Origin of the sequence: Bizionia sp. (genome assembly GCF_048259285.1) — a bacterium.
Lineage (GTDB): Bacteria > Bacteroidota > Bacteroidia > Flavobacteriales > Flavobacteriaceae > Algorimicrobium > Algorimicrobium hallyeonense.
This window is the reverse complement of the sequence record NZ_JBLXHU010000009.1, coordinates 1-57671: the sequence shown is the minus strand read 5'-3', so window position 1 is coordinate 57671 and position 57671 is coordinate 1. Positions and strand designations below refer to the sequence as shown.

The following is a 57671-nucleotide window of genomic DNA, read 5'->3' as shown; positions in this document are numbered from 1 at the left end:
AATGCGAATTTCACTTTTTTAGCAGTGTCTATTCTTCATGTTTAATTTATAGCTGTTTTGTGTAATGAATTCCACATTAGACTCATTAAAATAGCGCCCAAAGTTGGCGCTGTATTTTGTTTTAAACCTTAAGAATATTTCAAAAAAACACACCAGAGAATTTACAATACTACTAAAAGCCAAGGAAATTTGAACGAACCCTAAACTGCTATTCATTTGTGGATTTACATGTATAGCGCCTATACTAGAAAAGACAATAATCAACGTGCCTAAAAGTTTGGCAATGTGTTTTATATTTCAGTTGTAAAAAAGAAAAAGAGGCTGTACTAAAAGTCAAATCCTACGCTGAATGTCACATTGAGCGTAGCGGAAATGCTTCGGTTTTCAAAACATTAAAACTTGGGCTACGCGCAGTTTGACAAAGGATAATTACTTTTTAAACAGCCTCTTTATTATTAACTAGTAAGTTATTAGATGGCTGACGCTCCCGCTTCTGCAACGGCATGATCATTTTCCACTGAACTTCCACTAACACCAATAGCGCCAATAATTTCGCCTGATGCGTTTTTAATTGGGATACCTCCTGGAAACGTAATTAGTCCATTGTTGGAATGCTCAATATTATATAACGGTTGTCCTGGTTGCGATAATTCACCAACAATTCCCGTATTCATATCAAAAAAACGGGCTGTTTTTGCTTTTTTAATAGAGATGTCTAATGAGCCTAACCAGGCACCATCCATTCTACCAAATGCTACCAAATTTGCGCCGGCATCTACAATAGCAATATTCATTTTGTGTCAATGCTGTCGATTTTGTTTGCTGCATTAATTGCTTTTTCTGCTTGTGCTAATGTAATGTTCATAATATTTTGTTTTAGCGCACTGTTATTAATCTGATGCAAATATACAGCGCGAGTTTCTATTGACTTGCAAAAAGGTCCAATAAATTATGAAAAAGGTCAAAATTGAATACGTGCTCTTATTGAGCCGTTTCCTTTGGGCTAAATCGAATTTGTTCTTGGGCGATACTAAGTTAGATAGGTTATTATAACCAAATTCTAAATATATCTGATGGTTTAAATGGCCTTGCTCTAAAGTGTCTTCCTTTTAAAAGGCGTTTGTCATGGAACCACTTGCGGGAGATACGTTGTATTCTTTAATAAAATGGCGTTTAAACGTGGATAAACTCATATGACATAAAAATGCAATTTCTTCTAACTTTAAATAGAATGTATTTTACTTTCAATAATTTTTTAAAAGGAGCGGTTTCTTTAACAATCAACGATTGCAGATATCGCTCAAATTCTACCATATTTCTTACCAAAGATACAGCATTAATTCTTCAAATTTTACAGAAAGTAATTCTCCATAAAAATGGTGGTGCTTGCCTAATGGTGGTAATGAGTTTAGAGTAGATGTAATATAGGAATCATTCTAATAAGAAAGTAAGAATGTCGTCTGAAACTGCGTGATTGTTTGCTGTATGTTTTCTAGAAATTCTTTGAGTTTTTCTTCAGAAAAAAGAAGAGCTTACAGTAATATTTGGCTTCCGTTTCTAATAACTCCGTCCAAGCCAATTGCCCTTTTTTAGTAATAGGGACTGGTCTTTATTTACGGCAACTGTTGTTCCTGCAAAGTGAACTTGCTTTACCAACTTGTAAAAGCTAAACATATGCATCCCCAATTGACTTTACTTTTAACAACATCATTTCATTTTAAAATCATAGACAAACAAGTCTGGTCTTTTATTTTTTGTAATATAGATTTCTGGAATATTCTCAATGGCCATTTAAATGTTTTAGTGTGCAGGTTTTGGTTTCTTATTACGGAACAAGTTAACAAAAACATCTTAAACGGTTGTAAATAATGGGTAATAAACGTGCTACTCGAGAATGTTTATGAGTTAAACTAAAATGATACACAGCAATAGGTTATAGCCTTAAATTGTTTATTTGAGCCTAGAAAAACTATGATCTTTTTACCTGCTTTTGGATTTATTATTGCTATAATGGGAAGATTGTCCCCAGTTTTTAATCTAACCGTTGTTAAATTCAGTTTAAAGTGCCAGCGGCTTACTATTTATTGGAGTTATGCTACGGTTTTGTTTTTCAAGCGAATATTGGTGCGTATTTATCAAGTATTTTGATGGAGAATTCCCAATACATTACTACTATTCAAAAGTAGGTGCAGAATTTATTGTTGTTATCTGTTAATTTTTTCAGACTTCATGTTACTAAAAAGAATCAAAAAAAGAAGGTAGAAATTAGCCCGAGCGTATTTTTACGGCATCGTTATGTCCTCATTAAATATGGTTGCCATTCCATTTTACTTTACATCCATATCGTTATTAATCGGGTTAGACTATTTTGGTATTCGTTTCTCAATAGTTTCTATTTTTCCATTGGCTCCACGGTTGGTTCCTTTATTTTGTATTCCGTTTATGCCACTATTGCTGATAAAATGAACACAAACTGACTTTATAGCGACTAAATGAATTTTATTTTAGGGTGTATAACTGCTATTGTGGGAATGGGAATGTGGTGTATTTGATTTGATTGTTGTTGGTGAATTCCTTATTTATCTGATGTAATAAATTGCAAAATTCATCATACCTCTTATTCAAGGAAAAATAAATTGTGACATCATTGGTACATGTTCATTTAAGAAAATGGGTTCTATATCTGGTTGATAGGTTTTTAATTTTTGCAACAAAAGCTTTGAAATGATTAATTATAGGTTTTTCGCCTACATAAATTAAAAAGGAGGCATGTTTTCATCCATAAAATAAATAGGAGAAGCGTCTTTCCAGTTTGCTGGATCTTTAGTCCAAGTTACATCATAATGATGTTCGCTTGTTGGTGGGTTTTATCTAAATGTATTTTCATATCTAAACCAGCGGCATCATTTAAATAACACCTTTAAGCACATTCTTATTTTCTAAATATTTTGGATTTGTAGCAATTAAAGCAATTAAATGACCTCCAGCACTATGACCCATGACATAAATTTGTTTCAGGATCACCTTTATATTTTTCAATATTTTTACAGTCCAGTTAACTGCTTGTGCAATTTCTTTAGCCATCGAATCATAATTAGCATTCGGACTTAACGTATAGCCAGCAATTACAACATCACTTTGGCAAAATTTCTTCCTAAAATCGTAAGTGTTTTGTCACCTTCTGTCCAATAGCCACCATGCACAAAAATCACCACCGGATTTTTGCAGCTTTGAAATTTTAGGTTCAAAAACATTTAACGCCGGCTGCATTGCTGTTTGAGTATCTGCAGATTTTAAATAAAACAGCATCTTTGTTTTTCTAGAAGCACAGTTACAAAGTAAAATAGAAAATAGTAGAAGGAAAGCTATTTTGTGTTCATAGTTTTTAACAAAGTTATGATGTATTGGTTAATTAAGATTTGAATTATCTAAATTATAAAAATATAATTTGTTTTCTGTTTGAACTTTCGTTTGTAAGGAAAAGTAGTCAGATTAAATGCGTTGTTCCCAATGATTCCAATTTTGTAAACCTGCAGGCAGGCAGGTACAACAAGGCATGCAGGAGATTTATGGATGAATAGTTGTCAAGGGAAGAGCAAAAATTTAGTATTAATTGCAGGATGTAATAAGCTGTTAAAACAGGCTATTGCAATTGCCAAATCAGGATTAATATATGACGATACTTATAAAGTACTTTGGTGAAAAGTTAATGAGTTTTACTTGCCTGCCTGTCGGCAGACAGGTTTTACCCAGTACTTTGTTGTAAGTAGTTATTTATTCTTTAAATTTACAATTTTCTTTTATAGCATCAATTGCTAAGGATAACTTAATTCATTTGACCTGCTCAAATCTAAACACCCTTTTTGCTTTTTCTTCAAATAAGATAAAATATTTACCTCTAATGAAATAGGCTAGCATTTTTGGTAATTAGCTTTATTTAAATTTTCAAATTTCGTCAGTTATCCCAACAAACATTTGATTATGGGTAATTTTTGTTAATTAACTTTACTTTTAAATTCATTGTCCTCCGATAATGATTCTGCTTTGAAATCAGAAATGGCTCCATAATTATCTTCAATACTTTCTTTAGTTAATCTTTTAAATAAAAAATTGGTCAGATTCATATATTCAGTTGCTTTAGTGAAATCACGTAAAGCTAAATTATATTCTTTCAGATAACCCAAACTCCTACCTCGTTCTTTATACGCTTCATATAAATTTGTTTCTTCGTCTATACATTTTAAATGCGTAAATTGATGATTTATAATAAATTTTGAAATATCCTTATCATTAATAAATCTACCTAAATCTTGTATTCCGTTACCTCTTACAATTAAAGAATCAGATTCGGTTTCATCAATAATTTTTTAAACTTCTCGAAACTTACATTTAATAAAGATTTTTTCGTCATTTTGAGCTACAATATAATTTTGAGATAATATCAAAAAAAATATAATTTTTTCATTCAGATTGGTTTTAATGTCTTGTCCAAAATATGGCCGATTAAAATTGATTAAGCTGATAATTTATATACCATATTAGGTGTTTTATAGTCTAAAGATAAATGTAATCTTACTTCGTTGTATAAATTAATTGCATTTTTGCAGCTCTTTTGGCATGTGTCGTTATCAAAGGTCTGATCGAGATAAAACTCATCTTTTAGGATGCCGTTTACACGTTCAGCCATGGCATTCTCGTAACAATGATTTTCTTCAGTCTGTACTGATATTTATCTTTTTCTTTTGAGTATTTGTGTATACATTGCTACAATACTGTATTCCTCTGTCTGAATGATGAATAAATTGTTTAATGCTTTTAGCTTGATAAATTGCCTTATTAAGCGCTCTCACATCCTTTTAATTCCAAGCTATCACTAATATCATAACCAACTATTTTCCTGGAGTGCATGTCTGTTATTAAAAAGCCAGATAACAAAGCCTTTAGGGTTCTAATATAAGTTATGTCACTAACCCAAACTTGGTTAACCTATTGATTTCTACGTCTTTATGATGTTGTTATATTTATAAAATCGATGATAAAGTTCGTAGTTCTAGCACTAGTTTCTTTAAAATGTCAGCATTTGGTGTTTTAAGCACATTGAAAAAGTGTCTCTACCGATTTTAATATTGGCTTTAGTAAAATCTACATCTAAGATTTAATAAGTTTACAACACCTTCTCTAGGAAGGGATTTGCGTCTTTTTCTAACGATGTTTAGAATCTGTTGTTCTAGTCTTAAACGCTTATCAGCTCTAGCTTTGTATTTATAATATTACGTTTAAGCCCAAAACAATGGGTTATAGTCGTTAAAAGCAAATCCACCGTTATCTTTAGCTCTTATTAAGGCTTTATACTTAACTTTTAGTTCAGCAATAGATTTAACAAGATCTTCTGCAGCTACTTCTAGATAAGATTCTTCTACCATAGCATCGGATCTTTTTAAGTAGCAGTTTCTTAAGCTGTTCAATCTCTTTTGAAGTGTTTTAATTCTTGATATTTCGTCTTTGTTTCCACTTTTACTCTGGTGTTCATTAAGTCTTTACGATTGTACTTTTTAATCCACATTCACTGTTGTAGGTGCAATGAGTAGAGCCCACAAAGTTCGCTCTTTATTATTTCCGATGGTAAGCTCAATAAAATTTTAATTTAAAGGTTCACTGTAACGTCTAATTACTGTCATTTCTATACATAATGTTTAAAATTATGTAGCCTTATTCAGGACGGGTCATAATTGCCAACGTTTTTGTAGAGGAAAGTTGCGTGTTGTGCGAGGATTTTCCAAGGAAAATCAGAAGCTAGCAAAACAACGATATATGCAAGCCCTAAAAAATAGCATTTTTTTTATACTTTAGGACACGTTTTTATATTTTAAATTCAACTCACTATCTATTCTTTAAGTATTTTTATTTTGAGGTAAATTCAAAATCAGTTGCTTTAAGTTTAATATATCTAATTCTTTTGTAATGATTAAATTGTCTTCTAAAAAGTCAAGTAAAAAATAAAGAGACAAAAAACTAAATTTAGAAAAATCATAAGTCCCTAATTGAAAGTTTGAAAATTCCCAATTATCTATTTTTAAATGAAATAAATAAAAGCATACTATTCCAATAATAATAAGAATAAAGAGAGAAATATGAATTCTTGACCCATTATCATTTCTTTTGTAGAATTTAGTGTTTTTACTTATTTGTTTTCTTTACCATTTTATCTATAAGTACACAAATATAATGACTAACTTTCTGTTAATCAGTTGTATAACTTTGGAGTTATAAACAAAAAATAAGATATACGCAAAATGAAGATTTCTTTTATTTTAAATATACTGTAAATTAGTATTTTGTACATAGAATATAATAGATATACCAGATAATGAGTAAAATGTTAAAATCTTTTTATTAAAAGGAATTTCAATTGATTTTGAAAATGAAGTAAAAGAATATAATCGTTTACATAGTGTTATAGATATTTTACAAATTTAAAAAATTACACAGTCAGTTTGAAATGGTTCAATTCAATCATATTCAACAGTTGCAGTCATATAAGAAAGTTTTTAAAACTAAAAATTCAAAAATTTAAAGAGCAGTCTAATTTAATGAAACAATAACACAAAACTAATAGATTATTCAGAAAGATGATTATATGATTTGTCAGAGATTTTAAAAAAAGACAAGTGTGATTTCCAATAAAGCATTCTCAACTTTCTAGTAAATGTTCCAACAATTGGATATAGACAGTATCTATACCTACATTATCATTATAAATATAAGATATTTAAACCCAAAGTAGAAATACGTAGATCTACGTAATTTAAGTGTGTGGAGTATCGCTTGGAAAAAATATTTTGATCAATTTTTCGTTAAAATTATCCCAAAATTATCCTTTAAAAATTTAAACTGTAAACCAATAATACAGTTAAAATGGAATATCAGATTAACTGCGTTGTTACCAATCACTCCATTCTGTAAACGTAACCTGTTGTGCTTTCAGCCAAGCGCTATTAAACAACAAGCTCAATCAAAACTTGTTGAGCTTTTTTAAAATCGCAACCATGTTGCGGGTAATTGTGGAGTCGGAGGAATCGAACCCTCGTCCAAACAAGCCATCAAAGGGCTTTCTACATTCTTTTCTTGGGTTTTCGTGTGTTAGCTGGTTAAAGACAACTACTAACACCTTATCTTTTTTGAGTTTCACATACATCAAAGCGCTATGTATGCTATATTAACTTTTACGATGCCTCTATTAGAACGCCGTTAATCAACTTTCAGGAGACATTTAGCCTTCTACCTAGTAGGAACTAGCACAATCTTACTATAATTCAGATTACGCAGCTAAAGCGTATTATTCTCGCCGTTTAAAGTTTGACCTGGCCTTTTACGTGTTTCAAAGTCATTACGACGTGCTTACAAATGGTGATCGCTGTCAAAACCAGTCGACCCATTTAATGAAATAACAAAATTTTTTTGCGTGATTGAATTACCCCAAGCATAATTGGGATCTCTTCAGCAAAATTACTTTTGTATCCTTTAATTTATCCCCATTACTTCGGAATCTATTTCAAAAAAATCATTTTTTAAAGATTTCTCAAAGGAAAGCGAAGTTACCAAAAAGTTGTTACAATCGAATTCCATGTATTTTCGTGCGACATGCCAAAGTTATATTCGGCACATGTGTCAGTTCAAGTATTAAAACGTTTTTCGTTTTCATGAACATATTGGGCTTGGTTAACGAAAATATAATATATGCGTATTCATTTGCCATAATAAAGAACGAAAAAATCCACAGATAGACGTGTGGTATTTTCACCAAGAAAAATTAGCCGACACGAAAATTAGCAAATTTATTGTGGAGTCTAGCGATATTCGTATTTTCAGATTCAGCATACAAAGCACTTGATTTACGTAACCATGATGTGAGCAATTGCGATGTTATGTTAGGCGTTAAGGAGACCGGTTGAATATTTAATACCTAATAAAAAATACTTCTTCTTTTCGCATACCATTAAAAAAACACCGTACAATGAAAGCTTCTTTTGGCAATGTTGGATAATAATATTTCTATGTATGATCATGAAACTATTGTACGTCAAACAGGATCGCGACTTATTGGCTTTGGTCGTTTGCGGGTTAGTAGGTGCTTACAACGGATTCCGTATTTAGGTTTGCGTAACGGTTTATTTACTTTGCCTAAAGTGGAAACCTTGGCTGTTGGATGCTGTAAAAGCAAATTAGATAAAATAACATCCTAACATAAAAATTTTTGACAGGAACTGGTAAAGTAGCACAAGGTGCTAAAGAAATTCTTGATCATTTAAAAATTAAAGAAGTTAGTGATGCTTTGTACATTACCAGCACCTTCTCGGAGCCTGTTTATTACTGGCCGATGTTATGGAATACAATAAACGCAAAGATGGTAAAGTAGGCTTTAAGCAAGAATTTTATAAAGACCCAACGGGTTACGAAAGTAATTTTATGGCTATGCTAAAGTAACAGATTTCTTTATGCCGGTCATTTTTATAAAATAATGTAGTATTTATTTACAAGAGACGACGCGAAGGATCCAGATTTTAAAATAAAGTATGTTGCTGATATTAGCTGTGATGTGGATGGTCCTGTAGCATCAACTTTAAGAGCATCAACTATTGCAGATCCATTTTATGGTTATGATGCGAAAGCAGAAAGCGAAGTGGCTTTTGATGCTAAAAATGCCATAACCGTTATGGCAGTTGATAATTTGCCTTGCGAATTACCGAAAGATGCTAGTGAAGGTTTTGGTGAAATGTTTTTGGAACACGTAATTCCTGCTTTTTTCAACGATGATGAACGTGGTATTTTAAAACGTGCTCGGATTACTAATGACGGAAAATTAACCAAGCGTTTTGCTTACCTGCAGGATTATGTTGATGGAAAATAACTTTTTAAGCGTATGATTAAAACAGCATTAATAACTGGAGGCGCATCAGGTTTGGGATTTGAATTGGCACTTTTATTTGCCAAAGATGATTATAATCTGGTTCTAGTAGATATAAATTCTGAAAAGCTTGAGGAAGCAAAACATGATATAGAAAAATTATTTTCTGTTGATGTGAAGATTATGGCTAAAGATTTAAGTCAAATCAATATATCTTCAGAAATTATGTCGGAATTAGGCAATACAGAAATTGATGCTTTAGTTAATAATGCAGGTTTTGGGTGTTTTGGAGCGTTTCATGAAGTGGATTGGGAACGCCAATCTCAAATGCTAAATTTACATGTTTTAACCACGACACACTTAACGAAATTAGTGGTGGAAGGTATGGTTAAAAGAGGTTCCGGAAAAATATTAAACTTGTCGTCATTGGCAGCCTTTCAACCTGGTCCTTTAATGTGTTTATATTATGCCACCAAAGGGTATATTTTATCGTTTTCAGAAGCCATTTCTAACGAACTTAAAGGAACTGGAGTAACGGTAACAGCCCTATGTCCAGGGCCCACCAAAACATCATTTCAGCAAGTGGTTGCTAATGATTGTTCTGAAAACAAAATCACCTTTAATATGGCGAGTGCCCAAGCGGTAGCTGCTTATGGATACAAATGCATGATGAAAGGGAAATGCGTTGCAATTCCTGGAGGCATTAATAAAATTTTAGGCACCTTACCACGCTTTATACCTAGAAATATGGCCGCCAATATTGTGCGAAAAATTCAGGAGAAGAATCGGGAAGTTTAACTGTTTATGGTCTTCTGAAATGCTGAAAACATCTTAAAACCAATTCCCAGAAAAGCGGCAAATGTTAGAGTAAATAACCAAGCTTCTGCATGATGATTTGGTTGTAATAAAATATTCAAGCAATCATCTAAAAGATGAAACGGCTTATTGAGTATTTCCCAAGAATTATATCTTAAAAACCGACCTAAATAAATTCCAAATCCTGTTAAAAGAAATATAATGGGAAAACTATATGTAACAATAGACTTCCTTACATGTTTTAAAAGTAATTTTCGCATATCGAATAGGGAAAGAAAAAATAGAATTAACCCATTATAAGCGAATGATGTGACTATTAAAACATCAAGCCATAATAAGTTGTTGGAACTAATTTTTAAGTGCAATAAATCTGTAATAATATATGGTGCATTTGGTAGAAACAACAGCCAAATTATGCCACTCATTAATAGGGTGAATTTGGAAAGTTTAGGTTTACTCACTAAATATGTGGTGATAGCGTAAGGAATTGCAGCTAAAAACAGGTTCCACACCAAAAAAATGAAAAAGAAGGAATGTGTAATTTTCATTCGTATCAGTAATAAAAGCACACTAAACCCCATAGAAATCGTGAGTAGCGATAAGATTTTAAAGCGCTTTAGTACTAGTGTTTTTAAAGTATTCATAATGTCTTCAGTTTAAGTTCAAAAATTAAAACAGTAACTATTCCCAAGGTGTAAGCTATTAAATCTGATACATGAAACGTGCTTCCTAAAATAAGTATAGCGAAGGTATTGTTCTGTAGGTTTAAATGTTCTAATAGGTTTCCTAGTTGTAAAAATTCAATTATGAAAGCGAATAAAAGCACAGCAAAAGCGACAGGGATTGGTTTGGCATTTATAAAACTTTTCGCAAAACAGTAGAGTAGAATCACGATGAGAAAATCGCCAAAGGTATGACGAATAAAGCCTGTTTTTAAAAAGTAAGCAATGAGTCCTTCGATTATGAATAATATAACGAAGCCTAAGAAATATATTCTATTGAAGTGTAGTTTCATGAGTCGTATTATTTAGAATATGAAAGGGAAAATGATGTAGAAATATAATATGACGACAGGAATATTCAACAACATAATGGCGCAAGTTTTTAGAGATTCTAATCGATTTTTAGGGTTTAAAATAGCAGAACCAATTAATACGGTGAGGATGGTTATATTTATAATGAACGCAACTATAATAAATACGAATCCAAAGAGAATTGGGAAACTAGGTTCGCCAAAATATAAATAGAGTGTGAATATGGACGTTCCTATTCCAAAGCTAATTAAAGCGGTCATTTTTCCGAAGTTTTGTAATCCTTTCATTGTTATTTTTTTTTAAAAACCTCATTCTTTATATTGAATATGCCGAATGAGGTTAGCACTATCAACCAAACTTAATCGTTATTCCAATCTATTTTTCTGGAGACAAACATGACGCTTGCTAAAATTAAAAACAGCCCAATACTGCCAACTAAAAGCGCGTAATTTTCTAATTGAATAATCACATATATAAACGTGTATAAAGCCGTTAGGGATAAACCAATAAATAAGGGGAACTTCATGGTTTTTAATATGGATTTTGAATAGATAGTAATCAGCATAATAACCGAAATACCTGCAACTAAATAGGCTTTTAAAAAGTTGCTGTGTTCTGAAATAGATACTAATAATGTGTAGAACATGGTTAATGCCAAGCCAATCATTAAATATTGAAACGGATGGATGCTTATTTTGCTTAATGTTTGAATTAAGAAGAATACTAAAAACGTTAATCCAATTACTAAAAACCCATACTTGGCAGAACGTTCACTTTTTTGGTACTCATCTACCATGACCATAAATTTGGTGCCAAACGCATATTGGTTCAAATTTGGAACTTGGTTTAAATACTGTTGCGAAAAAGCACGATTAATATGAAGTATTTTCCATTGCGCTTCAAAACCGTCTTTTGAAATGGCCTTCGTTTCATCATTAGGTAGGAAATTACCAATAAAACTGGGGTCAGCCCAATTGGATGCCATTGTCATAGTGGTTGTTTTTCCAATAGGAATAATTTGAAGATCCTGACTGCCATTAAAGGCCATGCTAAAACTAAATGAAATAGCTTCGGACTTTGGAACATCTTTTTCCTTTAAAAATCCGGATTCTAATTCGTCTAAATTTCCAGCATAGTGGTTGGCGTTATCGGTAAAATTGGTTTCAAATTTATAACTGCTATCATTTAGCTTCAGATTCACTTCGTTTTTAATGCCTTTTAAATTGGAGGTTTTTATAATGATGCTGGCTTTATCCCAAATTATATCAGCGTCTTTGATGTCTTTAAGTTGGAGTTGCGGTTTTATATAATGACCACTAAAATTCATATTGGTTGTATAAACAGCCGATTCAAAGTTTCCGCGTTTTAGTGTTTTAGAATTCACATCGGCTTCTGCTTGTAAACTTTCGGGAAATATATAGGCGTAGTTAATTTCCGTTTTGGTTTCTGTTAAATAGGTTTTAGTTTTTTCGTTGTAGGTTTTTGTTTCCGAATAGGTTTTATAAGGCAGTTTTAAAATAGGTCCGAAAACCATTACATTATTTCCCCATTTGTCATTAATTTCATGAACAACGTCTTGTTGCCTTCTGGAGCGTTCTGAAATTAAATCATTAATAAATGCTAACGGAATTAGTAGAATGATTACCAAGAAGCCTACCATAAGCATTCTAGCTGTTATGGATGTTTTAATCCAGTTTCCAAATTTGTTCTGTTGCGGTTTGTTTGTATGGTCCATGTGTTTGAGTTTAAAGTACTTTGAATTACAAAGTAGATTGATAAAAAAATAGCTCTAATTGAGCGTATTCAAAATTTTAGGTTTTATTAATTAATTTTTCAAGGGCTTCAATATGCTTTTTAAATTCGGATCTGCCCAATTTAGTTGTGGCATAGCGCGTATTTGGTTTTCTAGCAATAAATTGTTTTTCTACTGAAATGTATTCAGCTTTTTCCAAGGCTTTGGTATGGCTTGCTAAATTGCCATCGGTAGCTCCTAGAAGTTCTTTCAGCATATTAAAATCGGCATATTCATTCACCATCAGAACAGACATGATGCCTAAGCGGATTCTATGATCAAATACTTTATTTATGTTGTTTATAATGCTCATAATGTTTCCCGCTTTCGCGCGAATCAAATTTTATTCTAATTATTCAACGTTGGATTTCTATCATATTTAAAATGCATCCACGTACCATAAATAATATGCATAATCCCGAAACCTAATACCCAAAGCCAAAATCCGTATCCAGGAAATAACGCGCAAATTAGGCCTAAAATAATTTGTATAAAACCTAAATAGCGAATATCACCAATACTATATTTGGAAGCGTTAATTAATGCTAATCCATAAAAAATAAGCATTAAAGCACCTGTTTGACCATATTTTTGTTGCCCTAAAATTATCAGAATATACAAACCGCCTGCAATAAGAGGGATTAAAAAGTTTATTACTAATCGTCTGGAAGTCCCATCCCAAATTTTTTCGCCATGTTTTTTGGCTTTTCTAGTGGTTAAGAAAATACCGGTAACTATGCTTAAGAAGGCAATGAGAAACAAATCGATCATCACGATTTTAAAAATATAACCATCTAAAATAAGTGTGCCATTACTATACTTCATTACCAACCAATAGGCAACTGCTGAACCTATAAGCGCATAAATTCCTGCAAGAATGCCTGATAAACCACTCAATGAAATAAACCTGGACGACTTATTCATCAGGTTTTTAATTTCGGTAATGTCTTTTAAATAATCTTTTGACTCCATATAAAAGTACTTTGAAATACAAAGTTAGTTTTTAATTTCGAATAATTACAAATAAATTTATGTTAAATTTGAACGAAGAGAAAAAAATATGAAACCAGCCGAAGTCTATATTTTAAATAAGCCCGAACCATTTAAGTCTATTATGATGCATGTCCAAGCTGTCATAATACACACCTTGCCAACAGCTGAATTAAAGTATAAATGGAAATTACCGTGTTATTACATCGGGAAACGGCCTATTTGTTATATCAATCAAAGTAAAGATTATGTGGATGTTGGTTTTTGGCATTCGGCTTATATCTCCAAAAAATTTGATCCGTATTTAGTTTCCGAAAAGCGTAAAATAGTTAAATCGCTTCGGTATAAAACCCTTGAAGGTGTCAATGATGGCGTTTTGATGGATATATTAAAAGAAGTTTATGAACACAAAGACAAATCGTTTTGGCGGTAATTACAACGTTCTATAAATGATATAGTTTTCAAAAACTTCACCTTTTAAATGTTTAAGCTGTTTTTTTTCGACTTCGTAATAGTAATCATCAAAGAACGGAAGGGCTGTTTTGCTAACATCCGATTTTATTTCTTTAAATCCTGCCATTATTACCTGCGATTCTATAACGCGTAATAATTTGGCGCCTATGCCTTGACGTTGGTAGTCTTTATGTACAAACAATCCGTCTAAATAATTACCTTGTGTTAAATAGGCAAAACCAACAATGATGTTATTTGTTTCAGCAACAATAAAATAATTTTTGGTAATACGAGCCGTCCATTTCTTTTCATTATCTGCACCAGATGCCCAAACGGCTATTTGATTTTCGGTATAATGCTTGGAATTAATATGTAAAATGGTATTCCTAAAAAGACTGGTTATTTCAGGTAAATCGTTTATTACGGCTTCTCTAATTTCAATCATAATTATATTCTAAAAATTGCGCCAAATGAAATAACGCTTTGTATAAACATAAAATGTTGTGACGCGCTATCATTGGAGTTGCTTGTGGTTTTAATGTCTGGCATATTAATAAACCCACCTCTTAAGTCACCTTGAACAAAGAAATGTTTAAAGAAGGTTAAGTTTAAACCAGCATTTAAAGATACACCATAACCAGATACATGAAACTCGTCATACCTGGCTTTTTGTAATAATTTGGTATTTGTTTTTGGATATAAAACACCTGCACCAATTCCTTCGGTAATATTAATTTGAAAAATATCCGTATTTTTAATACCGAATAAAAATGATAAATCATCAAACCTTCCAAATTCCAAATACACGTAGTTTAATCCGTTGGTGTGTTCAAAAGTTAAGAAATCTTCCGTGGTTAGAATTTGCTCACCTTGGTACACGCCATTGTAAATCGCACCAGGTTCGTCTGCTGGCAAATTAATATAGCCATCAATATTAGCATATTGGTTTTGAGTCATGACATACTTCATATGATCCACGCCAAAAGCTACATAATAATTATCCGTTATAAAATAGCCAACTTTTAAATTAGTTTGTGGTATAGTAATGCGCGTTGGGTTAATATAATCTATGTGCCAACCTTTCGGTTTATCATGGGCTTTTACATCTTGCAGTGTAAAATTATAATTATCTCCTTTAAATGTAATGTCGGATTTGGTAAAGGCCTCTCTGTTGCCGCCCCAGCTTAAAAATATTTTACCTTTATTGTGAGATGTGTAAAGTGAAGTTGAATCTTTTTGGGAAAAAGCACTCCAATTTAAAATGCTAAAAAATACTATAAATAGCATTTTAGTTGGGTTTACTATCATTTGTTGTATTTAGTTCTTTAGTTAGATTGGGTTGTTTGGACGTAAGAAATGTATGTTCCTTAACGTTTATCTAAAAAAAATTACAGATTTGCCCTTAAATTCAAAATTAAAGGCAAATCTGTAATAGATTTTCAGTTGGCAAAAGTAATAAAAATTATAAACTTTGAACCGTTTTTCTAATAGCAACCAAATTGGTTAATAGTTTTTCAAGATTATCCAAATGCAACATATTAGCGCCATCACTTTTGGCGTTAGCGGGATCAAAATGCGTTTCAATAAATAAGCCATCCACATGGTTAACAATACCAGCTCTGGCAATGGTTTCTATCATATCAGGACGTCCACCAGTAACACCTGCAGATTGATTAGGTTGTTGTAGGGAGTGCGTAACATCTAAAATAGTTGGTGCATATTCGCGCATGGTTGGGATTCCACGGAAGTCTACAATCATATCTTGATAGCCAAACATAGTACCTCTATCGGTAATCCATGCTTTGTTGCTACCCGAATCTTTGACTTTCTGTACGGCATGTTTCATTGATTCCGGACTCATAAATTGTCCTTTTTTCAAGTTTACGACTTTGCCTGTTTTGGCAGCCGCGACAACTAAATCCGTTTGACGAACTAAAAAAGCTGGGATTTGTAAAACATCCACATATTCAGCAGCCATGGCAGCATCAGATACTTCATGAATATCGGTTACCGTAGGAACATCAAAAGTTTCTGATACTTTTTTAAGAATTTCAAGTGCTTTTTCATCGCCAATTCCCGTAAAACTATCAATACGGCTACGGTTGGCTTTTTTAAAACTTCCTTTAAATATAAATGGAATTTCTAGCTTGTCTGTAATGGTCAGAATTCTTTCTGCAATACGCAATGCCATGTCTTCGCTTTCAATGGCGCATGGACCTGCTAATAAGAAAAAATTATCAGAATCTATATGTTTTAATTTTGGTACGTCTTTAAGTATCATTTGGACTGAATTTTAGTCTGCAAAGATACACATTTAAAAAGTTTTTTTTATGCTATTTCTTATCATCCAAAGGGACATGGCAAAATTGGTAAAAACAAACAGACCACCTACAATGATGAAGCTTTTAACGGTTTCTGAAAATGAAATAATTTTAAACAGATCTGATAAATAGGCTAAAATCATATAGGACGATAAGCAGACAAAAACAATACCTAAAGTAAAATTAAGATGCTTGCTCGGTTTAAACAGTTGCCAAACAAAGGGTAGGGCAAACAATAAAATAGGATAAGCAGAGATGCCTTCGTTTCTATTTACATCCGTAAACCAATAGGCTATGGCTGCAATAAAATATAAATATGGAATAAACTTATAATACTCATTTATTGGTTTCATGTCTACAAAAATTAGGTTTTAAACTTATATTTTGTAGTAAATAGTATACCTTTTTTTGCTATTAATTATCAGGTGTAAATACTTTTACTATCAATTATTATACAACGAAATATACAAATAGTTCGTATATTAAAGCCCGAATATAACAAATTATTAACTATTTAGACGGGGTGTAAAAAGTTGATTTTTTAGCATGAATTCTCATGGATTTATTCCTTGTAAATACGGAATTAACTTACAAATATTCCTTCATAACCCTAATATTACGAGGTGATTAACATTTATTTGTTCAGATGTTAAATTAGAAAATAATTTAATGTACCTTTGCACGCTTAAAATAAGGCACCATATATGGCTCAAATAAAAAACATTGCAATCATTGCTCACGTCGATCACGGTAAAACTACCTTGGTGGATAAAATTATGTACCACTGTCAATTGTTTCGTGAAAACGAAAATACAGGTGATTTAATATTAGATAATAATGATTTAGAACGTGAACGTGGAATTACTATTACATCTAAAAACGTATCGGTAATTTATAAAGGCACAAAAATTAATATTATTGATACACCTGGTCACGCCGATTTTGGTGGTGAAGTGGAACGTGTTTTAAACATGGCTGATGGTGTTTGCTTATTAGTTGATGCTTTTGAAGGTCCAATGCCTCAAACGCGTTTTGTGTTGCAGAAAGCTATCGATTTAGGTTTAAAGCCTTGCGTAGTTATTAATAAAGTAGATAAAGAAAACTGTACACCAGATGAGGTGCATGAAAAAGTATTCGATCTTATGTTCGAATTAGGTGCAGAGGAGTGGCAGTTAGATTTTCCAACCGTTTACGGTTCAGCTAAAAATAACTGGATGAGTGACGACTGGAAAGTTGAAACAGATAATATAGAGCCATTATTAGATATGGTTATTGAGCATATTCCAGCGCCAAAAATTCCAGAAGGAAACACACAAATGTTAATTACATCTTTAGATTTTTCGTCTTTCACCGGTCGAATAGCTATTGGTCGTTTAACACGTGGTGAACTTAAAGTTGGTCAGAATATTTCGTTAGTAAAAAGGGACGGAAGCATTGTGAAAAACAGAATTAAGGAGTTACATGTTTTTGAAGGTGTAGGTCGTAAAAAAGTAGAAGAAGTTCAAGTAGGTGATATTTGTGCTATTGTAGGACTTGAAGGTTTTGAAATTGGCGATACGGTTGCAGATGCTGAAAACCCAGAAGGTTTAAAAACAATTGCTATTGATGAACCAACAATGAGTATGTTATTTACTATTAATGATTCGCCATTTTTTGGTCAGGATGGTAAATTTGTAACGTCTCGTCATATTAAAGACCGTTTATTTAAAGAACTAGAGAAAAATTTAGCATTACGTGTTGAAGAAACGGATAGTGCAGATAAATTTATGGTTTTTGGTCGTGGTGTATTACACTTATCGGTATTAATAGAAACCATGCGTCGTGAAGGTTATGAGCTTCAAATTGGTCAACCACAAGTAATTATCAAGGTAATTGATGGTGTAAAATGTGAGCCAGTTGAAGAAATGACAATTGATTTACCAGAACATGTTTCAGGGAAAGCTATTGAAATGGTAACCATGCGTAAAGGTGAAATGACTAGTATGGAAGCTAAAGGCGACCGTATGGTTTGTCAGTTTATTGTACCATCTCGTGGAATTATTGGTTTACGTAACCAATTATTAACAGCTACAGCGGGTGAAGCTATTATGGCACACCGTTTTAAAGAATACCAACCGTTAAAAGGTGGTATTCCAGAACGTCAAAATGGTTCATTAGTATCTATGGAAAAAGGTCAAGCAATTCCTTACTCTATTGATAAATTACAAGATCGTGGTAAGTTTTTCGTCGATCCAGGTGAAGATATTTATGAAGGTCAAGTAATTGGTGAAAACTCACGTGGTGACGATATGGCCATTAACGTAACAAAAACCAAGAAGTTAAGTAACGTTCGTAGTTCTGGTGCTGATGATAAAGCCAAGATTGTTCCGGCAATAAAGTTCTCTTTAGAAGAAGCTTTAGAATATATCCAGAAAGATGAGTATGTTGAGGTTACACCAAACCATATTCGTTTGCGTAAAATTTACTTAACAGAAGTTGAAAGAAAACGTAATAAGAATTTCTAATCAAAATTCGAATACTTAATTATACCCTCAAGAGGAATCCGTAAAACGATTCCTCTTTTTTTGTTTTATAAGAATATAAAAAAATAGGTAATTTAATTCAGGAATGTGTTGCAATCATTTTATCATGTCTTTAGCAAACTCCGAGAATTGTTAACTGCAACTAGATTAAAAAATAGAATTAATTTGGATTGTTTTTTAAACCAAGGATACTAAAAAATAAACTAAAAAATATAATCTGCATACCAAATAATATAGTGAATACTGCAGGTATTATTATCCGGAATGTTTGAGATGGATTTAAGTTGCCAAAATGGGTGTCTTTCCAAATAGAAAATCCATAAAAGCTCAATGTAATTCCAATTATTAGAAATACGCCACCAATTATCAGTCCTGTTTCTAGATTCAAATATTTAAATAGTTTGTTGTAGCGATTGCTTTTTGGTAGTAATCCATTTTCAACGGCGTATATTTTGGTAAGTGCATAAAAAACAAAAAATTGAAACCCAATAAGAATCATGCTAGATGAATACAAAAGGGTATGTATGTCCAGCATAATATGTTTTATAATTACTGGTTGAATTATTAATAATACGGATACGCAAAAACCTAAAACCATTAACGTAATTCCAGGGATTAAAAACAACCAAGTTGGGCTGTACAATAATAAAAAACGAAGATGACGCCAGCCATCTCGCCATGTATTCAAATGTGGTGGTCTTGTTCTACCATCCTGATGTAGTTTTGTAGGAACTTCCACCATTGAAAGATTATTGAGTTTGGATTTAACTATCATTTCTGAAGCAAATTCCATTCCAGTAGTTTTTAAATTCATCTTAAGGTAGGCTTCTTTTGAAAACCCGCGTAAACCACAATGGAAGTCGCCTATTTCAATTCTAAAAAACAATCTACCCAAAAAGGAGAGAACAGGATTCCCTAAATATTTATGTAAAAATGGCATGGCACCTTTTTCAATTCCGCCTTTAAACCGATTTCCTATAACAAAATCTGAACCAGATCTTAAGGTTGTTAAAAATGGTAAAAGCGATTCAAAGTCATAACTATCATCTGCATCTGCCATTATAATGTATTTGCCAGATGCAGCCTTGATGCCACCACGAAGAGCACTTCCATAACCTTTTTCTAATATAGTTACTATTTGGGCATTAAGTAAATTAGCAATATTTTGTGAACCATCAGTACTACCATTATCAGCAATTATAATTTCACCACGCACATGATTTTTTATTAAAAAACTTTGTGCTTTTCTAATACAAATCTCTAAAGTTTCCGCCTCATTTAGGCAAGGCATTACAATAGATAATTCAATTTTCTCTGACATGATTTATATATTTAAAAATGGACACAAGGATTAAAAAAAACAATGAATAATTATAAAATAAATACCTCATGATAGAATGGCTGGCAAATGCAACAACTAATGCATTTGATAGAATTAAAGCAGATAGAAATAATATTATATAAACGTTTTTATTTGATACTTTAATTGCTTTAAAGGCACTAAAAAGCATCGCGAATAAAACAAATATAAATAGTATTGGTAGTTTAAAACCATAAATTAAATTACTGTAAAACAAACAAATCCATTCCTTAAAATTATTTTTCACTAATATGGGAAACATAGCTTTAGCAGCTTGCTCCGTATAATATCTGGCTTCGACAATCGTATTATTTTTGTTTAGAAAATACGCTGTACCTCGTTCATGTAGTGTTAAATTGCATATTTTTCCTAAATTTCTGTGAAAGTGCTTATAATCTTCAGCGTTACTCATTCGTTCTTCACTAGATAAAAGCCATTTATTTTTTGAGATAAAGGAATAACAATCATTAAATATGTGTTTATAATCCTCATTTTCTAAACTATTAACATCTTCAGCCTTGCTAATATATAATGCTGATGCAGCAGCATTTATGTAAGTGAATGGCGTGGAAATGAATAAGCCATCTTTTATTTTATGATATGATTTATCTGCCAAAATTGAAATAAAAGGGATAATCAATAATAGCATAAACCTCGTTAAATGAAACCGATTAAATACGGTTCTTTTATATTTAAAAATATATAAAATGGCCAAAACAAATGGAAGTATTAAAAATTGTCCTCGGGTTAAAGCCAAAAAGATGCTGCAAATTATTATATAAATAAGGGACTTTTTGGTATTCAGTATTATGAAATCTAAAGAAAAAGATAAAAAGAATAAATATAAAGGATAGCTTAAACCTTCAGAACTAATATTGTTTGCCACTTGTAATGGTGAAAAAAAAGGAAAAAGTAAGAGTACTAAAAAAATCAGATGTAATACATAATTTAATTCTAGAATTTTACGAACCTTTGAGCTAATGGTGTAAACTGCAAAAAGGCCTAATAGTGCTTGAATTAAAACAATAAAAAAATTAAAATAACCTTGAAAAACGATTTGAATAGACCTGGTAAAAATAGGATAACCAGGCGATCTATAGATGTTTGCATTTATGTAACTAGGTGTATCTGGGGAATAAATAGCATCATGGAAAATACAATAGAGGAAGACCAGCGCATAAAGAATAATTTCAATACCTTTCTTATAAGTTATGTTCCGTTTTTTCAACATGGATAGACTGAATACTAATTGAGTTGTGAAAGATAAACTAATAAAATTTTTAGAACGACCAAATGTTTTAAAATAATAAGTATTTTAGTGCTTGCATACGCGTAATGTCAATTTTACTGAAAGCCCAAACAAGTTGAAAATAACTTTAAGTACATAAAAGTTTTATACCTTTTTCCAAATGGGAACCTATTGGTAATTATAATGACAAAAATGCACAGAATGAAGTTGTTTTTAATAAGCTAACCAAATAGAGAAACTGTATTTTTAATTTTATAAAATTACATGAAAAAAATAGCCATTCTTTTACCTTGTTTTAATGAAAGTTCAGGAATTGATATTCTTACTAATCAGCTTGTAACTGAATTAGAAAAACTTCCTTTTTTATTCGAACTGATTTATATTGATGATGGCTCACTTGATGATACTAAAGCACGAATTCAAAACCTAAAGATAGCGTCACCTACTATAAACACTGTGTTGCTAGCTTTGAAATTCAATATGGGACATCAAAAAGCTATTCAACAAGGACTCATTTACGCACATTCTAAAAATTTTGATAATGTAATAATCATGGATGCAGATGGTGAAGATGATCCTGCCGCTATACAAGAATTATTAAAACATACAGATAAGGATTTGGTACAGGTAATCCGCGGCAAGCGTAATGAAAACTGGCGCTTTAAATTCTTTTATCGCTTATATCAAAGCTTGTTTAAAGTGGTTATTGGTAAACGCTTAAACTTTGGTAATTTCTGTATGATGAGTCCGAAACTGGTCAACACGGCTACGGAAAATTCTTTTGTGCATTTAGCGGCTTTTCTCGATAATCAGAAATGCTATAAAACACAAGTGAAGTGGGATAGGAATCAACGAATTTCGGGCGAATCTAAAATGGGTTTCAAAAACTTATTTTATCATGCCGTCAATTCCTTCGTGGAAAATGCTCAAAGCTTGCTTTTTGTGTTTATAAAACTTTGTATGTTTTTAATTTTTGGCATTCTTATTTTAACAGGCTTTATTCTCTATAAAAAATATGTGATTGATGTTGCTGTTCCTGGTTGGAGTAGTACCTTGATGGCAACGCTTTTTAATTCCTTATTAATAAGTATAGGTGTTTTTGTTTTAGGGTCGCTTCAATTAAATATTTTGAGCAAGCAAACCGGACATAAGAAGGTTGCCTATTTTACGGAATCTCAAATAGTAGAAAATTGGAAAATTTGAAATCCCAACTTTTAAATAATAAGGCTATTTTATAAATATGATAAAGGATACCAATATAATTTATATCAGTGCGTTTGGTTTACTGGTGCGTATGTTCATCTTTTTTGTGTTTTACACGCATGTTACTATCTATCCAGATAGCTCGGGCTATATTGATTTGGCCCAGCATATTTCTGCCTTAAGTTATTCGGGCTATGATGGTGCACGAACGCCAGGTTATGCATTAATTATAGCACTGTCCTTTGGAAATTTGTATGTTACTGTTTTTTATCAATTTCTATTTGGAATTTTAACAGCTGTTTTGTGGTATTTATTATTACAGAATTTAAGGTTTTCAAAAAAACAAAGTCTTTATATCACGCTGTTTTTACAAACGTTTATTCATATTTACTTTTTTGAAACGGCCATTTTAATGGAAACCTTTGTCCTGTTATTAATCACGCTGGCTTTTTACTTAATTACCCTAAACAAGCAAACGTTTGCTATGCATGTGATACTGGGTTTACTATGTGGTTATTTGGTGCTTACCAAGCCATTTTATCTATATATTCCTTTTCTATTATATGGTTTTTGGTTTTTACAGGAGCCTAAAAATTTTAAATTATTAGCCTCCCGATTTATCATTTTAGTATTTCCTGTATTAGCGTATCTAGGATGGTCTTCGGTTGTAGAAAAACATCACGGTTATTTTTCTTCTACCACCTTAATGGGTGTTTATATCTCCCAGAATTGTGTGCGTTTTGCCGAAAAATCTCCCGATGAATTCAAATGGCTTTCAGAGCCTTATGTAGCCTATAGAGACCAAGCCATTCTAGAAAATAAAGACATTGCCATGTCCATTTGGTATGCTTATGATGATGGCGCCTATGATAAATACCATATGGAGTTTTCCGAATTATCCAAAGCGCTAACAGAATATGCTAAAGTTACCATTGCCAACAATCCCATGGAATACTTGCATCAAGTGGTTTTTTATTCCTGGCGCGATTTCTGGAACCCTACGCTTTATTGGAATTATAACGATTTCAATTTTAAATATGCCAACAAACTATTTCGAGGTATTTGGTATATTCAGGAACCTATTATATATCTATTCCGAATTGTTTTTTTACTCTTAGTGCCAGTATTAATTATAAAAGCCATTAAAAATAGAACAATAGATATCGGTTTTATAATAATGTCTGTTATATTTATAGCGTCCATACTTCAAGCACTATTAACTTATGGTACCAATAATAGATTCAGTTTTCCTTTTGAATTTTTAATTATTATTAGTGTGTTGTTGTATTTTAAAGAAAGAGATTGGTGGTTCTTGAAACCGCTTATAAATAAATTTAAATTTTGACCGATAGCCATTTAAATAATTCTACATATGCTGTTCAGTTTTACGAACCGTCTTTTTATTCTCAATGGAATAAATTGGTTTATAATTCTAAAAATGGTACGTTTTTATTCCATAGGGATTTTATGGAATATCATCAAGATCGTTTTCAGGATGCGTCTGTAATTATATTCAAAAATGATAAACCCATTGCTGTTTTTCCAGCTAATAAAGTAGAAAAAACAATTTTTAGTCATCAAGGGTTAACCTATGGAGGTTTGGTATATAGTGCCAAATTAAAATTTCATGCGGTTTTAGAAGTTTTTAAAAGTCTTCTTCTGTTTTTCGAATCTGAAGGGTTTAATACATTGCAAATTAAACAATTGCCTGCTATTTATTCAAGTATTCCAAACGATGAAAGTAACTACCTCATGTTTTTAATGGAAGCCAAATTAATCAGGCGTGATATGCTTTCAGTTGTGAAACTTTCTGAAGAAGTAGCATTTTCAAAAGACCGAAAGGATGGCGTAAAACGTGGCGTTAAAAATCAATTAGTCGTTAAAAATGACAATCTTTTTGATGATTTTTGGAATACCATTCTTATACCGAATTTGGAAGATAAGCATGACGCGAAACCAGTTCATTCATTAAACGAAATTAAATTATTACAAGAGCGTTTTCCTAATAATATTAAGCAATTCAACGTTTATAGAAATAATGAATTGGTTGCTGGAACCACGATTTTTATAACAGATCAGGTAGCACATTCGCAATATATTTCGGGGAATGCGGATAAAAATCAATTAGGGAGTTTGGATTTTTTACATGACTTTCTTTTGAAAACTGCCTTTAAAAATAAACCATTTTTCGACTTTGGTATTTCTAACGAAAATCAAGGTAAACAGGTGAATTCTGGATTACTCTATTGGAAAGAAGGATTTGGAGCTCGTAGTATGACACAAGATTTTTATTCGGTACCCGTGTGTAACCATGTAAAACTAAATAACGTGATGCTATGATAAAATTTCTAGATCTTCCAGCAATAAATGCACGTTATGAAGCAGCATTTCAAGAAAAATTTCAGCAATTTTTAAAAAATGGCAGCTACATTCTTGGTCCTGAAGTTGATGCCTTTGAAACGCGTTTTTCACAATATTGTGGTACCAAATATACCATAGGCATCAGTAATGGATTGGATGCTTTAATTTTAATTTTTAAAGCCTACATGGCATTAGGCAAATTAAAACCTGGTGATGAAGTTATCGTACCTGCAAATACGTTTATAGCAAGTGTTTTAGCCATTATCCATGCCGACTTAAAGCCTATTCTTGTTGAGCCAGATCCAGAAACTTACAACATTGATGTTTCTAAAATTGAAACACACATTTCATCAAAAACAAGAGCTATTTTGGTCGTGCATTTATATGGTCAATTGGCCAATATGGACGGCATAAATAATCTAGCTAAAAATCATAATTTACTGGTTGTGGAAGATGCTGCTCAAGCACAAGGTGCAAAATATTCCAACGGAAAAAGAGCAGGAAATTTGGCAGATGCAGCTGCGTTTAGCTTTTATCCAGGAAAAAATTTGGGTGCATTAGGTGATGCTGGCGCAGTAACAACAAACAATAAGGCATTAACAAAGGCTATTTCTGAATTGCGAAATTATGGCTCTGAAAAAAAATATGTAAATACACGTGTTGGTTACAATAAACGTTTAGATGCCCTACAAGCTGCTTTTTTAAATATTAAATTACCAGATTTAGATGCTGATAATAACGAAAGACGCCGAGTAGCAAATCAGTATTTGAAAGGTGTTAAAAACCCAAAAATAAAACTGCCATTCTATGACGGTTCTGAAAATCATGTATTTCATGTGTTTGTGGTTCAGGTAGAGGATAGAGCTTTGTTTGTAAACTATTTGCAGTCACATAATGTGGAAACCCTAATCCATTACCCAATTCCGCCGCATAAACAAACGGCATTACACAACTATGCGCATTTAAAATTACCCATTACAGAAACTATACATAACAATGTGGTTAGTATTCCCATGAGCCCAATTCTGTCAGATTCTGATGTGATAAAAATTATTAACATCCTAAACACCTACTAATTGAAACGTTTATTAAACTATATTAATAGTAATGTCTTGTTTAAGGTTGCCTCTTTAAACTCGGTTTCAATGTTAGTTAAAATCATTTCTGGGTTTTTAACCTCCAAAGTGATTGCTTTATTTGTTGGATTAGAAGGAATGGCTTTAATTGGGAACTTGCGTAATTTTTTAAGCTCGGTTCAAGCGGTTTCTACATTGGGTTTGTATAATGGCGTGGTAAAATATGTTGCCGAATTCAAAGAGAATACTTTGGAGCTTAGTAAAACAATTTCCACCGTTTTCTATTCCGGTTTTATTGCGACCATAATCGTGTCTTTTTTCTGCTATTTTTTTGCTGACGAACTCAATGATTACGTCTTTGCATATTATAATGACTATGCTTATGTTATCCGGATTATGGCCATTGCATTGCCATTTTATGCGTTAAACATGTTTATTTTTGGAATCTTGAATGGCTTTTCAAAATATAAAATACTGATTGTTATTAATATTATTGGACAGATTTTTGGGCTTTCCATAACCATTCTATTAATATATAAAGAGCGCTTGGATGGTGCTTTGATTTCGGTTGTTATCTCTGAATCCTTGTTATTCTTTATTACCTTGGTTGGTATTGCTAACAGGCGTAGTTTGGCAGGATTAATTCAGGTGAAACATATTAGTTTAGATTATGTAAAAAAATTGAGTTCTTATTCTGTGATGGCTATTTTTTCTGCCTTTTTACTGCCAATTGTAGCCATTGCCATTCGGAATTATATAACAGATACGGTTGGATTAAGAGAAGCCGGTATGTGGGAATCTATGAACCGAATTTCTCGATATTACTTAATGTTCGTATCCTCTTTATTGACCCTTTATATTTTACCAAGATTTTCTGAAATTGATAATAAAAAAGAATTTAGAGCCGAAGTTTTCAATTTCTATAAAACTATTATTCCCATTTTTGCTGGCGGATTATTAGTGATTTATTTATTGCGCCATATTATAGTTTTGGTATTGTTTACTGAAGAGTTCAAACCCGTAGCCGATTTATTCTTGTGGCAATTATTAGGCGATTTCGTAAAAGTACTTTCCATTGTAATTGCGTATCAGTTTTTAGCAAAAAAAATGTTCTGGCATTATATTATAACCGAAGCTTTTTCAGTGGCGATTTTATATTTTATGAGTATTTACTTTATTGATATTTATGGTGTAAAAGGTGCTAATATTGCACACTTTGCATCCTATGTTTTATATTACGGATTGATATTGCTTATTTTTAGTTCATCATTGTTTGGTGTGATTTCTGAAGATGAAAATGAATTAGATTCTTAAACCTATGAATACAAAAACCTGTCATATATATATTGATGATAAACCTTATGAGTTTAATGTAAAGGGTGCGTTTTTTTGGGGAAAAGAAGAATTGCTTTATAATAAAACAAATAGTGTTTTATCAAAAATGCCTTGGGAGCATGAAGGGTATAAAGTTGTTGGTGCTTTTATAAATGATGAATTTTCAAGATTGAAAGAATCTCTAACTCAAAACATAATTAAGGCTATAAAAGCAAATAATATTTCGTTGGATGAAAACACCTTTACACTAGCTAAATATCATGAAATAGTAAATACAGATGAATTACACAACCAAGTAATTAACATCACTAGAAATTTAGAAAACGAAGATTTTGACTTTAATATTGATGCGCTAGCAGAACGTTTTGGAGCAATTTTAGGTTATAAATTAACATCATGGGTTGAAGAACTCCAAAAATCGCATATCCAAATCAGGATAAGCAGACCGAATTCTTTAGATATAAATCCACCTCACAGAGATGGTTACTTAAGCTATTGGGAAGATATTATAAATGTATGGATTCCAATTGAAGGCTGTAATGAAAACTCATCCTTACCTGTTTTTCCAGGCAGCCATTTAATTCCAGAGAATAACATTTTAAGAACCGCGAGTAAAGGTGCCGAAATTAATGGTAATATATATTATGTGCCATGTATATTGGAAACCAAAACCGGAACTATTAAAATGACAAGACCAAACCCAAAACCGGGAGACGCTTTAATTTTTACGCCTTTTTTAATTCATGGTGCAGCCGTAAATAATAATAAGGATATAACTAGAGTATCTTTGGAGTTGCGTTTTCCGAGAGTTTAGATTCCCACGTTTCTAAATACAGTTTTGCAACATCAACATAATGATGTTCTTTTTCAATAAAAGCTCGAGCGTTTTTGGAGATTTCTGAAATTTTTTCAGGATGTAATACCAACCATTCTAATTTTTTTGCAATTTTTTCAGCATCAGGTTCCGCATTAATGGCAATCGTATCTGCTTCAATATTATAATAATCTAACCATTCTTGTTCTGCACCTGTAAATACGACTTTACCTTTTGCCATAGCTTCCAACGCATTAAAACCTTGGTCATAAGCAAATACTTGGTCTAATAAAATATGTGCTGTATCAAAAGCTTTTATATACGCATCATAAGGTAAGCTTCTTACGGTTATAACATCAATTTTATGGGCATGGTTTTTCTTTAAAATGTCCAAAGCAGCTTCAAAAATATCATTGCCTTTTTTGTAATAATTCTTTTGATTGATACCATGAAAAATGACAATTTTATCGGTTACTTTTAAATCGATATAATCTAATTTTTCTAAATTTATAGGGTTAGGCATCATGCCCAAATATTTTTTATTTCCTATTAAAGGAATGTGGTAATCCAAATCGCTAGCCAGTACACCTTTAATGTTTTTATACACGTATTCATGCAAGTCTACATAAGGTTTTGTTAGGTGCATGATCGCATGCCAGAAATCTTTTTTAGAGCCTTTATTCTCAAAATATGGCGTCAATATCGAGTATTTGAATTTTTTTTCAAAAGCATATTTTACGCTCACATAGTCGGTACCACAGGACATTAAAAAAACGTTTTTGTTATTTTCAAAAATGAACTTTAATAAACGTTTTTCTACTTTAGGTGTCGTATTAAAAGCCGCTTCATTTATTAATTGAACAACATCAAAACCTGTTAATTGGTCTTTAAAAGTATCAAACTGCCTATTTACATCCATGGATGTTATATCAAAACCAAATATTCTAAACAATACAGATTTAAGCTTACCAAAAAAACCTTCAGTGTATTTTAAGGTGTATTTTATGTCTACTTTTCTTTTCTTGAAACCATCACCATGTCCAACAACCAATACCTCATGGCCCAGTTTTTCCAAACCTTCTTTTAAAGTATAGTGTGAAGAGTTGTATTCTCCTAATAATAAGATTTTCATTTACTATATTTGATTTCTAAAAACTAATTCTTGCAAAGTAACAATAAAAAGATTTGTTTGGTAGTATCATCCCTTGGAAAAGGTGGTGCGGAACATGCGGCAGCTTTGCAGTCTCACTTGCTATATAGGCTAGGTTATGATGTGCATATTGTTACCATTTTTCCAGATGTATTCTATACCTTTTCGGGAACCTTATTTAATTTAGGGCTTTACAAATCTGATAAGCAATCATCCTTTAACCGGATTTCTAGGCTTTTTAAGTTTAGGAAGTTTTTAAAAACACAGAATTTTGATGTTATTATAGATCATCGTTCGCGTGTACAATCGTATCGGGAATTTATTATTTCCAAATTCATTTATAAAGCACCAACGGTCTATGTTATTCATTCGTTTGAAACCAATATCATGTTTCCAAAGCAGGATTGGTTAAGTAGCTATTTGTATAAGCATGACGTTATGATTGGTGTTTCTGAAGCCATTGCAACTCATTTTAAAAAGAAATATAACTTAAAATATATTGAATGTATTCATAATGCATTTGACTTTCAGAACATTGATAAACGAGCGTCAGAACCAAATAATGATCCGTTTTTAGAAACCGACTATATTTTATTTTATGGCCGATTAGATGATGATTCTAAAAATCTGAAGTTGCTTATTGAAGCTTTCAAGAAATCGGCATTAGCACGGCAAAACTATAAACTTTTAATTTTAGGAAGCGGTTCAGATAAAGCCATGTTAACGGGTTTTGTAAAAACGCTTAAATTAGAGAAAGATGTCGTGTTTAAACCGCAAACCGACAACCCTTATATATATGCTAAACATGCAAAGTTTACGGTTTTAAGCAGTCGTTATGAAGGGTTTCCGTTGGTATTACCGGAATCCTTATATTTAGAAACACCAGTTATTTCTGTAGATTGCCAATCTGGTCCTAATGAAATTATTCAGAACAAACACAATGGCTTGCTCGTAGAAAATTATAATGCGAATGCTCTGGCAGAAGCCATGAATAGTTTTATATTTGATGAGACACTCTACCAGCAATGCAAATCCAATGCTAAAAGGAGTGTTGAAAAGTTTTCATTAGAAAATATTAGTGAAGATTGGAAAAAATTAATTGAAAATTTAGATGAAAACAACTATAAATAACGTTTCAATTGTTGAAGTTCCAACGGTTAGTGATACACGTGGAAAACTTGCCGTAATTGAAAAAGACTGTATTCCATTTAATATAAAAAGAGTCTATTATTTATATGATGTACCAAGCGATTCGTATCGTGGTGGTCATGCACATAAAAAACTATATCAAATGCTTGTTGCCTTAAGTGGTAGTTTTGAAGTACACCTAAAAGATGGTGAAAATGAACGGAAAATAACCTTAAATAAACCAGATAAAGGCTTGTTAATAGTTCCGGGAATTTGGCGTGAAATTGATAATTTTTCTTCAGGATCGGTCTGCTTGGTTTTAGCTTCAGAAGATTATGATGAAAGCGATTATATTCGCGATTATGAAGCGTTTGAACTATTTAAAAGGCGATAAATTAATTCGCCATTTTCTTAAATTTTTTTGAAGGTATTTTAAAACAATTAAGGTTTGTTGATTCTTCTTTATTAACATACGTTGTTTGCTATTCAAGCTATTGGGGTCAATCTTCTGGAAGTAGGATTCAGCCAAAACATGCTGCCCATTTAAACGGTATTTAATTCCAATTGAAAATCTATTTATATCTAAATACGTTTTTAAAGAAGGGTGGTTTTTGGCAAAACTGTCATACTTATCTAAATCTATAAAGGTGCGTAAATCTGTTTTTGTATTAGAAATTCTATTTTCTGCATGAAGATTATGTATGGCTGTTACGTCATTATTAAAAGCTACAGGATACTTCAAGGCAATACGGATCCATAAATCTGTGTCTTCACCAGCGCCAAATGTAATGCCTTCATCAAAACCTTCTAATTCGAGCAGCACACTTTTAGGAACCATGCTGGCCGAAGTCCATGCTATAGCATTGGTTATACTCGATTCAAAATAATCGGGTATAATTCCGTACCAATTTACGTCATTTGGAACCTTATTAAAAGACGCTGGGTACACATGCGATTTTATTTTTTTAGCATAACCTGTGCAATATAAACCACAGTCTGGAAACGCATCTAATAAGTTTTTTAAGTTTTCTAAATGATTTGGAAGCCATGAATCATCGGCGTCTAAAAACACCATATAATCAGTTCTTGCTTTAGAAACACCAAAATTCCTAGCAGCTGATACACCTTGGTTTTTTGTAGTGAAAATAGAGATTTTGTCGTTTTTAATATTTTGAACAACGTCTAAACTGGCATCTGTTGACCCGTCATTAATCACAATTATTTCAAAATTTTGAAAACGCTGATTTAAAACCTGATCAATGGTGCTTTTTACAAAATTAGCCTTGTTATAAAGCGGAATTATAATTGAAAAAAGTGGGTTTGAAGAAGTTGTTAAATTATTCAAATTGGTTTTAGAATTGAAAGATTAATGGTTCAAGAGGCTGAAAGTCTATTTAAGTCTACAAAAATACCCCAACCTATATAAGTCAAATAAAAACAAACTTGGGTTTTTACTGTTGACCAAATTTGACGTTACAGGTTTATCTAAATATAACATAAATTGACCAAAACAGTTATGAAGTCTTAATTTTTTTAAGATTCTATAATATTTTAGAAGATTAATTTGATTATTCAAAATAATCATATCGTTGTTCCTAGAATGTAACGTTTTAAGCCCTCGTTTTGTTTTAGCTAAAAAGTTATAATTTTCATCAATACCTAAATGATAAACCTCGTTGTCAATATGTTTTACAGGAATTAATTGTGTTTTCAAAGTCATTCCAAAAATGTAATCCATACCATAAGCGTGATTTAAATTTAACGCGTTAATATCCAGAAACATGTTTTTTTTGGTTAGGAAATTTGCAGAACACACCACACGATATGGTAATTTATTGCGCTTTTGAGCACTTACAACTTCGCGTTTACTGCCAAATTTAAAACGGAGTGAGTTTTCTAATTGGTAATCTTTTTCGTTATAAGCAATACCACCAAAAATAATGGGATTTGAGTCACGAATCAAATCCATATATTTTTTTAAAAAATCATCATTTTTCGGCATAACATCAGCATCTAAAAACAAAAGCCAATCGTTATTGGCTTGTTTGGCTAGCAGTTGCCGGGTAAGGGTTCTACCGTTGTTTTTTTTACTTATTAAAAAAGTAGCGTTGGGTAAGTTGTTAATCCGTTCATTGGCTGTGTTTAAATCCGAACCAGAACCATCGTCCATACAAATTAATTCGCATGGAATGCCTAAACGACTTGCGTCTTCCATTAGCTTATTGGCTAGCGGATATACATTATAATTATATGTTGGAATTAAAATAGAAAGCATTTGGGCATTTTAGTCAAGGGGTCAAATCTACATAATTAATTGTGGTTATACCGTTTTACAGTAAGTGGAAATGCGACTTTATTTTTGTATAAAACATGATAAAAGGATAGAGGGCATTTATAACTACTAAAATTTTAGAATCTGAAAACAATTATGCCTTACGTTGTACTACTTCATAAATTTGATTGTCATCACATTTTAAAGTTTTACTTGGGTACTTTAAAAGTAGCGCGTAATCATGAGTTGCCATTAAAATGGTGTTGCCGTTTTTATTAATATCGCGTAACACTTCCATAACTTCCACACTAGTTTGGGGATCTAAATTTCCAGTAGGCTCATCGGCTAAAATAAGTTCTGGATCATTTAATAGAGCGCGTGCTATAGCTACTCGTTGCTGTTCACCTCCAGATAGTTCATGCGGGAATTTAAACCCTTTTGTTTTCATGTCAACCTTATCTAAAACCTCCTCTACACGTGTATTCATTTCCTTTTTGTCCTTCCAGCCAGTTGCTTTTAAAACAAATAATAAGTTTTCATTAATGGTTCTATCCGTTAATAATTTAAAGTCTTGAAACACGACACCTAATTTTCGGCGTAAAAACGGAATGTCTTTTTCTTTTAAATTGCGTAAATCGAAATCTACAATACTGCCTTCACCTTTAGTAAGCTGTAAATCACCATACAGCGTTTTCATAAAACTACTTTTGCCAGATCCCGTTTTACCAATTAAATACACAAAATCACCTTTGTTAATTTCCACACTAACATCAGATAAAACTAAACTATCGCCTTGAAATATAGAGGCATCCTTAAGATGAAGTACGTGCTGCATGAATTTAAATAAATTATTTGTATTGTTTTATTACGCCTGACAAAGTACGCAATTATTGGTAAAATGGGAAAGCAGTTGGATAATTTGTTGCATAAATTTCGGCTTTTGGTATTCAAGTTGTAATCTTTGCGGTTTTCTGCTTAACAAGTATTATTTTTATATGTCTGTTTATAATTATAACATAATTCTAACGTTATAAAATACAGATTAAATTATCTTTGATTTTTAAATTTAAAAATGGTTTCATGTTGAAAAAAACGGTTCTTTCACTTATATTTTTACTGGGAATTTTATTAAGCAGTCACGCTCAACAATCAGAAGCGTATACCAATCATTTGGTTGATTATCAAAAAGCCCTGACTTTATATAATAATAGTCAATATCAAGCCGCACAATCACTTTTTAAAGCGTTGAAAAAAACGGCTGATAACGATGAAATTATAGCGGATTGCGATTATTACGTGGCTAATTGTGCCGTTCGTTTAAATCAACAAAATGCGGATAAACTTATTGAGGATTTTGTTGAAAATCATCCAACAAGTACCAAACGAAATTCGGCTTTTTTAGATGTAGCCGACTATTATTTTACAAACGGAAAATATGCGCATGCTAAAAAATGGTATGATCGTGTGGACGAAAGTAGTTTATCCCGAAATGAGCGCGATAAATTTAGTTTCAATAATGGATACGTGGCGTTTGCAACCAAAGACTATAAAACAGCTAGAAACTACTTATCGCGCATTGAAAATTCTGCCGAATATGGCTCTCAAGCTAAATACTACATTGGTTTTATGGCTTATGAAAGCGATGATTATCAAGAAGCCAACACTTATTTTGACCAAGTAAGCGATCAAGAAAAATACAAAGAAAAGCTATCTTATTATCAAGCGGATTTAAACTTTAAATTAGGAAATTTTGACGAAGCTATTAAACTTGCCAAAGCCCAATTGCCAAAAAGCAACCGAGTTGAAATCTCAGAGCTCAATAAAATTATAGGTGAAAGCTATTTCAACCAGCAAAAATATGCGGAAGCCCTTCCTTATTTATCCGAATACCAAGGTAAAAATGGCAAATGGAATAATACCGATTATTATCAATTAGGTTATGCGCATTACAAACAAGGCGATTTTGAAAAAGCCATTTCAGAATTCAATAAAATTATTGATGGTAACAATAGTGTGGCGCAAAATGCCTATTACCATTTAGGTGAAAGCTATATTAAGTTAAATAAAAAGCAGGAGGCTTTAAATGCGTTTCGAAATGCATCACAAATGGATTTCGATTTAAAGATTCAAGAAGATGCTTGGTTGAACTATGCCAAAATTAGTTACGAAATTGGTAATCCCTATCAATCCGTTCCGCAGGTGTTGACAACCTATTTGGAAACCTATCCAAATTCAACCTATAAAGAGGTAATTGAATTGCTTTTAATTGATTCTTATATCACCTCCAAAAATTATCAAGAAGCTTTAAAGTTATTAGAAGGGAAACGCAGTTTTGCCAGTAAGGAAGCCTATCAGAAAGTGACTTTTTATCGTGGATTGGAATTGTACAATGAAGGGAATTATCAAGAAGCAAAAGCACTTTTTAATAAATCTATTAAAGAAGCTATCAACGAAACATACACCACGCGTGCGACCTTTTGGAAAGCAGAAACCGACTATAATTTAACGAATTATGATGATGCTTTAATTGGTTTCAAACAATTTCAACAATCCAATACGGCAACAACAACGCCCGAATATAAAAACAGTGATTATAACATAGCTTATACCTATTTCAAGCAAAAGAACTACACAAAATCTAGCGAGTTTTTTAATAAGTTTCTCCAAGGAACTGATTTAGATCCCGTGCGTTTAAACGATACGTATTTACGTTTGGGTGATGCGCATTTTGTGTCTAGTTATTATAGTGCTGCTATTGCTGCCTATGATAAAGCTGTAAAAATGAATAAGGTGGATGCCGATTATGCCTTTTTCCAAAAAACATTAAGTGAAGGTTATGAAGGTAAATCTTCACAGAAAATAAGTGGTTTAGAAGAATTTATTCAGATATATCCAAACTCTACACTTCGGGATGATGCCATGTACGAGCTTGGTAATTCCTATATCAAAGCTAATCAAACGGTGGAAGCCATGAAAATGTACGATCGTTTGGCTCGTGAAAATCCGAGAAGCACCTTCGTGCCTAAAGCCTTATTGCGTCAAGGTTTAGTGCATTATAATGCCAGTAGAAATAACGAAGCACTCGATAAATTTAAAACTGTAGCAACCAATTATCCAAATACAGCTGAAGCCAATCAAGCGGTTTCAACCGTCAGGTTAATTTATATTGATTTAGGCCGCGTCAACGAATATGCAGCTTGGGTACAAACGCTAGATTATGTATCTGTTTCTGATGCCGATTTAGATAATGCCACGTACGAGTCTGCCGAAAAGAAATATTTAGATAACAAAACGGACGATGCCATTAAGCAATTTAATGGGTATTTAAATCAGTTTCCAAAGGGACTTCATAATTTGAAAGCGCATTTTTATGTTGCACAGTTATACTTTAAAACCGATTTAAAAGAAAATGCGGCGCCACATTACCAAGCGGTTATTAGTGCAACGCCAAGTGAGTTTACAGAGGAAGCTTTATCTAGATTATCACAAATTCATTTAGATTCTAAAAATTGGTCAGCTGCCATTCCTGTGCTGAAGCGTTTGGAAACCGAAGCCCGTTTTCCACAGAATGTCGTGTATGCGCAATCCAATTTAATGAAAGCCAATTATCAATTAAATAAATATAATGACGCTGTTGCTTATGCTGAAAAGGTGTTGCAGCAATCAAAAATTGATAATAGAATTACCAGTGATGCTTATGTTATTATTGCACGTTCTGCCATGAAAACAAACGATGAAACACGTGCTAAAACGGCTTATGCCGAAGTAGAAAAAACAGCATCTGGAGAAACAGCCGCGGAAGCATTTTATTTCAAAGCGTATTTTGAAAATAAAGCAGGAAATCATGAAGCGTCTAATGTTACAGTTCAAAAATTAGCCAAGGATTTTTCAGGTTATAAAAAGTATAGTGCCAAAGGTTTGGTGCTTATGGCTAAAAATTATTATGCCTTAAATGATGCCTTTCAAGCCACCTATATTTTAGAAAGCGTTATTGAAAATTTCAAAGACTATGACGATGTGGTTACGGAAGCTCAAAATGAATTAACCAAAATTAAATCAGAGCAAGCCAAAACAAACGCATCCGTACAAGAACAAGATCCAGCAGGAAACTAATTGGATATAATTATTATGACAACACAGCAGCAATTTCAGCAATCAAAAAATAAATCTATGCGCAAGCACATTCATATAGTATTTACGAGTTTATTTCTTATTATATCGGTTTTTTCGTGGGCACAAGAACGCGATAAAGATACGTTGGACACCAACGTTATTAATGTGGTAAAACCATATACGCCTTCCATTTCAGATGCGTTTAAGGTAAAAGAAACACCATCATTAGATGATGATGTTACAGCAACTAAAAAAGATATAGACTACAATATTTTTTCAATTCCAGTCGCGTCTACATTTACGCCTGCAAAAGGGAAAGCGGCCGTTTTAGATAAAAAAAAGGCACCTAAATTGTATGATAATTATGCGTCTTTAGGTTTTGGTAGTTATACGAGTATTTTGGGTGAAGTTTATTTAAACCATGCTATTAGTAGAACAGAAAATGTAGGTGGTTACTTTAGTCATCACTCATCGCAAGGTGGTCTGGATGAGGTGTTATTAGATGATAATTTTTATAATACCAAAATGCAAGCAACTTACGGTCAAAACAATCGCGATATGTCTTGGAATGTCAACCTTGGCGGTGTGCACCAAATATATAATTGGTACGGCATGGATCAACCGCGTTTTACCGAAGCAGATGCGCAAGGAATAGACGCTGGACATACATTTTATGGTATTCATGTGGGTGGTGATATAGCTTTTGAAGACACCTATATTGATAAAGGAACCGTGCTTTTTAGACATTTTGGAGACGATAATGGATCAGGAGAAAATCATTTCAATGCGAAAATAAGTTCTGATATTGAAATTAGTAATTTCGAAATAAATACGGCCTTAACTATCGATTATCTTGGTGGTAGTTTCGATAGAAACTACATAACCAATGACGAACTGAAATATGGAAATTTCAACATTGGTTTAGCACCAACCTATCAATTAATTCAAGAGGATTTAACTTTAGATCTAGGTGTAACCTTGGTGTATTTAAATGATACGCAAGCTGGAGATAACAAATTCTATATTTACCCAAATATTTCTGCTTCCTATCGTGTGGTAGATGAATTGGTTATTGCTTATGGTGGTATTAAAGGTGGCTTAATTCAGAATACCTATTACAGCTTTGCACAAGATAACCCATTTGTTTCGCCAACTTTAAGTATTATTCCAACAGATCAGCAATATCACGCTTTTGTTGGACTTAAAGGAAAAATATCCAATAGTATGGGGTATAATCTTAAAGGTGCTTACATAGCTGAAAATGATAAAGCCTTATTCCGAAACAATTTAATTCCTTTTGGTTTCGATTTAAATGAAACCTATCAATACGGGAATTCGTTTGGCGTTGTTTATGATAATGTATCAACCTTTTCATTTGGTGGCGAATTGAATGTGGATGTGAATCGTAATTTCACATTAGGTCTGGCAGCCGATTATTTTATTTATGATACTAAATATGAAGCGGAAGCTTGGAATCTCCCTAATATCAAAGCCTCGTTGTTTGTGGATTATCAAATTAGCGATAAATGGTTTGCAGGTGCGAGTCTGTTTTATGAAGGTGAACGCGAGGCATTATCAGGTTTTCAAACCATTGATAATCCGTTATTTCCTTCATTGTTAAACCCAACACAACAAGTAACATTAGATGGCTTTTTTGATGCCAATGCACATGTTGGTTACCATATTAACGACCGATTATCGGTTTATGCCAAAGCAAATAATATGGCTAGCCAGAATTATGAACGTTGGTTAAATTATCCAGTACAAGGCTTTCAGGCTTTAGCTGGTGCGACTTATAAATTTGACTTCTAAAAGATAAAGATAGAATGTCATTGCGAGAAGGTAACGACGTGGCAATCTCATTAATTTCATCTAAATTTTTATAAAAGCGTTCAAATTTGAACGCTTTTACTATTTTTACAAAACGTTCATTTGCGTATTCCTACTATAAAGCGGAACGCATTGAAAACTATTTATAAAATGAATATGAAAAAACTTCTAACCCTAGCCATTTTAGCAACCGTATTGTCTTGTCAAAAAGAAAAAATGCCAGTTGATGCTATTGTAATCAACGGAAACATCTACACGGTAAACGGTAATTTTGATAAAGCTGAAGCCTTCGCCATAAAAGATGGCAAATTTTTAGAAATTGCCTCTTCAAAAATACTTCAAGAAAAATACGTAGCAGATACTATTATTGATGCCCAAGGCAAAACTATTGTGCCAGGCTTCATTGATGCGCACGCACATTTTGAAGGTTTAGGTAATAATTTATTAAGTGTGGACTTAATGGGGACGGATAGTTTTGATGAAGTTTTAAAGCGTGTTTTAGATTTTCAGAACGAGAATCAACTTGGCGTTATTTATGCCAGAGGTTGGGATCAAAATGATTGGGAAGAAAAAGAATTTCCTAATAACGCCTTACTCAATCAGCTTTTCCCGGATACACCTATTGCTTTAGGTCGTGTGGATGGTCATGCTACTTTGTTTAATCAAGCTGCATTAGATTTAGGAAATATAACGGAAACCAGTCAGATTGATGGTGGCGATTTCATTAAAAAGGACGGTAAATTAACGGGTGTTTTAGTAGATCGTGCTCAAAATCTTGTTTTTAATAACTGGCCGGTAGCCTCAAAAAGTCAACGTGTCAAAGCGCTTTTAGCCGCACAACAAGACTGTTTTAAATATGGTTTAACCACTATTGATGATGCCGGCGTGTCGGCTGATGCCATTGAAATAATGGACAGTTTGTATGAGACGGGCGATTTAAAAATTCGTTTATACGTTATGGCAAGTGGTACGGAAGATCAGTTAGATTACTACTTACAAAACGGCATTGTAAAAACGGACCGTTTGCATATTCGCTCGTTTAAAATCTCGTCTGATGGCGCGCTTGGATCGCGTGGGGCTTTATTGCGTGAGCCGTATTCCGATGCACATACTGTTTACGGTTTACCGGTTACGAGTTTAGATTATTTAGAAAAAGCAGCAACACGAATTGCGAATTCAGAATTCCAATTGAATACACATGCTATTGGTGATTCTGCCAATCATGCCGTTTTAAATATTTATAAAAAAGCACTCAAGGGCAAAAATGATAGACGTTGGCGTATTGAACATGCACAAATTGTTTCACCTGAAGATTTTGAAAAATTTGATGACATTATGCCATCCATACAACCTACACATGCAACTAGCGATATGTATTGGGCTGAAGATAGGATAGGAGCTGAACGTATTAAAGGTGCTTATGCTTATAAAAAGTTATTAGATACATACGGGAAAGTAGCACTAGGAACCGATTTTCCTGTGGAAAAAGTAAGTCCATTTTTAACCTTTTATGCCGCTGTTGCCAGACAGGATTTAAAGGAATTTCCTAAAGATGGTTTTCAAATGGAAAATGCCTTATCACGTGAAGAGACTTTGCGTGGTATGACCATTTGGGCAGCTTATTCTAATTTTGAAGAAAACGAAAAGGGGAGTATAGAAGCAGGTAAGTTTGCCGATTTTATTATGCTAGATCGTGATATTATGAATGTTGATATTCAGCAAGTTCCTGAAACTAAAGTGGAACAAACCTATTTAGGAGGAGTTCAAGTTTATTAGTATTTAGGCATTAGTAGGGATTGGAGATTAATGATTGTTGATTGTTGAAATTGGGAAAACCTTAAACCAAAAACCGTGAACCTAGAGCACTGAACTTTAAACCTTGAACTTTAAACCTTGAACTAGTAATATAATCGTGCCAAATAATCATAATGCGCACCATCTAGTATCTTCTCACATTTTAATCCAACCGTTTGGCACGCAAGATTCAAGGTTTCAAAATCTAGGTATAACCATTTCATAGGGATTTCATCTTCACCTTTATAACTTAAATAGTAGTCCAATTCGCCATGATAATTGGCTTGGGTATCAATCCATAAACCGCCATCTTCATCTTCGTACATGTATTTTATATCTGAAGAATCTATTAGAACCTGACCACCAGGATTCAACAACAATTTTAAATGGTTTAAGTAGGTGCTGACTTCAGATAACTCTTGAAATATTCCTGTACCATTCATCAGTAATAAAATGGTGTCAAAAGTTTCGGTTTCATCTAAAAGGGCTTTTAATTCAGCGTTTTTTACACCACGTTCTGTAGCCACATCAATAGCACCTTCCGAAACATCAATGGCTTTAACGGAAAAACCTTCTTCTTGTAAATATAAACTATGACTCCCTGCACCACACCCAACATCTAAAATTTTCCCTTTTGCTAACTGTAAAGCTTTCTGTTCAAGCATGGGCATGTCCTTAAACGCTCTAAATAAATAAGGAATAGGTAACTCATCGTCTTCAGAAATATTTGTAGAAGTAATTAAATCTTCCGTATATTTTCCCGATTGATAATCCAATAATGCTTTTCCGAATATGTCTTTTAATTCCAAAGTTTGCTATTTAAAGTTTATTGTTAAGATGGTTTTCCTAGTTTTGTAATGATTTGAATCTCAAACCAGAAAATTTGAACCTGAAAGCCAAAATAGAAAGCCTTCCAAAACTTGCCAAAGATAAGCATAAGGAGAGTAAAGATTTCTTTAAAAAATTAAAAAAGAAACCACCCAAGCAATTGGATTATATCATGCAAGAACTTCATGAAGCTGAATTTCAACGTACAGATTGTTTGGATTGCGCTAATTGCTGTAAAACAACGGGTCCATTGTTCACGAATAAAGATGTAGAGCGCATTTCAAAGCATTTTAAAATGAAGCCTCAACCGTTTATAGATCAGTTTTTACGGATTGATGAAGATAATGATTATGTATTGCAATCTGTACCCTGTACCTTTTTAGGTGCCGATAATTATTGCAGTATTTATGAGGTTAGACCAAAAGCCTGTAGCGAATTCCCACATACGGATAGAAAGAAATTTCAACAAATAGCTAATCTTACCATGAAAAATGTAGAAATCTGCCCTGCAGCTTTTAATATTGTGGAGGAAATGAAAAAGCGGATTAAATTATAAATTGAACTTTTAGTATCTTTAAACAAAAAAGAATTTGGAAGCAATTATCACTTATTTTGAAACCATTCCCACATTACACCGAAGTATTTTATTAGTAGGTGGTATTATGTTTTTTTGGTTTTTAGAAGGTGCCTTACCTTTATTTCAGTTTAGTTACAAGAAATGGAAGCACGCTTGGCCAAATTTGTTTTTCACCTTAACAACCATCATTATTAATTTTGGATTGGCCTTTTTATTACTTAAGTCCACGGATTGGGTAGCTGCAAATAATTTCGGAATTATTAATTGGTTACCCGAAATGCCTTTAGGTTTATATGCGCTTTTGGGAGTGTTACTACTGGACTTTTTTGGCGCTTATTTAGCACATTTTGTAGAACATAAAGTTAAACCGCTTTGGATGGTTCATTTGGTGCATCACACCGATCATCATGTAGATACAACTACAGGAAACAGACACCATCCCATAGAGAGTGTCATTCGGTTTTCTTTTACCATTTTGGGTGTGTTTATTGTGGGAACACCTATAGCTATTGTTTTTCTATACCAATCTTTATCCGTCATTTTTACGCAATTAACACATGCTAATATAAGAATGCCTAGAAAGCTTGATAAGTTAATGAGTTATGTGTTTGTCTCACCTGATATGCATAAAGTCCATCACCATTATGTTCTGCCTTATACAGATTCTAATTACGGAAATATATTTTCTATTTGGGATAGACTCTTTGGAACCTATATGGAACTAGATCGGGATAACATTGTTTATGGTGTAGATGTGTTTCCAGACGAAGTTGCTAATGGTAAAATTGGTGAGTTATTAAAGCAGCCTTTTAAGAAATATCAAAAACCGACTATTATTCCGGGAAAGGACTAAATGTTTAGGTAAGTATATGAGAAGCACAGCTTTTATCCGACTTTTATGCTGTTTATAGACAAGATTATAAATAATTGTGGGCGTTTGTTTAGATTTATCTCGAGAGATTAATGCGCTGTCGTTGTGTTGGTTATAAACAAAACACAATGATTTTTATGAACACTTACGTTTTCCCTTTTTTCCTATTTGCCTTTTTATTCAGTAATCAGTTTGCCAATTCGCAAACCAGCTACATGGTTAAAATTGAGAAAAACACGAACTTATATGCAAACACCTTACTGCACGAATTAAATGCAACCAAGGATACCCTACTATTACAAAGTCCTACAAAAATTAGTCATATTTATTCTATTAATACGGCATATAAGCGTGAAATAGATCTGTATATAGATGCTAAAACTTTTCAGATACCGTTACAAAATTTATCTAAAGGAAAACATGTACTCGTTGTTTCGCAATCCGCTAAAAAAATAGTTTTTGTTATTTATATAATCGATGCTTTTACTAGAATTGAGCGTACAAAACTTTCTTATAAATAAAGTTGTTAGTATTAAAGCTGTAACAATAACAGCAACATATCTTACTGTCTGTTTGTCGATTATTTCTTCATTCACCTTCTGTTAGTCTATTAAATATAAAGACTGAACGAATAAACATCTCAATATTTGATGTATTTGCCTTGACCTCATACTTTTACAGTATTAAATATCTGATTAATAGCCCATAACAGATTGTTTAATTTAAATATATTCGTCATGAAACTACTACGTATAGTGATGTTTATGATTTTAGTTACTAGTTGCCATTTTGTTTCCCTCGCACAAAGTAATATTTACTCTACTATAACAAGAAACATAAATACCAAAGCAGCCAGTTTGGCTCATAATTTGAATGCAACAGGTGATACTTTGCTTCTAAAAAGTGAATATCCACTTTCCAAAATTGAAATAATTAGCGATTCGGGTGTGCAGGTTATGCCGCTTGGTGGCAACAAAAAGGAGGTAAACGTCCCATTGAGTTTTTTAGAGGTTGGTAACTATACACTTTCTGTATTATTTATAGAAGGTAAAGATGATACCTATATTTACAGTAAAACCGTGGTTTTTAAAATTGCAAGATTGCTGCCTATCATGGAGTTTACTGCGCCTAATACACGATTAGCAACAACTACGAACATGGATAAGGACATTGTTTTAAAAACGTCTGAAGTAAACGATTCAGAAGTTCGTGAATTGGTCAAATCGGAAAAGCAGATTAAACCGTCTCGTGATACAAAAGGACAATTAATAAATAATGAAGCATTAAAGCAATTTTATCCGCCAAGCGAAACGGCTTTAAAGAATAAAAAATTTACCACTAAAAACAAAGCTGTAGCGACTTCCAAAACCACTAAAATTAGTAAAGGTGAAAGTGAAGGAACAATTTTTGTTCCTTATAGTTTGTCTGATCCAAGGCGTTTAAGTAATGATAAACGCTATGTCATTCAAACACGAGCAGAATACAGAGCCGCGAATTTAAGACCGAACGGAAAACCGTACGATTAGCCGTATGTTATCTATAAATTAAATATGCTTGTCTCATGCTATCATAGGTTTGCAAATCACGAACCCAGGTTTTTTTAATTTCGTAGGCGGTATGACTACTTTCAATTTGTTTTTGCAACCTGTCTGTTCCTGCTAATTTGATAAAAAAGTTATTAAAAAAGGTTGCTTTGTCCGATGTTGCTTGATAGGCTTCAATCAAATAATTTAAATCCAGTCGGTTTAGTTGTTGCGCGTCACTTAAATCTAAACCATAACAAACTTTTCCTTCATGTTTTGGATATTTAGAACCTTCATTTGGTTTTGGAGTAAATTCAAAATTATAATTGAACATCGCTTTATCTAGAAAAGGACTCCCAAATATTTGAAACTGTTTTTCTGTTCCACGTCCAGCACTAACATTGGTGCCTTCAAAAAAACACAAACTCGGATACAGATTTATAGCCACATCGTTCGGTAAATTGGGCGATGGTTTAATTGGTAAACTATAAGCTGTTTGGTGCGTATAATTTTTTACAGGAATAACCGTGAGTATGCAATTAACGTTGTTTTTCAACCACTTTTCGCCATTTATCATTTGGGCATATTCGCCAATAGTCATACCATGAACCACAGGCACTGGATGCATGCCAACAAAACTTTTATGAGCCATTTCTAAAACAGGACCATCTATATAATGACCGTTTGGATTGGGTCTGTCCAAAATTAAGAGTGGAATATTTTGTTCTGCACAAGCTTCCATAACATAATGTAATGAGGAAATGTAAGTGTAAAAACGGGCACCAACATCTTGAATATCAAAAATTACATAATCAATATCAGCCAATTGTTCAGGTTTTGGCTTTTTATTGTCACCATACAGCGAAATTATAGGCAAGCCGGTTTTAGTGTCTATTCCATCTTTAACTACTTCGCCAGCATCAGCAGTTCCGCGAAAACCATGTTCTGGCGCAAATACTTTTTTTATATTGAGGTTTAATGCGACTAATGAATCTACCAAATGCGTGTAGCTTGTATGTCCCGAGTTTTTAAATATAACCGAAGTCTGATTGGCAACAATACCAATTCGTTTTCCTTTTAATAAGGGTAAATACGCATCTGTTTGATTAGCACCAACCACTAAATCTTTTTTCGTTTCAGGATTAGAATGTGCTGAATTTTGAAGCATATTTGTTTTTTCAACTGATTCCGTTTGTGAAAAGTTTCCACAAGAAATCAGTACCATAACAAATAATAAAACTGTATTTTTGAATCGATTTAAAAGTAATTGCATCATTTGAATTTCGAATATTTTATAGCAAAACGCATTATTGATAGTAAAGCGTATAAAAGTAGCGTTTCGGCACCAATAATAAAAATTGGTATCGCTGCAATTGCCATTGGTATTATTGTCATGATGATTTCCATTGCTACTGGAATTGGGCTTCAACAAAAAATTCGTGAAAAAGTAGTTGCTTTTAATGGTGAATTAATGATTTCCAAGTTTGGCAATAATAATTCGCAAGAGAGTGATGGATCACTTTCATTAGATCAAGATTTTTATCCTGAATTCAACGCGGTTGAAGGTGTTGAACATATCCAAGGTGTGGCAACAAAATTTGGAATTATTAGAACCGAAACCGATTTTGAAGCTATAATTGTAAAAGGTGTTGGTACGGATTATAAATGGGATTATTTTCAAGAATATCTAGTTAAAGGGAAACTTCCAGAATATACAGATGCCTATAGTCAGGATGTTTTAATCTCCGAATTCACCGCCAATCGGTTACATGTAACGGTTGGAGATAGCATTCAAACCTATTTTGTAAATAAAGATTTCAACCAAAAAGTACGCATTATTCCTTATGAAATTGTGGGTATTTATAATTCCGGATTTCAGGAATTTGACAAAACTTATCTCATTTCGCATATCAAACATTTACAACGTATTAATAAATGGGAAAAAAATCACGTTGGTCATTTTGAGCTTTTTGTGGATGATTATTCGCAATTAGATGCTATTCGGGAGCAAGTATATCAAAACACACCATCTGAATTTAATACCGTTACGGTGGAGAAAAAATTCGATTCCATTTTTGAGTGGATAAGTATTTTTGTAAAAAACATTTATGGCATTATTGGCATTATGGTTCTGGTAGCGGGATTTAATATGGTTACCGCATTACTCGTTTTAATTTTAGAACGCACGCAAATGATTGGTATTTTAAAAGCATTGGGAAGTAATAACTGGACCATCCGAAAAATATTCTTGTACAACGCATCCTATTTAATAGTTTTAGGATTAATCTGGGGAAACCTCATTGGTTTAGGCATTCTATTGGCGCAAAAATATTTTAAAATTTTCCCTTTAGACCCAAATGTGTACTACGTAAGTGAAGCACCTGTTTATTTAAGCATCACCTATATTGCCGCTTTAAATATTGGTACGTTTATTCTGTGTTTACTAATGTTGTTGATTCCTTCTTATATCATCACAAAAATTTCGCCAGTTAAAGCTATTCGGTTTGAGTAATGTTCAGATTACAGTTTGCGGTACTCAATCGCAGTTTACAGTTTTCAGTCATAGTTGCAGTTTATCATGTTACCATTAAGTAGTTTCGACGTAAACTCTTTATGAATCTCCACGTTTCTCCACAAATCTCCATGCAAAAACTCCCTATCAAAAAACCTTTCGTGCTTTCCTATCAAAATCATACCTTTGCAATTCTAATTTAAGAACACATGTAAAAAGGTACTCGCTATTGTTTAGTGCGAACGATTATCTTAAAAACTCATATATGGATTACGTAGAAAATATACTAGGAACCATTGGTAATACACCCATGGTAAAATTAAATAAACTAACAGCAGATTTACCATGTTTGGTATTATCTAAATACGAAACTTTTAATCCCGGAAACTCTGTTAAAGATCGTATGGCTTTAACCATGATTGAGGATGCGGAAGCAGACGGACGTTTAAAACCAGGTGGAACGATTATTGAAGGAACGTCAGGAAACACAGGTATGGGATTAGCTTTAGCTGCTATTGTAAAAGGTTACAAATGTATTTTTGTGATTTCAGATAAGCAGTCTAAAGAAAAAATGGATATTCTTCGCGCTGTTGGAGCGGAAGTAGTTGTGTGTCCAACAGATGTGGAGCCAGATGACCCAAGAAGTTATTATTCTGTTTCCAAACGATTGGGTGAAGAAACACCAAATTCTTGGTATGTTAATCAATATGATAACCCAAGTAATGCCAAAGCACATTACGAAAGCACAGGTCCAGAAATTTGGAAACAAACCGATGGAAAAATCACGCATTTTGTTGTTGGTGTAGGAACAGGCGGAACTATTTCTGGCGTTGGTAAGTATTTAAAAGAACAAAACCCGAATGTAAAAATTTGGGGAATTGATACGTATGGAAGTGTCTTTAAAAAATACCATGAAACAGGAATTTTTGACGAGAAGGAAATTTATCCATATGTAACCGAAGGTATTGGTGAAGATATTTTACCAGAAAATGTGGATTTCAGTATTATAGATGGTTTTACCAAAGTTACGGATAAAGACGCGGCTATATATACCCAGAAATTAGCCAAGGAAGAAGGCATGTTTTTAGGGAATTCTGCGGGAGCAGCAATAAAAGGCTTGTTACAGCTTAAAGAGCATTTTACAAAAGATGATGTAGTTGTTGTTTTATTCCACGATCACGGAAGTCGTTATGTTGGAAAAATGTTTAACAACGAATGGATGGAGAAAATGGGTTATGTTGAATAAGGTTTCAATTAACCTTTTGGAAGATTAAGTCCTAAAAGTTATTTTTTGTACCTTTAAAGTGCTAGATCTATTTGTATGAAACATATTTACTTTTTTATATTTATTTTTATTAACATTTCTACTTATGCGCAACAACATCAGATTCAGATTGAGTTGGTGGATGAAAATGTTGGGTATTCATTAACGGTTGGAGGACAGTATTCAAACGAATCCAATGATGCAGGTTTAAATCTAATATTTCAAAATTATAACGTTACGTCTTATGAAATGGTCTATGGTTATACAAATGAAACCATGATGGATAAATTAGGTGTTGTAAGTTGTGAAGACTGTGACGTGGAGCAGTTTTTGCAAGACTTAACAAATTATAATTCAGTAATAAACTACGTTGATATATTTTCTGGGGATGTTTTGTCTAATGGTTTAGTTCTAAATCTAGTAGACAATAATGTCGGCAGTTTTGTGTCATACTCCAATGAAATAGCCGTTACAAATGATGGAGGATTAAATCAAATATTTTCTGATTATAATGTGCGTCTTTATGAGAATGTAAATGTTGGAACTTCCTATGAACAATATGAATTGGTATGTAATTGTGATGCTAATTTGCTTAAGCAAGAATTAGATAGTTATTCCACCGTTGTTTCAATTACAGATTATGTTTATGCATCCTTTTTATTATTAACTGCAGATATAGAAAGTCAAGGAGTAAAAATTTATCCTAATCCGTTCACAAACACGATTAATTTAGATACAGTAACTCCAATAAAAACGATTGAGGTTTATAACATATTGGGAAAAAGGGTTCATGTTTCTTCAAAGACTCGTAATTTTGAAAATTTTGCGCCAACCTTAACACGCGGTATTTATCTTTTAAAGATTATTAACCAAAATGGTCAAACTTCAACAAAAAAGTTGATTAAGAATTAAGAACGAATTTTACAATACAAACAATTCAAAGAGGCCTTCCAAGGTCTCTTTTGGATTTGTACAGAGTCCTGAATGTGTTTTGGAGCATTGAAGAATGGTGCTTTTGGAAGCTGCCAACCATCGGAATCTATCAGAAACTTCCATTTTTTCAATAACGCCTCCTGAAGGATTACCTTGGCAAACGGACTCCCAGACTTTTAAATAGCTCTCAATTTCAGCTTTATCTATGTCGCTTGAATATGCGGCTAGTTTTTTAGGATTTATATAATACTTCATGCCTAGAAATTTTTTCCGCTTCGAAAAAAGGATCACACCTATATTAAAGAATTCCTCCCGTTCAACTTTAGGAACCAATCTTATAATGGCATATTCAAAAGTAACGTTATCTGGCATCTTCAGCTTCTTTAACGAGTTTATCAATCATGGCAAGTTTGGCCTTTAAATAGGTGGTATAAGCTGCTCTCATGTCGTTTGGAGAAAACGCATCTGCGTCACTTTCAAGCCAGTCTTCTGGGATTAATGAAATAATTTCTTCAATTTTCTCCGTGTTAAGTTGTGTTGTAATGTGTTGAGAAGCTTCATTTAAATTTTTGGCAAACTCTAGTAATACATGATCTTTAATAAGTGGAAACGTTCTCGTTAAATGGTTTTCCCATGTTTGCCAATTATGGTGAAAATAAAAACTAGCACCATTATCAATAACCCATAATTCTTTATTCCAACTTAAAAGGTTGGTGTTTTTAGCGGTTCGGTCAATATTACTAATGATGCTATCCATTAAAACTATTTTGGAAGCCGTTAAAGAATCAATATGGGTTACTAACGGATCAAAAGTAATAGCACTAGATAAATAGTGAAGTCCGAGATTTAAACCCACACTAAATTTGAGTAAATCTTGAATTTCCTCATCAGGTTCGGTTTTGCTGAAGGAGTCGTCTAGATTCATGAACACCAATTCAGGCACATGTAAACCGATAGCGCGTGCAATTTCGCCACCAATAAGTTCGGCAATTAATGCTTTTTTGCCTTGACCAGCACCTCTAAACTTTAAGACATACAGGAAGCCATCATCCGCTTTTACTATGGCTGGAAGCGAACCACCTTCGCGCAATGGATTGATATATTGCACTACATTTACCTGTCGGATTTCTATTGTATTCATGAATTCGAAGATACTAAAAAGTTCAGATGAAATTTTACTTTACTAACACAATACTCTCTATTTCTAATTGGAATTTTTGCGGGTTTTTAGTACCGATTAAAAAACCAATTTCTTTCATATTTTTACCAGGGAAATTGGGCATGTCTAAATTTCGACCACGGAAAACAGCAGGCATATTAGTAAAGGCAATGTCTATTGTTTCCCAATCTCCAGAGGTTTGAAATGTGGCTGCATAACTATGTCTGTTATTTTTGTTGGATTTTACACGGAATTGATAGGGATTACCATCACCTTTTATTCGGATTCTAAAACGTGTAAAACCTTCGTGATTTTTTACATTACAATCGTGTCTAACAGAAGAAAAACCGCCATTATTTTCTAATGATATTTCGCCTTTAAAAATACCATTTCCAGCTTCATTAATACTAAACGTGCCATTAGATTTTCCGCCCATAACCACATCATCAAGAATATACCAATCGGTTTGTTTACTATCTGTATTAAATTTATAAAGTGTCATAGGTGTTTGTGTTAAAAGGATTACGGTTATAAAAGCAAGATATTTCATGTAAATAGTTAGTTTCCGCTTATTTTTAGTTTTTGTAAAAATACGAAACTCGCAACACAGCACCATAATTAGTTTAAAATATGTAAATTAGAAGGATGCAAGAAGCGTTTTTACATTATTTATGGCAGTTTAAAAAGTTTCAGCTTTTGAATTTGAAAACAACTCAAGAGCAGCTTATTACTGTGGTAAATTCAGGACAGCACAATCAGCTTTCTGGCCCTGATTTTTTTGCAGCGCAACTTAAAGTTGATAATCAGCTTTGGGCAGGAAATGTAGAAATTCATATTAAATCTAGCGATTGGTATGTGCATCATCATGAAAAAGATCCTGCGTATCAAAACGTGATACTTCATGTGGTTTGGGAACACGATACCGATGTTTTCAGAAAAGATAATACCGTAATTCCAACATTGGAACTGAAGCATCATGTGGATAAAAAATTACTTAATAATTACCATGAACTCTTCTCTAAAAAACAATCATGGATAAATTGCGAAAATGAATTTAGTGATACACCAGAATTTTTATTGCAAAATTGGTTGGAACGCTTATATATAGAACGTTTAGAGCAGAAGTCCGTTGCAATTACGCATTTATTGAAAAAATCAAAAAACAATTGGGAAGCCGTTTTGTTTGCCATGCTCGCTAAAAACTTTGGTCTTAATATTAATGGTGATGCGTTTTTAAGCATGGCACAATCTATAGATTTTGCTATCATTAGAAAACTTCAAAATAAACCTGAAGAGCTGGAAGCCTTATTTTTAGGTCAGGCCGGATTATTAAGTTCAGAAAGTAATGAGCCTTATGAGCTGCAATTGAAGGCGCATTATAAATTTTTGAAAAACAAATTTCAATTGGATAATAGTTTGGTAACACAACCGCAGTTTTTTAAGTTACGGCCTCCTAATTTTCCAACCATACGCTTATCACAATTGGCCGTCTTATATACTGAAAATGACGCATTGTTTTCAAAAATAATGGATTGTAAAACCCTTGAGCAAATTTATAAGCTTTTTCAAGTGGGCTGTTCTGAGTTTTGGAGAACACATTTTACGTTTCAAACGACTTCCAAACCATCAAAAAAGATTTTGACTAAAAATTTTATTCACCTATTAATTATAAATACGGTTGTGCCTTTAAAATTTGCCTACAATAAAAAACAAGGAACAGATGTAATTTCAGAACTACTAGAACTTATGGCACATATTCCTTCCGAAAACAATACCATTGTAAATAAGTTTAACCAATTGAAACCAATGCCTAATTACGCCAATGTTTCACAACCGTTATTACAGCTGAAGATGCAGTATTGCAATCCAAATAAATGTTTACAATGCGCTATTGGAAATCGCTTAATAAGCAAATAAATTATTACATTGCAATATGAATTTTTTTTATAATGCCTTACTTTATTTTCAAAAGCGTGGTTATTACGTTTGCCAGCGTATAGCTGACCGCATGGGTATTCGTGCCAAGGTTGTAAGAACCTCATTTATGTATCTCACCTTTGTGACATTAGGCTTTGGTTTTGCCCTCTATTTGTTTATTGCTTTTTGGATGCGAATAAAAGACTTATTATTCACAAAGCGCTCATCAGTGTTTGATTTATAAGTATGAGAAACTTCGTTTTAAATCTTTTTCGTTCTAAAATAATAATAGCAATTGTCTTGTTAATTTTATTGCTTTTAGTTGGCGTTATAGGGTTTATGATTATGTCCGGTTACCGCTGGGTAGACGCGCTTTATATGACAGTAATAACCGTTACAACGGTAGGCTTTGGCGAAGTCCGCCCTTTGGATGATGCTTCTAAAATATTCACTATTTTTTTAATTCTTACTAGTGTTATTATTGTTGGTTATGCTATTAGTGTGATTACCGAATATATTTTGAGTAAAAATAATTTTGAAGATTTAAAACAAAAGAAAATGCAAAAAAAGATTGATAATCTTTCTGGTCATATTATTATTTGTGGCTATGGCAGAAACGGCAAACAAGCTGCACATAAACTAATGGCTTATAAAAAACCTTTTGTGGTAATTGAACGGGATAAAGAGGTTATTGAAAAATTCCAAAGTGAAATGGTGCCATTTGTTCATGGAAATGCCAATGAAGACGAGATTCTTTTACAAGCAGGAATTGAGAAGGCTACGACGTTAATTTCTGCATTGCCTAATGATGCGGATAACCTATTTGTGGTATTATCTGCTCGGCAAATAAATCAGGATATGAAAATTATTAGTCGTGCATCTCAAGAAACGTCTTACAACAAGTTGAAACTAGCTGGTGCTAATAATGTTATTTTGCCAGATAAAATAGGTGGAGATCACATGGCATCTTTGGTGGTTGTTCCCGATTTAATTGAGTTTATTGATAACTTATCTATTGTGGGGAAATCCAATATTAATATTGAAGAAATTGCGGTGAGTAAATTCTATGATACAACGGAAATTCGTACCATTCGCGATTTGGATTTACGCCAAAAAACAGGTTGTAATGTTATAGGTTATAAAGATGAAAATGGCGATTATATTATTAATCCAGAAGCCGAACAACGCCTAATGCCTAATTCTAAAGTTATCGTTCTTGGAAGGCCAGAACAGATAATGAAGCTTAATTCAGTTTACAACATCCGTTAATCAAATTTTGTTTTTAACAACAGATGTTTTAAAAACTCATTTTTTTTTAGCATCTTGTCCTACTAATTTATAAAAAACTAACTAATAAAAAATCTTATGAAGAAAATTCTTCTTTCAATTTTTACTGCAATTCTGCCCATAATAGCGTTTGCGCAAAATTTTGAAATAGAAGGGCAAGTCTCAAACCCTTCATCCACAATTAACGATGGTGTTGTAACAATTACGGTTAAAGGTGGAGTAGAGCCTTATACCTATCGCTGGAGTAATCAAAGTACACCACTAACTTCTAATAGAGCTATTGGGCTTACGGAAGGAGTTCCGTATTCAGTTGTTGTTACAGATGTTGCAGGAAATAGTAAGACCGTGGTTTATACGGTAGAAACGGAAGCAATTACAGAGGTTTTTAATGGTACCATGACACCGGCAGTTAGTGCGCTAGGTTCGGTGCTTTTTTGGGATCCTTTTGCTGCAATAGGAATTTATGATCCAGTTGTCTATGCAGACAGCAAGCAAATAGGTATTCCAAATTGGACGAACGAAGTTCAAAATAAATATACACTTAAGTCTTGGCTTAAAGGCGATGGTGAAAATGTCCTTAAAGATGAGCCAATTGCCGTTATTCAGGATATGGCTGGAAATGATATTACGGTAAACTCATCAGCAAAAGGAAAATTAAAGCATTTAACCGCAGAAGGAAACGTTATTTTTAATTCAGATAATGCGCAACACGTAATTGAACAAGGTGCTCATAATTTCGCACAAGTAACTTATGATAAGCCAGTTGTTTTAACCCATCCAAATGGTGACCCACTAACAAAACCTATTTCATTTATTGTAATTTGGTTAGTATTGGGGGCGTTATTCTTTACAATTAGAATGGGCTTTATTAATATCCGTGGATTTGGACATGCTATTGATTTAGCACGTGGAAAATATGACGATCCAGATGCACCTGGACAAGTTACACACTTTCAAGCTTTGGCAACAGCCGTTTCAGGTACTGTTGGATTAGGAAATATTGCTGGTGTAGCCGTAGCGGTATCCTTGGGAGGAGCAGGCGCAACTTTCTGGATGATTGTTTGTGGATTATTAGGGATGTCAACAAAATTTGTAGAGTGTACTTTAGGTGTTAAATATCGTGATATTCTGCCTGATGGTCGTGTGTTTGGTGGCCCCATGAATTACCTACGTTACGGGCTTGAAAAGCGTAACATGAAAGGATTTGGAAAAGTGCTTGCAGGTATGTTTGCCGTTTTAGCAGTTGGTGCTTCTTTTGGAGGTGGTAATATGTTTCAAGCCAATCAATCTTTTGAGCAGTTAGCAGGTCAGTTTCCTATGTTAGAAGGTAACGGGTTCTATTTTGGTGTTATAACCGCAATTTTAGTAGGAGTTGTTATCATTGGAGGTATTAACAGTATTGCCAAAGTAACAGGTAGAGTAGTTCCTGTAATGGCTAGTATTTATGTGGTTGCTGCCCTTGCCGTTATTATTATGAATATTCAAAATATTGGCCCAGCTTTTACGGCTATTTATGAAGGTGCTTTTAGCCCTTCAGCTCTTAAAGGTGGCGTTATTGGTGTATTAATAGTTGGTTTCCAACGTGCCGCATTTTCCAATGAAGCAGGTGTAGGTTCTGCAGCTATTGCTCATAGTACAGCTAAAACAAACAATCCACCATCGGAAGGTTTTGTGGCCTTATTAGAACCATTTATTGATACCGTTGTTGTGTGTACATTAACGGCTTTAGTATTAATTTTTACTGGTATGCATGAAGTAGAAGGTATGGCTGGTGCGCAATTAACATCTGATGCTTTTGGTAGTCAAATATCTTGGTTCCCATATGTGTTAGCGGTAGCGGTATTCTTATTTGCATTTTCAACTATGATATCATGGTCTTATTATGGAATGAGAGCTTGGACATACTTATTTGGTAAGAGTAAGAAAATTGAATTTATATATAAAATGTTATTTTTAGTATTTGTAGTTATTGGAGCATCCGTTAGTTTAGGAGCTGTTCTTGACTTTTCAGATATGATGATTTTAGCCATGTCGTTTCCAAACATAATTGGTCTTTACATTATGTCTAGTGAGGTGAAATTCGATTTAAACGAATACATACAGAAACTAAAAACTAACCAATTATATAAAAGGTTGGATAAGAAATAAACTTCTAAATTAATCATTATGAAATCCCATTTCACGTTTACTAAAAAACAGCGAAATGGGATTTTTTTGTTAATCGCTATCATGGTGATTCTTCAAGTTTTGTTTCACTATTATAATAAAACATTAGATGGCAACAACCATGATGCGCTCATCAATACCGAACTCCAGCAGGAAATTGATTCTTTAAAATTGGTTCAGATTGAAAATTCTAAATTCAAAATATTTCCTTTCAACCCTAATTATATAACCGACTATAAAGGCTATACTTTAGGCATGAGCAATGAAGAAATAGATAGACTTCATAAATTTAGAGCATCGGAAAAATGGGTGAATTCGGCATCAGAATTTCAGCAAGTAACCAAAGTGTCTGATTCGCTTTTAGTCGTTTTATCACCAAATTTTAAATTTCCAGAATGGGTTACAAATCCGAAACCGAAACCTTTCAATTCTAATAACTACAATAGCAAACCCAAAACATTTGGGCAGAAAATTGATTTAAACCAAGCAACAGCTTCTCAATTAAAACGTATTTATGGTATTGGTGATGCCTTATCCGAGCGCATAGTTTCCTATCGCGAAAAAATAGGCGGTCAATTTATTGCTGATGTAGAACTAACGCAAGTGTATGGCTTGTCTGCTGAGGTCATTGAACGCATTCAAGAACAATTCACTGTAAAAACACCAAAACCCATTGCGCGTTTCAATGTAAACACAGCTACGCGAGATGAGTTGGTTACCATTCCATATATAGATTATGAAGTGGCGCACAACATTATAGAGCAACGAATTCTTCTGGATGGCTTTAAATCATTAACCGATTTAACGAAAGTTAAAGACTTCCCTGTAAACAAGATTGAGATAATTACGTTATATTTGACACTCGAATAATTATACAAAAAACCAAAATTTATGAATACTATGTACTTCACCGAAGAGCATAACTTGTTTAGACAGAGCTTAAAAGATTTTTTACAGAAAGAGGTAGTTCCACATATTGAAAAATGGGAGAAAGACGGAACTGTTGAGCGTTTTATTTGGAAAAAATTCGGGGATATGGGCTTCTTTGGTGTTAATTATCCGGAAGCGTATGGCGGATTAGATTTAGACTTATTTTATACAATCATTTTTCTTGAAGAACTGCAAAAAGTTAATTCTGGCGGTTTTGCAGCCAATATGTGGGCGCATGCTTATTTGGCAATGACACACGTAAATGCTGAAGGAAGTGATGCTATTAAGGAAAAATATTTAACAGCAAGTATTTCTGGTGATATGATTGGTTGCCTTTGTGTAACCGAACCTTTTGGTGGTAGTGATGTGGCAGGAATGCGCACAACGGCTGAAAAGAAAGGTGACACTTATGTCCTTAACGGATCCAAAACATTTATTACAAATGGGGTTTATAGCGATTATTTAGTAGTTGCCGCTAAAACAAATCCGGAGTTAGGAAACAAGGGAATTAGTATGTTTATTATGGATAGAGATACACCTGGTATTTCTGCAACCAAATTAGATAAATTAGGATGGCGAGCAAGTGATACTGCCGAAATTGCTTTTGATAACGTGACCATTCCTGCTGAAAATTTAATGGGTGAAGAGAATAAAGGGTTTCCATATATCATGCAACATTTTGCATTTGAGCGTTTAATTATGGGCGTAAACTCACATGCTCGCGCTGAATTTGCTTTAAATTATGCCAAGAAATATATGAGTGAACGTTACGCCTTTGGAAAGAGTATAAATAAATTCCAAGCCTTACGTCATGCCTTTTCAGATGCATACGCAAGTATGATTGTATGTAAAGAATTTAACTACTCTATTGCCTACAGAATGAATAAAGGTGAATATGTGGTTAAAGAAGCAACGATTTCCAAATTGCAATCTACCAAAATGGCCGATGAGGTGATATACCAGTGTCTTCAATTTTTAGGTGGTTATGGTTATATGGAAGAATATCCTATGGCACGATTATTACGAGATAGCCGATTAGGACCAATTGGAGGTGGTACATCTGAAATTTTGCGAGAAATTATCGCCAAAATGACGTTGGATGGAAAAGATTATAAGCCAGCGACGAAATAACTTCGAAAGTTATTTTGGCGAAAATGCTAAAAGAAATTATCGCCAAAATGACGTT

53 protein-coding genes, 1 other RNA gene and 2 pseudogenes are annotated in these 57671 nt (G+C 33.1%); 28 read left to right on the top strand and 28 right to left on the bottom strand.

Going from position 1 to position 57671, the window contains the following annotated elements:
- Positions 1-470 precede the first annotated feature (470 nt).
- From ACN0QX_RS06520 to ssrA, 7 genes and pseudogenes are all read right to left on the bottom strand, one after another.
- Positions 471-865, bottom strand: a pseudogene (locus ACN0QX_RS06520) (GlcG/HbpS family heme-binding protein).
- A gap of 244 nt (positions 866-1109) precedes the next feature.
- The gene (locus tag ACN0QX_RS06515; RefSeq protein ID WP_417195978.1) at positions 1110-1193 is read right to left on the bottom strand and encodes a hypothetical protein; all 84 of its coding nucleotides are present in this window, start codon (positions 1191-1193) and stop codon (positions 1110-1112) included.
- A 1714-nt stretch (positions 1194-2907) separates the two neighbouring features.
- The gene (locus ACN0QX_RS06510) at positions 2908-3084 is read right to left on the bottom strand and encodes a hypothetical protein (RefSeq protein ID WP_417195945.1); all 177 of its coding nucleotides are present in this window, start codon (positions 3082-3084) and stop codon (positions 2908-2910) included.
- Between the two features lie 911 nt (positions 3085-3995).
- The gene (locus tag ACN0QX_RS06505) at positions 3996-4124 is read right to left on the bottom strand and encodes a hypothetical protein (RefSeq protein WP_417195944.1); all 129 of its coding nucleotides are present in this window, start codon (positions 4122-4124) and stop codon (positions 3996-3998) included.
- Positions 4125-4513: 389 nt separating this feature from the next.
- Positions 4514-4729: an integrase core domain-containing protein gene (locus ACN0QX_RS06500; protein ID WP_417195977.1), complete on the bottom strand. Its 216-nt coding sequence runs from the start codon at positions 4727-4729 to the stop codon at positions 4514-4516.
- A 547-nt stretch (positions 4730-5276) separates the two neighbouring features.
- Positions 5277-5465, bottom strand: a complete 189-nt coding sequence (locus ACN0QX_RS06495; protein ID WP_417195943.1) for a hypothetical protein — start codon at positions 5463-5465, stop codon at positions 5277-5279.
- 1594 nt (positions 5466-7059) lie between these two features.
- Positions 7060-7435, bottom strand: a transfer-messenger RNA (tmRNA) gene (gene ssrA / locus ACN0QX_RS06490).
- Positions 7436-7747: 312 nt separating this feature from the next.
- Between ssrA and ACN0QX_RS06485 the strand changes: the two are divergent.
- Positions 7748-8908, top strand: a pseudogene (locus tag ACN0QX_RS06485) (NAD(P)-dependent oxidoreductase).
- Positions 8909-8920: 12 nt separating this feature from the next.
- Positions 8921-9703 (top strand): SDR family NAD(P)-dependent oxidoreductase, encoded by a 783-nt coding sequence (locus ACN0QX_RS06480; RefSeq protein WP_417195942.1) that lies wholly within the window; start codon positions 8921-8923, stop codon positions 9701-9703.
- Here ACN0QX_RS06480 and ACN0QX_RS06475 read toward each other — a convergent pair.
- The 6 genes from ACN0QX_RS06475 to ACN0QX_RS06450 all read right to left on the bottom strand — a co-directional run bounded on the left by ACN0QX_RS06475 (position 9700) and on the right by ACN0QX_RS06450 (position 13519).
- A complete protein-coding gene (locus tag ACN0QX_RS06475) occupies positions 9700-10365 on the bottom strand; it encodes a DUF1361 domain-containing protein (RefSeq protein ID WP_417195941.1) in 666 nt (221 codons plus the stop codon). The two genes, ACN0QX_RS06480 and ACN0QX_RS06475, sit on opposite strands and share 4 nt — an antisense overlap.
- Positions 10362-10736 (bottom strand): DUF2809 domain-containing protein, encoded by a 375-nt coding sequence (locus ACN0QX_RS06470; protein WP_417195940.1) that lies wholly within the window; start codon positions 10734-10736, stop codon positions 10362-10364. Before ACN0QX_RS06470 ends, ACN0QX_RS06475 begins: the two co-directional genes overlap by 4 nt.
- A 12-nt stretch (positions 10737-10748) precedes the next feature.
- Positions 10749-11042, bottom strand: coding sequence for a hypothetical protein (locus ACN0QX_RS06465; RefSeq protein ID WP_417195939.1), 294 nt, complete (start codon positions 11040-11042; stop codon positions 10749-10751).
- Between the two features lie 71 nt (positions 11043-11113).
- The gene (gene creD / locus ACN0QX_RS06460; protein ID WP_417195938.1) at positions 11114-12490 is read right to left on the bottom strand and encodes a cell envelope integrity protein CreD; all 1377 of its coding nucleotides are present in this window, start codon (positions 12488-12490) and stop codon (positions 11114-11116) included.
- A gap of 76 nt (positions 12491-12566) precedes the next feature.
- The gene (locus ACN0QX_RS06455) at positions 12567-12860 is read right to left on the bottom strand and encodes a winged helix-turn-helix domain-containing protein (protein ID WP_066250966.1); all 294 of its coding nucleotides are present in this window, start codon (positions 12858-12860) and stop codon (positions 12567-12569) included.
- 35 nt (positions 12861-12895) lie between these two features.
- Positions 12896-13519, bottom strand: a complete 624-nt coding sequence (locus tag ACN0QX_RS06450) for a hypothetical protein (RefSeq protein WP_248395276.1) — start codon at positions 13517-13519, stop codon at positions 12896-12898.
- Positions 13520-13607: 88 nt separating this feature from the next.
- Here ACN0QX_RS06450 and ACN0QX_RS06445 point away from each other — a divergent pair, with 88 nt between their 5' ends.
- Entirely contained in the window at positions 13608-13970 is a 363-nt protein-coding gene (locus ACN0QX_RS06445; RefSeq protein ID WP_417195937.1) for a DUF1801 domain-containing protein, read from the top strand.
- Here the strand turns inward: ACN0QX_RS06445 and ACN0QX_RS06440 are convergent, their stop codons facing one another.
- The 4 genes from ACN0QX_RS06440 to ACN0QX_RS06425 form a co-directional block, all read right to left on the bottom strand.
- Positions 13971-14435: a GNAT family N-acetyltransferase gene (locus ACN0QX_RS06440; RefSeq protein ID WP_417195936.1), complete on the bottom strand. Its 465-nt coding sequence runs from the start codon at positions 14433-14435 to the stop codon at positions 13971-13973.
- A gap of 2 nt (positions 14436-14437) precedes the next feature.
- Complete coding sequence (locus ACN0QX_RS06435) at positions 14438-15277, bottom strand: hypothetical protein (RefSeq protein ID WP_417195935.1); 840 nt, start codon at positions 15275-15277, stop codon at positions 14438-14440.
- A gap of 175 nt (positions 15278-15452) precedes the next feature.
- Positions 15453-16271, bottom strand: a complete 819-nt coding sequence (gene kdsA / locus ACN0QX_RS06430; RefSeq protein ID WP_417195934.1) for a 3-deoxy-8-phosphooctulonate synthase — start codon at positions 16269-16271, stop codon at positions 15453-15455.
- A gap of 33 nt (positions 16272-16304) precedes the next feature.
- Positions 16305-16664, bottom strand: coding sequence for a hypothetical protein (locus ACN0QX_RS06425; RefSeq protein WP_248395271.1), 360 nt, complete (start codon positions 16662-16664; stop codon positions 16305-16307).
- Positions 16665-17015: 351 nt separating this feature from the next.
- On the opposite strand from ACN0QX_RS06425, the gene typA reads away from it, so the two are divergent.
- Positions 17016-18815, top strand: a complete 1800-nt coding sequence (typA, locus tag ACN0QX_RS06420; RefSeq protein ID WP_248395270.1) for a translational GTPase TypA — start codon at positions 17016-17018, stop codon at positions 18813-18815.
- A gap of 178 nt (positions 18816-18993) precedes the next feature.
- On the opposite strand, the gene ACN0QX_RS06415 is transcribed toward typA, so the two are convergent.
- Together ACN0QX_RS06415 and ACN0QX_RS06410 are read right to left on the bottom strand one after the other, a co-directional pair.
- Complete coding sequence (locus tag ACN0QX_RS06415) at positions 18994-20154, bottom strand: glycosyltransferase family 2 protein (RefSeq protein ID WP_417195933.1); 1161 nt, start codon at positions 20152-20154, stop codon at positions 18994-18996.
- Complete coding sequence (locus ACN0QX_RS06410; RefSeq protein ID WP_417195932.1) at positions 20138-21424, bottom strand: hypothetical protein; 1287 nt, start codon at positions 21422-21424, stop codon at positions 20138-20140. The genes ACN0QX_RS06415 and ACN0QX_RS06410 overlap by 17 nt, the downstream gene beginning before the upstream one ends.
- Positions 21425-21706: 282 nt before the next feature.
- Here ACN0QX_RS06410 and ACN0QX_RS06405 point away from each other — a divergent pair, with 282 nt between their 5' ends.
- From ACN0QX_RS06405 to ACN0QX_RS06380, 6 genes are all read left to right on the top strand, one after another.
- On the top strand, positions 21707-22645 hold the full coding sequence (locus ACN0QX_RS06405) for a glycosyltransferase (protein WP_417195931.1): 939 nt from the start codon (positions 21707-21709) through the stop codon (positions 22643-22645).
- A gap of 37 nt (positions 22646-22682) precedes the next feature.
- Complete coding sequence (locus ACN0QX_RS06400) at positions 22683-23990, top strand: hypothetical protein (RefSeq protein ID WP_417195930.1); 1308 nt, start codon at positions 22683-22685, stop codon at positions 23988-23990.
- Entirely contained in the window at positions 23987-24985 is a 999-nt protein-coding gene (locus ACN0QX_RS06395) for a GNAT family N-acetyltransferase (protein WP_417195929.1), read from the top strand. Before ACN0QX_RS06400 ends, ACN0QX_RS06395 begins: the two co-directional genes overlap by 4 nt.
- Positions 24982-26082, top strand: coding sequence for a DegT/DnrJ/EryC1/StrS family aminotransferase (locus tag ACN0QX_RS06390; protein WP_417195928.1), 1101 nt, complete (start codon positions 24982-24984; stop codon positions 26080-26082). Before ACN0QX_RS06395 ends, ACN0QX_RS06390 begins: the two co-directional genes overlap by 4 nt.
- Before the next feature lie 69 nt (positions 26083-26151).
- A complete protein-coding gene (locus ACN0QX_RS06385) occupies positions 26152-27396 on the top strand; it encodes an O-antigen translocase (RefSeq protein ID WP_417195927.1) in 1245 nt (414 codons plus the stop codon).
- Between the two features lie 4 nt (positions 27397-27400).
- Entirely contained in the window at positions 27401-28231 is an 831-nt protein-coding gene (locus tag ACN0QX_RS06380) for a phytanoyl-CoA dioxygenase family protein (RefSeq protein WP_248395262.1), read from the top strand.
- Here ACN0QX_RS06380 and ACN0QX_RS06375 read toward each other — a convergent pair.
- Positions 28194-29363: a glycosyltransferase gene (locus ACN0QX_RS06375; RefSeq protein ID WP_417195926.1), complete on the bottom strand. Its 1170-nt coding sequence runs from the start codon at positions 29361-29363 to the stop codon at positions 28194-28196. The two genes, ACN0QX_RS06380 and ACN0QX_RS06375, sit on opposite strands and share 38 nt — an antisense overlap.
- 57 nt (positions 29364-29420) lie before the next feature.
- Here ACN0QX_RS06375 and ACN0QX_RS06370 point away from each other — a divergent pair, with 57 nt between their 5' ends.
- Both ACN0QX_RS06370 and ACN0QX_RS06365 read left to right on the top strand, forming a co-directional pair.
- Positions 29421-30512, top strand: coding sequence for a glycosyltransferase (locus ACN0QX_RS06370; RefSeq protein WP_248395260.1), 1092 nt, complete (start codon positions 29421-29423; stop codon positions 30510-30512).
- Positions 30493-30903, top strand: coding sequence for a sugar 3,4-ketoisomerase (locus ACN0QX_RS06365; RefSeq protein ID WP_066251022.1), 411 nt, complete (start codon positions 30493-30495; stop codon positions 30901-30903). Before ACN0QX_RS06370 ends, ACN0QX_RS06365 begins: the two co-directional genes overlap by 20 nt.
- On the opposite strand, the gene ACN0QX_RS06360 is transcribed toward ACN0QX_RS06365, so the two are convergent.
- The 3 genes from ACN0QX_RS06360 to ACN0QX_RS06350 all read right to left on the bottom strand — a co-directional run bounded on the left by ACN0QX_RS06360 (position 30886) and on the right by ACN0QX_RS06350 (position 33616).
- On the bottom strand, positions 30886-31854 hold the full coding sequence (locus tag ACN0QX_RS06360) for a glycosyltransferase family 2 protein (protein WP_417195925.1): 969 nt from the start codon (positions 31852-31854) through the stop codon (positions 30886-30888). The genes ACN0QX_RS06365 and ACN0QX_RS06360 overlap by 18 nt on opposite strands.
- Positions 31855-31899: 45 nt before the next feature.
- Entirely contained in the window at positions 31900-32784 is an 885-nt protein-coding gene (locus ACN0QX_RS06355; protein ID WP_417195924.1) for a glycosyltransferase family 2 protein, read from the bottom strand.
- A 151-nt stretch (positions 32785-32935) separates the two neighbouring features.
- Positions 32936-33616: a cell division ATP-binding protein FtsE gene (locus ACN0QX_RS06350; RefSeq protein WP_417195923.1), complete on the bottom strand. Its 681-nt coding sequence runs from the start codon at positions 33614-33616 to the stop codon at positions 32936-32938.
- A 245-nt stretch (positions 33617-33861) separates the two neighbouring features.
- Between ACN0QX_RS06350 and ACN0QX_RS06345 the strand changes: the two genes are divergently transcribed.
- The 3 genes from ACN0QX_RS06345 to ACN0QX_RS06335 all read left to right on the top strand — a co-directional run bounded on the left by ACN0QX_RS06345 (position 33862) and on the right by ACN0QX_RS06335 (position 40500).
- Positions 33862-36894 carry a tetratricopeptide repeat protein gene (locus ACN0QX_RS06345; RefSeq protein WP_417195922.1) on the top strand — a complete coding sequence of 1011 codons (3033 nt, stop codon included), beginning with the start codon at positions 33862-33864 and terminating at the stop codon, positions 36892-36894.
- A 57-nt stretch (positions 36895-36951) separates the two neighbouring features.
- Positions 36952-38706 carry a TonB-dependent receptor gene (locus ACN0QX_RS06340; protein ID WP_417195921.1) on the top strand — a complete coding sequence of 585 codons (1755 nt, stop codon included), beginning with the start codon at positions 36952-36954 and terminating at the stop codon, positions 38704-38706.
- Positions 38707-38880: 174 nt separating this feature from the next.
- Positions 38881-40500 carry an amidohydrolase gene (locus ACN0QX_RS06335; RefSeq protein ID WP_417195920.1) on the top strand — a complete coding sequence of 540 codons (1620 nt, stop codon included), beginning with the start codon at positions 38881-38883 and terminating at the stop codon, positions 40498-40500.
- Positions 40501-40622: 122 nt separating this feature from the next.
- Here ACN0QX_RS06335 and ACN0QX_RS06330 read toward each other — a convergent pair whose 3' ends face one another.
- On the bottom strand, positions 40623-41327 hold the full coding sequence (locus ACN0QX_RS06330) for a class I SAM-dependent methyltransferase (protein ID WP_417195919.1): 705 nt from the start codon (positions 41325-41327) through the stop codon (positions 40623-40625).
- 80 nt (positions 41328-41407) lie between these two features.
- Here ACN0QX_RS06330 and ACN0QX_RS06325 point away from each other — a divergent pair, with 80 nt between their 5' ends.
- The 4 genes from ACN0QX_RS06325 to ACN0QX_RS06310 all read left to right on the top strand — a co-directional run bounded on the left by ACN0QX_RS06325 (position 41408) and on the right by ACN0QX_RS06310 (position 44320).
- Positions 41408-41902, top strand: coding sequence for a YkgJ family cysteine cluster protein (locus ACN0QX_RS06325; RefSeq protein ID WP_248400637.1), 495 nt, complete (start codon positions 41408-41410; stop codon positions 41900-41902).
- A gap of 34 nt (positions 41903-41936) precedes the next feature.
- Positions 41937-42776 carry a sterol desaturase family protein gene (locus tag ACN0QX_RS06320; protein ID WP_417195918.1) on the top strand — a complete coding sequence of 280 codons (840 nt, stop codon included), beginning with the start codon at positions 41937-41939 and terminating at the stop codon, positions 42774-42776.
- 155 nt (positions 42777-42931) lie between these two features.
- Positions 42932-43315: a hypothetical protein gene (locus ACN0QX_RS06315; RefSeq protein WP_417195917.1), complete on the top strand. Its 384-nt coding sequence runs from the start codon at positions 42932-42934 to the stop codon at positions 43313-43315.
- A gap of 216 nt (positions 43316-43531) precedes the next feature.
- Positions 43532-44320, top strand: a complete 789-nt coding sequence (locus ACN0QX_RS06310) for a hypothetical protein (protein ID WP_417195916.1) — start codon at positions 43532-43534, stop codon at positions 44318-44320.
- 7 nt (positions 44321-44327) lie between these two features.
- Here the strand turns inward: ACN0QX_RS06310 and ACN0QX_RS06305 are convergent, their stop codons facing one another.
- Entirely contained in the window at positions 44328-45593 is a 1266-nt protein-coding gene (locus ACN0QX_RS06305; RefSeq protein WP_376860067.1) for an exo-beta-N-acetylmuramidase NamZ domain-containing protein, read from the bottom strand.
- Between ACN0QX_RS06305 and ACN0QX_RS06300 the strand changes: the two genes are divergently transcribed.
- The 3 genes from ACN0QX_RS06300 (at position 45594) to ACN0QX_RS06290 (ending at position 49005) form a co-directional block, all read left to right on the top strand.
- The gene (locus ACN0QX_RS06300; RefSeq protein WP_417195915.1) at positions 45594-46829 is read left to right on the top strand and encodes an ABC transporter permease; all 1236 of its coding nucleotides are present in this window, start codon (positions 45594-45596) and stop codon (positions 46827-46829) included.
- Between the two features lie 265 nt (positions 46830-47094).
- Entirely contained in the window at positions 47095-48075 is a 981-nt protein-coding gene (locus ACN0QX_RS06295) for a PLP-dependent cysteine synthase family protein (RefSeq protein WP_248395246.1), read from the top strand.
- A 75-nt stretch (positions 48076-48150) separates the two neighbouring features.
- Positions 48151-49005 (top strand): T9SS type A sorting domain-containing protein, encoded by an 855-nt coding sequence (locus tag ACN0QX_RS06290; RefSeq protein WP_417195914.1) that lies wholly within the window; start codon positions 48151-48153, stop codon positions 49003-49005.
- A 9-nt stretch (positions 49006-49014) separates the two neighbouring features.
- Here the strand turns inward: ACN0QX_RS06290 and ACN0QX_RS06285 are convergent, their stop codons facing one another.
- Genes ACN0QX_RS06285 through ACN0QX_RS06275 form a run of 3 tightly spaced genes read right to left on the bottom strand, consistent with a single transcriptional unit; the run spans position 49015 to position 50735 of the window.
- Positions 49015-49398, bottom strand: a complete 384-nt coding sequence (locus ACN0QX_RS06285) for a DUF3037 domain-containing protein (protein WP_417195913.1) — start codon at positions 49396-49398, stop codon at positions 49015-49017.
- Positions 49388-50167 (bottom strand): HipA family kinase, encoded by a 780-nt coding sequence (locus ACN0QX_RS06280; protein ID WP_417195912.1) that lies wholly within the window; start codon positions 50165-50167, stop codon positions 49388-49390. The genes ACN0QX_RS06285 and ACN0QX_RS06280 overlap by 11 nt, the downstream gene beginning before the upstream one ends.
- Positions 50168-50201: 34 nt before the next feature.
- Entirely contained in the window at positions 50202-50735 is a 534-nt protein-coding gene (locus ACN0QX_RS06275) for a CIA30 family protein (RefSeq protein ID WP_417195911.1), read from the bottom strand.
- 95 nt (positions 50736-50830) lie between these two features.
- Between ACN0QX_RS06275 and ACN0QX_RS06270 the strand changes: the two genes are divergently transcribed.
- The 6 genes from ACN0QX_RS06270 (at position 50831) to ACN0QX_RS06245 (ending at position 57616) form a co-directional block, all read left to right on the top strand.
- Entirely contained in the window at positions 50831-52102 is a 1272-nt protein-coding gene (locus ACN0QX_RS06270; RefSeq protein ID WP_417195910.1) for a DUF2851 family protein, read from the top strand.
- A gap of 16 nt (positions 52103-52118) precedes the next feature.
- Complete coding sequence (locus tag ACN0QX_RS06265) at positions 52119-52346, top strand: PspC domain-containing protein (protein WP_066251082.1); 228 nt, start codon at positions 52119-52121, stop codon at positions 52344-52346.
- 2 nt (positions 52347-52348) lie between these two features.
- Positions 52349-53371: a potassium channel family protein gene (locus ACN0QX_RS06260; RefSeq protein WP_417195909.1), complete on the top strand. Its 1023-nt coding sequence runs from the start codon at positions 52349-52351 to the stop codon at positions 53369-53371.
- 96 nt (positions 53372-53467) lie between these two features.
- The gene (locus ACN0QX_RS06255) at positions 53468-55537 is read left to right on the top strand and encodes an amino acid carrier protein (RefSeq protein WP_417195908.1); all 2070 of its coding nucleotides are present in this window, start codon (positions 53468-53470) and stop codon (positions 55535-55537) included.
- An 18-nt stretch (positions 55538-55555) separates the two neighbouring features.
- Positions 55556-56425 carry a ComEA family DNA-binding protein gene (locus tag ACN0QX_RS06250; protein WP_417195907.1) on the top strand — a complete coding sequence of 290 codons (870 nt, stop codon included), beginning with the start codon at positions 55556-55558 and terminating at the stop codon, positions 56423-56425.
- Between the two features lie 21 nt (positions 56426-56446).
- Positions 56447-57616 (top strand): acyl-CoA dehydrogenase family protein, encoded by a 1170-nt coding sequence (locus ACN0QX_RS06245; protein ID WP_417195906.1) that lies wholly within the window; start codon positions 56447-56449, stop codon positions 57614-57616.
- Positions 57617-57671 lie beyond the last annotated feature (55 nt).

Coding starts and splice junctions, on each gene's coding strand:
- ACN0QX_RS06515 (WP_417195978.1), bottom strand. CDS start 1,193: ATGAGTTTATCCACGTTTAAACGCCATTTTATTAAAGAATACAACGTA.
- ACN0QX_RS06510 (WP_417195945.1), bottom strand. CDS start 3,084: ATGGCTAAAGAAATTGCACAAGCAGTTAACTGGACTGTAAAAATATTG.
- ACN0QX_RS06505 (WP_417195944.1), bottom strand. CDS start 4,124: ATGAATCTGACCAATTTTTTATTTAAAAGATTAACTAAAGAAAGTATT.
- ACN0QX_RS06480 (WP_417195942.1), top strand. CDS start 8,921: ATGATTAAAACAGCATTAATAACTGGAGGCGCATCAGGTTTGGGATTT.
- ACN0QX_RS06475 (WP_417195941.1), bottom strand. CDS start 10,365: ATGAATACTTTAAAAACACTAGTACTAAAGCGCTTTAAAATCTTATCG.
- ACN0QX_RS06470 (WP_417195940.1), bottom strand. CDS start 10,736: ATGAAACTACACTTCAATAGAATATATTTCTTAGGCTTCGTTATATTA.
- ACN0QX_RS06465 (WP_417195939.1), bottom strand. CDS start 11,042: ATGAAAGGATTACAAAACTTCGGAAAAATGACCGCTTTAATTAGCTTT.
- creD (WP_417195938.1), bottom strand. CDS start 12,490: ATGGACCATACAAACAAACCGCAACAGAACAAATTTGGAAACTGGATT.
- ACN0QX_RS06455 (WP_066250966.1), bottom strand. CDS start 12,860: ATGAGCATTATAAACAACATAAATAAAGTATTTGATCATAGAATCCGC.
- ACN0QX_RS06450 (WP_248395276.1), bottom strand. CDS start 13,519: ATGGAGTCAAAAGATTATTTAAAAGACATTACCGAAATTAAAAACCTG.
- ACN0QX_RS06445 (WP_417195937.1), top strand. CDS start 13,608: ATGAAACCAGCCGAAGTCTATATTTTAAATAAGCCCGAACCATTTAAG.
- ACN0QX_RS06440 (WP_417195936.1), bottom strand. CDS start 14,435: ATGATTGAAATTAGAGAAGCCGTAATAAACGATTTACCTGAAATAACC.
- ACN0QX_RS06435 (WP_417195935.1), bottom strand. CDS start 15,277: ATGCTATTTATAGTATTTTTTAGCATTTTAAATTGGAGTGCTTTTTCC.
- kdsA (WP_417195934.1), bottom strand. CDS start 16,271: ATGATACTTAAAGACGTACCAAAATTAAAACATATAGATTCTGATAAT.
- ACN0QX_RS06425 (WP_248395271.1), bottom strand. CDS start 16,664: ATGAAACCAATAAATGAGTATTATAAGTTTATTCCATATTTATATTTT.
- typA (WP_248395270.1), top strand. CDS start 17,016: ATGGCTCAAATAAAAAACATTGCAATCATTGCTCACGTCGATCACGGT.
- ACN0QX_RS06415 (WP_417195933.1), bottom strand. CDS start 20,154: ATGTCAGAGAAAATTGAATTATCTATTGTAATGCCTTGCCTAAATGAG.
- ACN0QX_RS06410 (WP_417195932.1), bottom strand. CDS start 21,424: ATGTTGAAAAAACGGAACATAACTTATAAGAAAGGTATTGAAATTATT.
- ACN0QX_RS06405 (WP_417195931.1), top strand. CDS start 21,707: ATGAAAAAAATAGCCATTCTTTTACCTTGTTTTAATGAAAGTTCAGGA.
- ACN0QX_RS06400 (WP_417195930.1), top strand. CDS start 22,683: ATGATAAAGGATACCAATATAATTTATATCAGTGCGTTTGGTTTACTG.
- ACN0QX_RS06390 (WP_417195928.1), top strand. CDS start 24,982: ATGATAAAATTTCTAGATCTTCCAGCAATAAATGCACGTTATGAAGCA.
- ACN0QX_RS06385 (WP_417195927.1), top strand. CDS start 26,152: ATGTTAGTTAAAATCATTTCTGGGTTTTTAACCTCCAAAGTGATTGCT.
- ACN0QX_RS06380 (WP_248395262.1), top strand. CDS start 27,401: ATGAATACAAAAACCTGTCATATATATATTGATGATAAACCTTATGAG.
- ACN0QX_RS06375 (WP_417195926.1), bottom strand. CDS start 29,363: ATGAAAATCTTATTATTAGGAGAATACAACTCTTCACACTATACTTTA.
- ACN0QX_RS06365 (WP_066251022.1), top strand. CDS start 30,493: ATGAAAACAACTATAAATAACGTTTCAATTGTTGAAGTTCCAACGGTT.
- ACN0QX_RS06355 (WP_417195924.1), bottom strand. CDS start 32,784: ATGCTTTCTATTTTAATTCCAACATATAATTATAATGTATATCCGCTA.
- ACN0QX_RS06350 (WP_417195923.1), bottom strand. CDS start 33,616: ATGCAGCACGTACTTCATCTTAAGGATGCCTCTATATTTCAAGGCGAT.
- ACN0QX_RS06345 (WP_417195922.1), top strand. CDS start 33,862: ATGTTGAAAAAAACGGTTCTTTCACTTATATTTTTACTGGGAATTTTA.
- ACN0QX_RS06340 (WP_417195921.1), top strand. CDS start 36,952: ATGCGCAAGCACATTCATATAGTATTTACGAGTTTATTTCTTATTATA.
- ACN0QX_RS06335 (WP_417195920.1), top strand. CDS start 38,881: ATGAAAAAACTTCTAACCCTAGCCATTTTAGCAACCGTATTGTCTTGT.
- ACN0QX_RS06315 (WP_417195917.1), top strand. CDS start 42,932: ATGAACACTTACGTTTTCCCTTTTTTCCTATTTGCCTTTTTATTCAGT.
- ACN0QX_RS06310 (WP_417195916.1), top strand. CDS start 43,532: ATGAAACTACTACGTATAGTGATGTTTATGATTTTAGTTACTAGTTGC.
- ACN0QX_RS06305 (WP_376860067.1), bottom strand. CDS start 45,593: ATGATGCAATTACTTTTAAATCGATTCAAAAATACAGTTTTATTATTT.
- ACN0QX_RS06295 (WP_248395246.1), top strand. CDS start 47,095: ATGGATTACGTAGAAAATATACTAGGAACCATTGGTAATACACCCATG.
- ACN0QX_RS06290 (WP_417195914.1), top strand. CDS start 48,151: ATGAAACATATTTACTTTTTTATATTTATTTTTATTAACATTTCTACT.
- ACN0QX_RS06285 (WP_417195913.1), bottom strand. CDS start 49,398: ATGCCAGATAACGTTACTTTTGAATATGCCATTATAAGATTGGTTCCT.
- ACN0QX_RS06280 (WP_417195912.1), bottom strand. CDS start 50,167: ATGAATACAATAGAAATCCGACAGGTAAATGTAGTGCAATATATCAAT.
- ACN0QX_RS06275 (WP_417195911.1), bottom strand. CDS start 50,735: ATGAAATATCTTGCTTTTATAACCGTAATCCTTTTAACACAAACACCT.
- ACN0QX_RS06270 (WP_417195910.1), top strand. CDS start 50,831: ATGCAAGAAGCGTTTTTACATTATTTATGGCAGTTTAAAAAGTTTCAG.
- ACN0QX_RS06265 (WP_066251082.1), top strand. CDS start 52,119: ATGAATTTTTTTTATAATGCCTTACTTTATTTTCAAAAGCGTGGTTAT.
- ACN0QX_RS06260 (WP_417195909.1), top strand. CDS start 52,349: ATGAGAAACTTCGTTTTAAATCTTTTTCGTTCTAAAATAATAATAGCA.
- ACN0QX_RS06255 (WP_417195908.1), top strand. CDS start 53,468: ATGAAGAAAATTCTTCTTTCAATTTTTACTGCAATTCTGCCCATAATA.
- ACN0QX_RS06250 (WP_417195907.1), top strand. CDS start 55,556: ATGAAATCCCATTTCACGTTTACTAAAAAACAGCGAAATGGGATTTTT.
- ACN0QX_RS06245 (WP_417195906.1), top strand. CDS start 56,447: ATGAATACTATGTACTTCACCGAAGAGCATAACTTGTTTAGACAGAGC.